Origin of the sequence: Haloferula sp., assembly GCF_049672945.1 — a bacterium.
Taxonomy (GTDB): Bacteria; Verrucomicrobiota; Verrucomicrobiia; order Verrucomicrobiales; family Akkermansiaceae; genus Haloferula.
The window spans coordinates 1-54439 of record NZ_JBATWY010000023.1; the positions used below are offsets into that span (position 1 = coordinate 1).

Genomic DNA, 54439 nt, shown 5'->3' on the forward strand with positions numbered 1-54439 from the left:
CAATACGCATCTGGCGCTGGCTCGGGCAGGTGATCTCGATCTCGACGAAGGTCACGTCGGCGACGCACCACGGCTTGGGGATGGTTTTCTTGGCCATCCGGCCAGAATGGGCCGAAATCCGGGCGAAAGATAGGCTTCAGAAAGGGCGGCGTTTACCCCGCTTACCGTGGAATGAAGTCCACGGCTACCATGGGTCGTCCCGATGGGACGGAAACGGGTGCGGTGTAAGCCACTTGAGTCAACGGCTATCATGGGTCGTCTCGATGGGACGGAGAACTGTTATGCTGCTACAGGAAACCGAGTTCTTGGAACATCATGTGAGACTCATTTTTCCCGCCGGACTCGATGACCTGTCCGTGGCCGACGATGATGCGATCGAAGTCCCATGTCATGATTTGCTCAAGCGAACTCCTGAAGGCGGCTTTTTCCTTTATCGCTCCACGAAAGCGCTTCGACATGCCTGGAGCATGGTGGAAGCCGAGGGCGGGGTAGAGCAGGAGCTTCGTCCACAGGCTGGGGGCCTTCACGTAGTTGAAGATCAGGTCGGTGACGATCAAGGTCCGCGACGAGCGGTGCAGGAAAACGTATTCGCCGAAGGAGGGGACACCATCGATTATCAGGATGTCGATTTCTCCGGACCACTCAAGTGGAGCTTCGGCGAGGGATTGGACAGGGAGGCCAGATGGATTCTTGAAGCCGGGAGGGGCGTAGTAGGGGATTTCAGGAAAAGCGGACTGGCCTTCGCGGCTGAAGGTATCGTGATCCAGCATGGATTCGACCAGCCAGGAAGGGGTGCCCAGTTGTCGGATGGCCTTGGTGTCGGAGGTCGTGAAGGGTCCGGTCGAGTGGATGAGCAGATTTCCCGAGCTCAAGCGGATGACCGTGACATTGCGGATGATGTCGGCTCCGAAGACCCGGAGGGGGTAGGTCAGCAGCCAGATGTTTTCAGAGAGGTTCCGCATGGGTGGGGGTCTATTGAGCGGCAGTTCTTCCGAAGTGCAACGACGGTTTCCCGAAGAGCGGCATTTTCCGGGATCGGTCGATTTTCCGTGCGCGGATGGCGAATGCGCCTTTCCTTCGTGCGGGACGAACGATGAGCGATGAACCGACCAGCGAGAGCGAAGAGCTCGTGACCAATCCGGCGCCGGGTTTGCGCCAGGATTTGGCGGTGCTGACGAAGGTAAGGCTGAACGTGTTCGTGCTGATCACGACCTTTTTCGGGTTCCTGCTGGCTTCGAAGGGTCAGGACTTCGACCTGATGCTGCTGGTCCACACTTTGGTTGGCACGGCCGCGGCGGCTTTCGGTTCGGCGGCTTTTAATCAGCTGATGGAGGTGGATTTGGATGCGCGGATGAAGCGCACGGCGGACCGGCCCTTGCCCTCGCGGCGGATGGATCCGTTGCTGGCCTTTGGGGTGGGATGGATTCTCTCGGCGGCGGGTATCATCCACCTGGCGGTGAAAGTCGGGACCCTCCCGGCGGTGCTGGCGGCCGTGACGGTGGCGGTCTATGTGTTCATTTATACGCCGATGAAGCGGCTCAGCAGCGCCAACACGCTGGTCGGGGCCATCCCCGGGGCGATCCCGCCGGTGATGGGCTGGGTGGCGGTGCCGGGGCATGGCCTGGATCAGGGCGCTGCGTTTCTCTTTGCGCTGCTTTTCCTGTGGCAACTGCCGCACTTCGTGGCGATCAATTGGTTGTGCCGTGAGGAATATGAAGCGGCCGGCTACAAGATGTGGAGCGACGGGGATGTTTCGGGGCGACGGAGTGCGCTGCTGAGTGCGGTTTTCTCGTTGTTTTTGGCATTTCTGCCGCTTTGGCCATGGCTGAGCGGTCTGACGCCGGGTATTCCGGGTCACATCGCGCTTGGCGGAGGGGTGTTGTTGGGGCTGATCATGGCGGGGCTTTCGGGCCGCTTCATGCGGGATGGCGAGCGGACTTCTTTCCGCAAGCTGTTCTTGTTTACCTTGCTCTACCTACCTCTCGAGCTGGGATTACTTGCGTTTGCATGGAGGTAGTCTAGTTTCCGCCGCCCCATGAAGCGGTATCCTGCTGAAGACCTCGAACCGGCCGTTCGCGACCCGAAGAAACTGCGATTCACCGGGATCGTGCTGGTGGCCCTGATGCTCGTCAGCGGCTTCGGCATCCTGATCGCTTACAATCAATCAGCGAAGCGTCAGGCAGGGGACGATCGTCCGGCCCTGGGGCAGGGGCGCTTGGATAAGAATTTCCGCGTCTGGCGTCAGGATGAAGGCGAGGCCGGATTGCTGGATCTGGCGGGGGATGTGTTCGTGATTTCCCCGGTCAGCTTTGAACAGCCCGAGGGATGGAAGGAGACGCGGAAGGTTTTGGAGAAGCTGAAGGAGCGTTACGGGGATCGCGAGGATTTCCACATCGTGATGCTGACGGTCGATCCGGAGAACGAGCCTCCTGCCAAGCTGGCGGAGTATGCCAAGGAACTAGGTGCTGAGTTGCCGTTCTGGTGGCTGGCAGGAGCGAGTGAAGACAGCGTGCACAAGTTTCTCAAACGTCGTCTGAAGGCGCAGCTCGTTCCGCAGGAGAAGGATGGTACGTGGGAGTATGATCCTTCGCTGGTGTTGATTGATCGCGACCGCCATCTGCGGCAGGCCACGGTCCGCGCCAAGAACAAGGACGGCAAGGAATTGAACTTCCGCAATCCGGTTCCCTTCGATTTTGAACAAGCCGCCAAGTGGGATGCGGAAGGTCGTTCCGAGGGTTTGGAAAAGAGCAATGTCGAGACGCTCGAGGAGATGCTTTACGAAACAATCGACTACGTGCTCGAGCAACCGGCAGCCGATGAGCCTCCGCCCTCTAACAAGTCATGAATCGCAAAGCTCAAACCATTCTCATCTATTCTGCGGTCATCGTTCTTTCGGTGGCGATGCTGATCTTCTTCCGCGGACTTGGTGAACAGGTGCCGGAAGCGGAGTTGTCGTTGGTGTCGAATGCCGGCCGTGAGGAAATCGAGGAGATGTTCGAGATCGAGAAGGACATCGAGTTGACCAATCAGGATGGGGAAGCGGTGAAGCTCTCCGACATCAAGGGTGAGGTGACCTTGATTGCCCAGTTTTTTGCCGTCTGCCCGCATTGTGCGGTGCGCAACGGCAAGGAGTTGGTGGAGATCTACAAGCAGTTTGAAAGCGATCCGGATTTCAGGATCGTTTGCATCACGGTCGATCCCGAGACCGATCAGGTCGAGCAACTGAAGTCCTATGGCGAGGCGCTCGGTGCCGACTCGAAGAACTGGTGGTTCGTGCGGGCCGAGGGGGAGCAGGCGACTCACGACTATCTCGAGAACACGCTGAAGTTTTTCAAGATCAAGCGCTGGAGGAATCCGGTGGACATCGCCAGCAATGGGCGCTTTTCCCACGACATGGGATTCCTGCTGGTTGATCGGGATTTCAAGGTGATTGGCAAATGGCCTTTGGTATCGGCACGATCGGATGAAGCTGTGGAGCGTGATCCCGGACTCTACGGCCGGCTGAAGCTGGAGATGTATGATCGTATCCGAAAAGAACTCGATAAGCAATGAGTGAGGAACGTTCCGAGTGGTTGGCGAAGCCTGAAAACGAGGTGCTTTATCGCAAGCTCAGGGTGGTCGCCTGGGTGCTGACGGTCGTGGTGCTGGGTTTGGTGGCGGTGATGCAGAAGGTGCGCATTCCATTGCCTGAAGGCTGGGATACTTCGATGTTGCCGCCGTTTCATGCCGGGGTGAATGCCGCGGGAGCCGTCGTGCTGATTCTTGCGCTGGTGTTCATCAAGCAGGGCAAGGTTGCAGCTCATCGGGCGGCGATGCTGACGGCGATGGGCCTGTCGGTATTGTTTCTTCTTTCCTACGTCGCCTACCATATGACGAACGATCCGACCCGCTACACCGGCGAGGGTCCGATGCGGACGGTCTATTTCTTTCTGTTGATCACCCACATCATTTCGGCGGCGGTGAGTTTTCCGTTCATTCTCTTTACACTGGTTGCCGCGCTGACCAATCGCTTTGCGGCTCATCGACGGATGGCGCGCTGGGTGTTTCCGCTTTGGCTCTACGTCGCGATCACGGGGCCGGTGTGTTACCTGATGTTGCGGCCTTACTATTGAAGCTTGGCCGTGGACGGCAGGAAAGGCAGAGTCCGCGGAGTTTTCCCAACGTATGAAAGTTCTCAGCTATCGCGATTCCGGCTATGCCTCGTTCGTCAAGACCCTGAATCGCCGCGCGATTCCCGGCGATGATGTGCGGGACCTGGTTTCGGGGATCATCTCCGATGTCGCGGTTAGAGGTGACGAGGCGCTCTTCGACTATGCCAAGCGATTTGATCGGGTGGAGCTGACGTCAAAGCGTCTTTTCGTCAGCGAGGCTGAGTTCGCGGAGGCGAAGAAGGCCGTCTCTCCGGCGACGAAGAAGGCAGTGGCGGCAAGCTTGAAGAACATCACCGGGTTTGCGAAGCGCAGCTTGCGGAAAGACTGGTCATATCGGAATGCGGAAGGTGCACGCGTGGGCGAGCGCTTCACGCCATTTGATCGTGTGGGAGTCTATGTTCCCGGTGGGAAGGCACCGCTGGTATCGACGGCTTTGATGACGGCGGGCTTCGCCAAGGCGGCGAAGGTTCCGGAGATTCTCGGAGCGACGCCTTGTGGTCCGGATGGAAAGGTGAATGCAGCTTTGCTTTACGCTTTGTACGCATCCGGGGTGCGTGAAGTGATCAAGGTCGGGGGGGCACAGGCGATTGCGGCGATGGCTTTGGGAACGAAGTCGGTGCGTCCGGTCGACCGGGTCTTTGGGCCAGGAAACAAGTTTGTGGTCGAGGCGAAGCGACAGTTGGTCGGTGCGGTATCGATTGATCTGTTGCCGGGGCCGAGTGAGATCCTTGTGTTGGCCGACAAGATGGGGAATGCTGAGTTCATTGCCGCGGACCTACTGGCCCAGGCCGAGCACGGCGGGGACAGCGTGATTGGCTTCGTGAGTGATTCGAAGGCATTGATTGGAAGGGTCCGGAAAGCGATTGATCGGCAGTTGAAGACGCTTTCGCGGGCGGACTACATTCGTGAAGTGATCAAGAAGGAGACATTCGTTTTACATGTGAAATCGTTCGCCGATGGCGTGGCGATTTCGAATGATTTCGCGCCCGAGCACTTGTCGTTGATCTGTGCCGAAGAGAAAAGGTGGTTGCGCGAGATCCGCACGGCCGGGGCGATTTACGTCGGCAATTATTCGGCGGTTGCCGTCGGTGATTTCCTGGCCGGACCAAGTCACACCTTGCCGACGGGTGGCGGGGGACGTTCGTTCTCCGGATTGAGAGCGGATCAATTCCAACGCCGGACGAGTGTGGTGAAACTTGATGCCGGAGCGGTGAAGAAATCGCTGGCCTCGGTGGAAGAATTTGCTCGGATCGAAGGCCTCGACGCGCACGGGCGCTCGGTGAGCATCCGGGTGGAGGGTTGAGTCCGAGGTGGGGGTGAGTTGAGTCCGAGAGTTGGAGGAGCCGCCTCGTTGCCCCGTCGGGGCAGATCATGATAGCCGTGGGCTTCAGCCCACGGAGAGGGGATCGTTGTATTTCCGTCGCGTCGCGACGGTTCATGTCGTTCGACCCTCTTCAGCCAAACACATAGGCTTCATCAAAATCGACGCCGTGCTTTTCCAAGAAAGAGCGGTACTCATCTTCGAAAGTCTTGTGACGATGATGCTCGCGCTGATTGGCGATGTATTTGACGACATCGGGAATAGCGGAGGGGCTCACGGTGAAAGCGCTGTATCCATCTTGCCATGCGAAGTGGGCATTGGTGAGGTTTTCGGAATTGATCCACAAAGAGCTTCCGCCTTTGAGTTGCTTGATTGCTTCCGCGACGGCCATCGTCTTGGGGATTTCGATAAGGAGATGGACGTGGTTTTCAATGCCTCCGATACGGATGGCGTGGATCTTGTTTCGTTGGGCGATGCCGGCGAGATAGGCCCAGACTTTTGATTCGATCTTTTCGTGGATGATCGGTGATCGGTCTTTGGTGCTCCAAACGCAATGGTAGAGCAGGCGGGTGTAGGTGTTCGCCATGTCGACCGGGATGATGCGTCGCTACGCGACGCGGATCAAGAGGGGAAGTCGTCCGTGGGTTGAAACCCACGGCTATCATGGGGGGTCGCTACGCGACCTCGGTGGGGTGCACGTTGAGGTGGGGTGCGCGGTGAGTTGGGGTGCGCGTTGAGTTGGGGTGCGCGTTGAGTTGGGGTGCACGTTGAGTTGGGGTGCACGTTGAGTTGGGGTGCACGTTGAGGTGGGGTGCGCGGTGCTGCTGCGAAACAAAGTGGGTTGGTCTCAGCGGCGAGGTGGCTCCTTTGACGAGATGAGTCATCGCGGCTCGATTCGAACTGTATCGCAGTTGGTCCGCTATGCGGCTTTTCCTATTTCAGGGCTCCAACGATGGTGCGGACATTATGGCGCATCATGGACTCGTAGGAATCGGTGGTCGAGCCGTCGGCGTTGAGCGGGGGGGCGAGAGTGACGCCCGCTTCTTCTGTTAGAGCTGCGAGGGTCTTTGGGTTGGAGGCGGTTTCGGGGAAGATGACGGGGACCTTGGAGGCTTGGAGCTCGTTGATGAGCTTGGCGAGTGTGCGGGGATCCGGCATCTGCTCTCGGTTGATTCCGCTGACGGGGATGGCTTTGAAGCCGTAGTCGCGACAGAAGTAACCGAAGGCGGCGTGGGCAGTGGCAAGAATGCGGTTTTTCTGGGGAATCCGGGCGATTTCGCGACGAGTCCATCGCTCCAGTTCGTTGAGGGTTTCGCGATAGGCGAGGGCGTTGGATTGATAGACTTCCGCGCCTTCGGGATCGGCTTGGGAAAAGGCCTTGGCAGTAAGCGTGGTGGCCCGGCGGAAGTGATCGATCGAGTGCCACCAATGCGGATCGATGGCGTGATCGTGATGATCGTGATCCGGGTCGTTGCAGGCCCCTTCCATCGAAGGAAGCTGGTCACCGAGAATGACGAGCTCACTCGACGAGGGGATGATCGTCCGAAGATTGGCGAGGTAGCTTTCCAGGCCCATGCCGGAAGCGAGGAAAATGTCGACATCGCCCATTTCGCGTAGTTGCTCGGGGGCAGGCTCGAAATGGTGGGGGTCCGAATTTTTTCCGAGCAGATCGATCACGACGACGCGCTCGCCGCCGACCTGGCGGGCAAGGTCACCGAGAAGCGGATGCAGGCTGGCGACCCGCAGTTCAGCTGCGAAAAGCGTGGGGGCGAGAAGGAGAGAAATAAGGCAGGACCAGAAGCGCATGCAGGTAGAATGCATCTGATTTATACTATTGCAAGTGAATTGCGTTAATGAGGGGTTGCGGTGAGTCAATCCGGGGTCTAGATCGGGTCCATGAGGATTGTGCTCGCTTCGACATCGCCCCGGCGGCGGGAATTGCTGGTCCGGGAGGGTTTGAAGTTCGAGGTGATGGCTTCTCCCGCCGAGGAGCTGCATGATGAGAGCATGCCATTGGCGGAACTCTGCGAGAGGAATGCGGAATTGAAGGCTCTGGGCGTTCAGGTTCCGGATGCGGTGGTGATCGGGGCTGATACCCTCGTTTGGATCGATGGAGATCCGCTCGGCAAACCCGGCAGTCTGGATGAGGCGAGAGCGACTTTGAGACGACTAGCAGGGCGTTCCCACACGGTTTGCACCGGGGTTTGTCTGGTCTTTCCCGGAGGAAAGGTCGAGCGCTTCCACGAGCTGACGGAGGTTCGCTTCAAGGCATTCGGCGAAGAGGTGATCGAGGCCTATTTCGAAAAGGTGGATCCGCTGGACAAGGCGGGTGCCTACGGGATCCAGGAACATGGCGCGATGCTGGTGGAGGGCATTGAGGGGAGCTTCGACAATGTCATGGGACTGCCGGTATCCCTGCTGATGGAGCGGCTCAGTGCTTGCGGGATCGCTTCAGGATGAGTTGAATTGCCGCAGGTGATTCTCCCACGACGATACCCGGTTCTGTTCAACCCCAAGGCCCGCAGCCAGAGGGGGCGTCGGGCTTTGGAATTTCTGATGGACAATGCGGCGGGTCTGGCGCTTTACGCGACCCGTTCTGCAGAGGAGGCCGAAGCGCTTTCGCGTCGATTTGCCGAACAGGGTGAGGACATTGTGATCGCTGCCGGTGGTGATGGCACCCTCAATGCGGTGGTCAAGGGGCTTGCGGGCACGAGGACGGCGCTTGGCGTGTTGCCGACCGGGACGATGAATGTTTTCGCGCGCGAGCTGGGGATTCCGTATGACCATCTCGACCGCGCCTTTGAAGTGATTCTCGAGGGTCATGTTAGGGAAGTGGATTTGTTCGAAGCCAACGGAACGCCATTCGTGCAAATGGCGGGTGTGGGCTTTGATGCGGCGGTGATCGAGGAGACCACTTGGGAGAGCAAAAAGATGCTTGGTCCTTTGGCCTATCTTTTGTCGGCGGTAAAGGTGCTCGGCGAGCGGCCGCCATTGATGACGGTGAAGGCTGATGACGGTCGTGTGGAAGAGGGCGTGGCGGTGCTGGCTGGCAATGGCTCGCTCTATGGCGGTCAGTTCAAGCTCTTCCATAAGGCGGACAACAACGATAACAAACTGGATGTGCTGGTCTTCAAGGAGGCGGGCTACAAGCTGGTGCTGGATTCGCTGCGGGGCATCGCGCTTGGCGGTGTGGATTTCAGTAATTCGACGGTCGAGTACTTTCAGACGGAGTCGCTCGAGGTCACGGCTGACCGGATGGTGCCGTTGGAGGTTGATGGCGAGCTTGTGGGGCGTACCAGGCATGTGGTCTTCCGGGACGATCAGCCCGAGAGTCTGCGCGTGCTGGCGCCACGGGAGCCGATTGGAACGCGCTTCGAGGAGTCGCTCAAGGCGATGATGGCGTGGACGAAAAAGACCGTGGGAGGTCCGCCGACGTGAAGACTCCAGGTCGAGGAAAGAAGTTTTTGAAGCGTTTGGCGCTGACGCTGTTCACGCTAGTCTGTCTCGGAGTGGCGTTCATCGTTTGGGCGAATGTGGCTGCGGTGTTGGCAGGGGCTGGCAAACTCTACGACGATCCATCGCGTCTGCCGGATGGCGGGGTGATGCTGGTTTTCGGATGCGACGACCGGATCGATGGCCGGGAGAATCTCTATTTTCGCTACCGGATCGATGCTGCGGCCGAAGTATGGAAAGCGGGCAAGGCGCGCTGCGTGATTGTTTCCGGCGACAATCGCACGAAGTACTACAACGAGCCCAAGCGGATGCGGCAGGCCCTGATTGAAAAAGGGATACCAGCCGACAAGATCATCTGCGACTACGCCGGCCTTCGTACTTTGGATTCGGTGGTGCGCGCGAAGGAGATTTTTGGTGTCGAGAATGTGATTTTCATTTCTCAACGTTTCCAGAATGAACGCGCGTCCTATCTGGCGAAGGCCAAGGGGTTTGAGAGCTATTCAGGATTCAACGCGAAGGACGTGGAAGGCCAGGGAGGACTCAAAACGCGGCTGCGCGAGATTGGTGCCCGCGTCAAGATGTGGCTCGATGTGCGAGTGCTGGATACCCAGCCCAGGCACTTTGGGGAGAAGGTTCCGTTGCCGGAATAGGGAGGGTCAGCCGCCTGCCGCGATCATGACGATTTCCAGCTCGGAGCCATCGCTGATCGTCGTCTTGGAATAGTCGGCGGGCAGGACGGGATTGCGGTTCAATTCGATGACGACCGGCTTGCCGGCGAGACCGAGTTCGGCGAGCAGGGAATCGATTCGGAATTCGGTGGCATCGAAAGTCCGGGAGGTGCCGTTGATGGTGAGAGTCATGGAGGTCAGGAGCCGAGAATGGCTTCGTCCCAGTCTTTCCAGACGGGATCGAGGCCGCGTTGCTTGAGCATGGCGGCGACTTCTGCGGGGGAGCGCGAGTCGTCGATCTTGAATTGTTCGGTGGCGCGTTCACAGCCGGAGGCGTTCTCCATTTCCACACGGCGTCCTTTCACGGTGAGGTGGAGGTCGTCGTGACCGGCGCCGGTGTATCCTCCGGGTTCGGTCTTTGCGCCGGCAGACATCGTGGTGATGCCGAGTGGCGCGAGGGAGTCGCGGAGGCGGGCAGGTTCGCGGGTTGAAAGAACGATGCCGACCTGGGGAAAGCAGATGCGGAAGGCGGCGACGAGCTGGACGAGGGAGCGATCGGAAAGGAAGAGATCCGGATCCGGCTGATACTCGTAGTTTCCTGCGTAGGGGCGCATGCGCGGGAAGGCGATGGTGAACTGGGCTTTCCAGCAATGTCGGTAGAGATACTCCAAGTGAGCGGCGAGGGCCATGGCTTCATGGCGCCATTCGGCGAGGCCGAAGAGGGCACCGATGCCAATCCGCCGGAATCCGCCGGCATAGGCGCGTTCCGGGCAGTCGAGCCGCCAGTCGAAGTTTTTCTTCGGCCCGGCGGTGTGAAGCGTGGTGTAGGTCGGGCGATGGTAGGTTTCCTGATAGACGATCAGGCCTTCCGCGCCGTGTCCGACGATTTCGGCGTACTGGTCGTCCTCCATCGGGCCGACCTCAATGCCAAGGGTCGGGATGAAACCTTTAAGGGCATCGAGACATTCCTGAAGGTAGCCATCGGAAACGAATTTCGGGTGTTCGCCGGCAACCAGCAGGATGTTGCGGAAGCCAAGGGTGTGGAGGTGTTTGGCTTCCTGCACGACCTGAGCGACAGTCAAGGTGGTGCGCAGGATGGCGTTGTCGCGGGAGAATCCGCAGTATTTGCAGTTGTTGACGCACTCGTTTGAGAGGTAAAGCGGAGCGAAGAGCCTCATGGTGCGGCCGAAATGGTAGCGGGTGAGGCGTTGGGACTCGCGGGCGAGGTGCTCAAGCTGGGAATCGGAGGTGGGCTCGATCATCCTTCCGAAGCGCCTGAGGAGCGCGGACGGTTGGCTGAGGAGTTGGTCGAACTGTTCGGAAAAGGCCATCGGCGGCGGGAACTTGGACTAGCCGGCGGCCGAGGTCAAAAGCTGATGAGTGCCGTGAGGCTTGCCAAGGGGGCGATCGGCGGGTTTTCTTGAGTTCAAGCCCATGAACGAACCTGTCGTCTGCAAACCCACCCCCTGGTTTCTTCTGCGAGCCGCAGCGATGATCCTGATGTTCGGAGTCTTTGCCGTGCTTTTCTACAAAGACGGCAAGACAGGCTATCGTGAAGCGAATCTCTCCTACTACCTCTCCGAGTCATTCAAGAAGGCCGCCGAGGATTACACAGCCAGCGGGGCCGCGATGAGTCCGGAGGAGTGGAAAGCCTACGCAGCCGCGCAGGAAGTGTCCGTCCCGGAGGATGCCACACTGCTGCCTGAAGGCACGGCACTGCCGATCATGTGGCCTGAGATGCTTCAGGATCACGCCGCGATGGCAGAGAAAGGGGTGAGCAACCCGAAGGCTTATTTTGATACGTATCGGCAGGACACGGGTCTCGCAAAGAGTCCTCCTGAGAAGGCTTTCACGCAGAGGAAGATTCAGGAACAGTGGTGGGTCTTCGGGGTCTGCGTGATCCTGCTGGTGATTGCGCTGTTCTTCCTCCTTCGAACGCTGGGTCGGAAAATGGTGATCGATGGCGATACCTTTCAGCCCGCGGGTGGCAAAGCGGTGGCCATCAAGGATCTGGTGCGGCTTGATCTGAGGAAGTGGAGCGGCAAGGGTCTGGCAGTGGCGTGGGCGGACGATGGGTCCGGGGGCGAGCGGAAGATCCGGATCGATGGATTGACCTACGGCGGTTTCAAGGCTGAGGACGGAGAACCGGCGGAGAAACTGATGGAAGCCCTGAAGGCGAGATTTTCCGGGGAAATCATCGATTATGAAGCCGAAGAGGAAGAATCCGGGGAGAGCGCCGGCAAGGATGCCTCAGAACCCCGAGTTTAGAACTTTTTCGGGGTTGCCAAGATCCGGCTTCATCGCGTAAGCCCTTTTGCAGTTCCAACTAGAATTACACCATGTCTGACAAGAGCATCGAAGACCGCGTTAAGGACATCATCGTCGACCAGCTCGGCGTTAATGCCGACCAAGTGAATCCTGAGGCCAAATTCATCGAGGATCTCGGTGCTGACTCGCTGGACACGGTCGAGCTGGTGATGGCGTTCGAAGAAGAATTCGAAATCGAAGTGCCTGACGAAGAGGCCGAAAAGCTCCAGTCCGTCGGTGACGTGATCACCTACGTGACCAAGGCCAAGGGCTGATTCCAGTCATCTGAAATTTTTCAGTGGCGGGCGGGCTCCATCAAGGGTCCGCCCGTTTTCTTTGCACATTGGCGGTTATCATCGAACATGGCGCATGCATTCTCCTGACGACATTCAATACGCGATGGAGTCGACCCGGGTTCTGTTGGAGCCGGATCGACGGATCGATACCTTCGGGGAGACCCGGTTCGAGTTCCTGCTCTTGAGCGAATTGATGGACAGCGCCGGGAAGATCCGGATCCGCAGTGGGGAGGTCGAGGCTCTCAAGCCACAGATTGTCCGACCCGACGGATACTCGGAGATTGAGCTCGAGGGATTCACGGACAAGGCTCGCGAACGTTTTGACGCGATGGTTGAGAAAATGCGGGCCCAAGGTCAGGACCTAGCGTTCTTGAACTATGGATTCCGCTTCAAGCGGGGCCAGGTCAACGAGGAGATCGTCCATGATTCGCTGGAGGTCGTGCGAGATCGTGTCATGGAGGCCGAGCGCATCGCGGGAAACCCTGCCAAAGCGGTAATCGAAGGCGTGGATGACGCGTGGGAGGTATCGATCTTCAAGTTCAGTTTCGAGATGATCCTGAGATCTTGGGCGATCAACCGATTCGACTTCCAGAGACGCGGACTTCTCTAGATGATTGCTCCAGCATGAGCCTCTGGATGCTGATCAAAATCGTCGCGGGCCTGATGGTTCTCGGTGTGGTCGTGCTTACGGGAATGGTCGTCCGTCACGTGCGTTACGAGCCTGTGGGCGGGGTTCTCGGCGAAATGGTGCCGGTCCATGTTGAAGGCAAGCCACTGCTTGCGTTGCCGGAAGCCGATTCTGAACTGCCGGAGATTGATCCCGGAGCCAAAATTTTTGAGAAGGCGCGCGAACTGATTGCCATTGGTGATTTGCAGGGTGCGAGAGACAAGCTGAGGACGGTCGTCAGCATCTACCCTCGTTCCAAAGCTGCCAGCGAGGCGCGCAGGATTGTGGGTGAAATGAATCTGGATGAGCTGTTGTCGGCCGGCCGGATGACCAACAAGAAGGTCTACGTCGTCAAACGGGGGGATTCCTATTTGGGAATCGCTGCGAAGTTCGACACGAGCCTCGACATGATCATGCACCTCAATGGACTGATGGACTTGAAGTCGCTGCAGCCCGGGGACGAGTTGACCGTGATGCCGCTCGATTTCAAAGTGCTCATCGAACCTCAGAAGAAGGTGCTTTCGCTGTGGGATGAGGATCGATTTGTTCGTGAATACCCCCTTCTTGCGGTGGTGGGAGCTCCATCTGGAGATTTGAAGTCAAAGATCGATGGGAAGGGCGGGATGCTGGGAGATCGCCGGGTGCCTCCTTCCTCGTCCGACTACCGTGGTGCCATCAAGTTCTTCAGCATCGGGCGAGTGCCAGCGATGATCACCGCCCTGCCGGAGAAAGCATCGGTGGCCGAGGATGAGCTTGCTCAAGGCTTTTATCTGGCTCCTGCCGATGCCGAAGAATTGGCGCTTTTGCTCCGAGTGGGGAATGAGGTGGAATTCCGTTCCTCGACCCGCTAAATTCACGCCACGCCGACACTGATTTCCTGATGCAGCTCCTTGAATTTGAAAAACCCATTGCCGAACTCGAACGCGAGTTGGACAAGCTTCGGACCCAATCCGTTTCCCAGAACATCGACATGTCCTCGGAAATTGCCACCATGGAGGCCAAGGTCGCCGAGACGCGGCGACAGATTTACAAAAACCTGACTTCATGGCAGCGAGTACAGATTGCCCGTCATACCCAGCGGCCCTTCATGCTTGATTACCTGGCTCACTCATTCACCAACTTTTGTGAGTTGCACGGTGATCGGCGGATCGGCGATGATCACGCGATGCCCGGAGGCTTTGCCACGATCGGGGATCAGCGGGTGGTGGTCGTGGGGCACCAGAAGGGGCGGGACACGAAGGAGAATCTTAAACGGAATTTCGGCAGTGCCAACCCGGAGGGCTACCGCAAGGCGATGCGGCTGATGAAGCTTGCCGAGAAGTTCAAGTTGCCGGTGGTGTGCATGATCGATACGCCGGGCGCCTATCCCGGTATCGGCGCGGAGGAGCGGAACATTGCGGAAGCGATTGCCTACAACCTGCGTGAGATGATGTTGCTTCAGGTGCCGATTGTGGCCGTGGTACTTGGTGAAGGAGGATCCGGCGGAGCTCTCGGGATCGGAGTGGCGGACCGGGTGCTGATGCTTGAAAATTCCTACTACTCGGTGATTAGTCCGGAAGGTTGTGCGGCCATTCTGTGGAAGCACCGCAAGCATGCTCCGGAAGCCGCTGAAGCCATGAAATTGGCCGCACCCGACCTGTTGAAACTCGGCTTGATCGACGGCGTCATTCCGGAAGCCATGGGTGGGGCGCATCACGACCACGTGGCGACTGCGGCCTCGCTCAAGGAATCGGTGTTAGGTCAAATTGAAGAACTCTCGAAGCTCTCGGTGAAGAAAATGTTGGATCAGCGCTACGACAAGTTCCGGTCCTTTGGTGAGTGGAACGGTTGAGGCAGAAAAGGGCCATCATGCCCTGTGCTTGGTGCCTGGGCGTCGCTGTGAGGCGAGCTCCTTGAGTTGTCCGAAAGGGCGGGAGCGCCCTTGGTCCCTGCTAAAGACCCGCACACCAAAGGGCGGCGTGGATTTTGAAGTCCACTGCGAGCCCCTCGTCTTCCTTCTGTCTGAGCCAGGTTCTGAGCTCCGCTCGCGGCACGAGATGGATTTTGATCTCTTCCTCCCCCACACCGCCGCCAGCTTCACGCTTGTCTAGATCGGTGGCGAGAAAGAGATGGGTGAACTCGCTGGTCAAGCCAGCGGAGGTCGGTGAAACGATCAGGGTCTCGATCTTGCCGGCGTAGTATCCGGTTTCCTCGAGCAGTTCGCGGTGAGCGGTGGCGGCAATCGCTTCGCCGCGGTGCTCGTCCTCATCGCCCACCAGTCCTGCAGGAATTTCGATCACCGGACGCTGGACCGGGACGCGGAATTGTTCGATGAGAACGACCTCGTCTTCGCGCGTAATGGCGAGGACTCCGACCGAGGATTCGGCATTGGGACGCCGGACAAAGTCCCACCGTCCGATGCGGTAAACTCCGAGCCAGCGGGTTTCAAAGAGAGTTTCGGTCATTGAATGCTAAGAATCATTGGTCGATCTGCGTAGAACGGGGCATACTGCCACCTAACGAGATGCCCCGCCACGATTTCCTGATTCCGCTGAATTTCAAGCACCGCGTGTGTTTTACACGCGATGCCTTTTCGTCGGACAATTCATTGCTGGCCGAACTGTTGGAAGAAGGAGGAGGGCGCCGGGTGCTCGTGCTTGTGGAAGAAGCGGTGGTTGATTTGTGGCCGAAGCTCGCCTCGGAGATCGAAGGCTATTTTGCCGATCTGGGATTTGATTGGCGTGGAATCAGGGTTCTGAAGGGGGGTGAGACGGTGAAAAATGGCGACGAGTTGGTGGAAGCTGTTTGGCACACGATCGATGAAGAACACATCGACCGGCATTCGTACGTGATCACGATTGGTGGCGGAGCTTTTCTGGATGCCACGGGCTTCGCGCTGGCGACGGCTCATCGCGGGGTTCGTCTTGTTCGTTTTCCGACGACGACGCTTTCCCAGGATGACAGCGGAGTGGGGGTAAAGTGCGCCGTCAATCGCTTTGGCAAGAAGAACTGGGTCGGTGCCTTTGCGGTGCCGTTCGCGGTGGTGAATGATTTTCAGTTTTTGCACAGTCAGGATGAGGAAACGCGACGGGCTGGTCTGATCGAGGCGGTGAAGGTGGCGCTGGTGAAGGATGACGAATTCTTCCAATGGATTTCGATGAACATGGAGGCTCTGGCCGAACTCAAGCCGGAGGTGTTAGAGGAATGTGTCGAGCGCTCGGCGCTGCAACATGCCAAGCATATTGCGGAAGGGGGCGACCCTTTCGAATCGGGGAGCAGCCGTCCGCTTGATTTCGGACATTGGGCGGCCCACAAGCTCGAGCAGTTGAGTGGTTTTTCCCTGAGCCATGCCCATGCGGTTGCGGTCGGGCTGGCCTTGGATACCCTTTACTCGGCGAAGTGTGGCCTGCTGCGCGAGTGTGACGCGGAGCGGGTGATCGATGTGATCGAAATGCTGAAATTGCCGCTTTGGCACGAGGCCCTGGATCTGCGTGATGAAGACGGTCGCCGCCGGATTCACGAGGGACTCGAGGAATTTCGGGAGCACCTCGGTGGTGAGCTAACGGTCTTGCTGCTTCGAGAACTCGGTCGTGGTCAGGATGTCCACCACCTCGATGAAGGCTTGGTCGATTCCTGCTTGGATGAGCTGAGGAGACGCTATGCAGTTGTGAAGAAGGCGGAAGGGCGCTGTTGAGGAAATAGGGAGACGGACTTTGGAAGTCCGTTGTTGGGCCCATAAGGACTCTCGATGCCCAAGGCCTTCCCTGAAAGGATAGTGCCTTTTGGTGGGACCAAAGGAGTTGCAAACTCCTTCTCCATATTCAGTCGTCGCGGCCGGGAGAGCGGCGGAGGTTTTTCTTGTTAGAGAGGATGCGCTTGTCGGCGACAGAGCGCTGTTTGGAGCGTCGGGAGCGACGGCGCTTTTGACGACGCACTTTTTCCATCTCCTGCTGACGTTTGGAGGCTTTGCCGAGGCGGATTTCGTCGAAAGCATCACAGAGGTCACGGCGGGCCTGATAGCGATTCATCTCGCGGGAGCGAGACGATTGATTTTTGACTTCGATGCCGCTGGGCTCGTGCTTGAGATAGACGCAAGAGTGGGTCTTGTTGATTTTCTGACCGCCTGCCCCGGAGCCGAGAATAAACTTCTCGATCAGATCGGCTTCGAGGATGCCGAGCTTTGCCATGCGTTCATCGAGCGCGGCCTGTTTTTCGGGACTCACCATTTGTGATGTTGGGAAGCGTCAAGTTCAAGGCTTCTGGATTCGATTTCTGTAGGCGGTGACCGCTTGCGTGATGCTTGAGGAGAGATCGGCTTCGGGTTGGGCAAATGGGGGGACGAACCAGGGGTAGCTGCCTAACAGGTCGGTGATGACGGCGACTTCTCCGTCGCAACTCTCGCCGCCGCTGCCAATACCGATGGTGGGAACGCTGAGTTCGGCAGTGAGATGGCGCGCGACTTCCGGGATGACGCTTTCGAGCACGATGGCGAAGACGCCGGCTTCGACCAGAGCGTTGGCTCCCTCGAGCAGGGCGCTCGCTTGTTCGGGAGTTTTTCCTTTCTTCCTGTAGCCGCCTTCTTCGAGGACACGTTGAGGAAGCATGCCGATGTGGCCGCAGACGGGAATGCCCATCGTGGTGATGGCATGGACCTTTTCCGCCTGCCGGATGCCGCCTTCGAGTTTTACCGCTTCGGCGCCGGCATCGATGAGTCGTCTGGCATTGTCCAATGCCATGGCGGGGGTGTCGTAGCTGTTGATCGGGAGGTCGGCGACGACGATGGCTTTCGTCTTCGCGCGGGCAACCGCCGCGGTGTGGTGGAGCATGTCCTCCATCGTGACGTGGGTGGTATCGGGAAAGCCGAGGACAACCATGCCCAGCGAGTCGCCGACAAGCAGCAGATCGACCCCCGCTTCGTCCAGGAGTCTGGCGGTCGGGTAGTCGTAGGCTGTCAGGGTCGCGAGGCGTTTGCCGTTCTTCCGCTGAAGGATGGCTTGGGCTTTTTCGAGGCCGGTCACGGGAGGAACATCAGGTTTGGGAAGGCAGGTGACAAGTCAGGTGACTACCAGGCTCCCTGGACGAGTGCCAGAGGGGGCTCATCGGTATCGAGATGCGAGAGGTGCTCGGCGATGGTGACGCCGTCTCCCGGAAGGATGAGTTCGGGCCGGATGTCGGCCAGCGGTTGAAGGACGAAGCGGCGGGAAGTGAGGCGGGGATGGGGGAGTTCGAGCAAGCCGCCGGTCTCGGTGGCCTCGCCGAGGTAGAGGATGTCCAGATCGACGACTCTCGGGGCGTTCCTTTCCGTGCCTGGAAGGCGGCCAAGGTGGAATTCGATGGCTTGGGTGGCATCGAGGAGTTCGTGCGGGGTTCCGGCGTAGCTGATCTCAAGCACGGTGTTGTAGAAGTCGGGGGAGCCTTCGGGACAGGCGACCGGAGCCGTCTGATAGATTGGTGCCTGAAGGAGATCTCCATTCGGCGCGCTGAGCTTCTTCAAGAGCTCCCGCGCGGCCCGGAGGTTCTGCAGGCGATCGCCGAGATTGGAACCGAGGGCGATGGCGGCACGTTCGGTCATCAGTGGGAGGGGACAGCGAAACCGCGTTCGCTATTTCAAATCGAGAACGTCCTGCATGTCGTAAAGACCGGCAGGCTGGTCCGCGAGCCAGATGGCCGCCCGGACTGCTCCCGATGCAAAGGTCATGCGTGAGGAGGCCTTGTGGGTGAGTTCGACCCGTTCGCCATCGGCAGCGAACATGACGGTGTGATCGCCGACGACATCGCCACCGCGCAAGGTGTGCATGCCGATTTCGCGCTGGGGGCGGGCACCGGTGATCCCGAAGCGACCGTGTTTGACATCCTTCTCGTAACTCGTGGCGGTTTCTTCGTTGAGGATTTCAAGAAGACGCCGGGCGGTTCCGGAAGGGGCGTCGATCTTGTGGCGGTGATGCATTTCGGTGACCTCGATGTCGAAAGTCTCCTGTTTGAGGACCTTGGCCGCCTTGCGGGTGAGCCAGAAGAGGGTGTTGACTCCGACCGAGTAGTTGGGGGCAAAGACGATCGGTAGCGACTTCGAGGCTTTGAAGATCGTGTCCCGTTCTTCAACGGTGTGTCCCGTCGTGCCGATCACGAGTCGCGTGCCCTGTTTGAGAGCTTCTTCGACCAGCTCCGCGGTGAAGGAGTGAATGGTGAAATCGATGACGGTGTCGGCCTTGGCCATGGCCGCGACGAGGTCTTCGCCGGCGTCGTGCGTGGAAGCGACTTCGGTATCAGGATTCGCATTGACGGCTTCAATGACCGCTTGGCCCATACGGCCGGATTTTCCGGTGACGAGGATTCGGTTCATGGCTCAGGACAGGAGGGAAAACTCTTCGAGCAGCTGGCGGAGGGAATCGCTTTGCTCAGGATTGAGGGGAACCAGCGGCAGGCGGATTTCGTTGGAGCAGTGACCTTGCATGGCGACCGCTTCCTTGATCGGGACGGGATTCACTTCGAGCGACATCAAGCCGCGGAAGAGCGGGTAGTACTGCTTCTGGATGACGAAGGCTTCATCATACGAGCCATTGAGGCAGGCGCGAACGAGGCGGGCCATGACGTCGGGAATGATGTTGCCGGCCACCGAGACCAGACCGGTCGCGCCGCAGGCCATGAAGGGCAGCGTGAGCGGATCGTCGCCGGAAAGAATGGCGAAGTTCTCGGGGAGGGCCTGGACGAGCTGGTTGACTCGATCGACCGAACCGCCGGCTTCCTTGATGGCGGTGATGTTGGGGCAATCGGCGGCGAGTCGGGCTGCGGTTTCAATCGCAATCTCAATCACCGAGCGGCCGGGGATGCTGTAGAGCATGATCGGCAATTCGGTTTGCTCGGCGATGGCTTTGAAATGCTGATAGAGGCCTTCCTGAGACGGCTTGTTGTAGTATGGGCAGACCTGCAGCGAACTGGTCGCCCCAGCCTGTTCAGCCGCCTTGGTGAGTTCGATGGCTTCGGAAGTGGAGTTGGCCCCGGTTCCGGCCACCACCTGACATCGACGGGCGGCATATTCGACCGCGAGCTTGATGACTTCGATATGCTCGGCGCCGTTCAGGGTCGGAGACTCGCCGGTGGTGCCGACAGGAACGATTCCATCAACGCCTGCCGCAATCTGGCGTTCGATCAGTGCCTGAAAGGCCGGGCGATCGACTTCGCCATTGCGGAAGGGGGTGATGAGGGCGGTGTAGGTGCCTCGGAAGCTCATGAGGGCGGGAGGATGTACGTCACGGCGCGTTTGTCCAATCCTGCTTTCCCGCTTTCCTTCAGTTCAGGGCGAGGAAACCTGCATTCAAATAGGTCGCGTAGCTGACCCAGATCAGGTAGGGAATCAGGAGCTTGGCGGCGGTTGCATCGACCTTCAAAAATCGGCGAATCGTCAGCAGGATGAGGACCCACAGGCTGATGATGATCAGCAGTGCTGGGAGAATCTGTTGAGCACCGAAGAAGACGGGCGTCCAGCTGAGATTGAGGAGCATCTGGATGACGAACAGGCGAATCGCAGCCGCGCGGTGGGGCGTGCCGGCGGCTTGATGCCAGACGAGCGCGAAAGCGGCACCCATCAGCGCGTAAAGAACCGTCCAAACCGGACCAAAGACCCAGCCGGGCGGAGTGCCGGGTGGTCGATTGAGTGCTTGATACCAGGAACGGTCAGAGGCTTGTCCGAGAATCCCGCTCAGCGATCCGAGCAGGATGACGACCAACGCGCTGATCAGGATCCTGAGCCACAGTTTCATTCTGGCCGCTTCAAATTTCGATATCGCCTTCGAAGACGAAATCGGCCGGGCCGGTGAGGGTGACGTTTCTAAAACTGTGGTCACCGTCTTTCTCGAATCCAATCTCGAGCGTGTCGCCGCCCTTCACGTCGACTTTGATCGGTGAAGGAGCGCCGGTCAGCAGGTGATGGAAAAGGGCGCAGGCCACCATGCCGGTGCCACAGGCGAGGGTTTCATCTTCGACGCCGCGCTCATAGGTCCGAATCGCGATGTGATCGGGTGCTAGCACGCTCGCGAAATTCGCGTTGGTTCCGGATGGGGCAAAGGCTTCGTGGTGGCGGATCGCCGCGCCATGTTTGAGGACATCGGTGCCAGCCAGATCATCGACGAAGGCGACGACGTGCGGCACGCCGGTATTCAGCGAGCGCAGGGTTGAGTCGAGCCCGGGAACCGTGGCACCCGTATTGAGCTTCAGATCGAACGGGTCGGACATCGCGATGCGGATGTTGTCGTCCACCATCTCGGCAGCGAGGACGCCGGCGATGGTTTCAAAGCTGACCGATTCGTGTTCCTCCTCGAGGAGGGCGGAGGTGAAGCGACCGAAGCAGCGGGCGCCGTTGCCACACATTTCCGCCTCGCCACCGTCGGCGTTGTAATAGCGGAACTTGAAGTCGGCTCCCTGCTCGGCCGGTTCGACCGCGAGCAGGCCGTCCGCTCCGACGCCCCGGTGGCGATCGCAGAGATGCTCGATCTGATCCTGCGAGAGGTTCAGGGAAAGGTCACGATTATCGATGACAACGAAGTCGTTGCCGGCACCGTTCATCTTGTAGAAATGGAGGAGCATGGGGAAAATCTAGTGCTGGATGCTTAAAGTTCAAATGGGGGTCAAGCGGACTTGCAGGCTTCGATGAGCGGCGTGGTGAATTCGCGGACTGCTTCGGCGGCGCGTTCCGGATGGAGTTCGATCTGCTTGACGATGGCGGAGCCGACGATGATGCCGTCGCCTGCCTGGGCGACCATTCTGGCCTGTTCCGGGGTGGTGATTCCGAAGCCGACGCAGATTGGGGTCTTGGTGTGAGGGGTGATGCGTGCGACTTGCGATGCGATGTCCTGCGATGGCGCTCCATGACCTCCGGTAACTCCAGTACGAGAAAGGGCGTAGATAAAACCTTCGGCATCTCCGGCGAGAAGGGGGACGCGGGCGTCGGGAGTGGTCGGAGCGATCAGGCGGATGTGCTTGAGACCTTCGCCTTTCGCGAGGTCGGCATTGAGCTTGGCTTCATCCGGCGGCAGGTCGAGGAGCAGGATGCCATCGGCTCCTGCGGCGGCGGCATCGGCGTGAAACTTTTCGAATCCGTAGGTGAAGATCGGATTGAGATAGGTGAAGAGCACGATTGGAGTTTCGTGGGTCTTGCGGAATTCCCGGATCAGATCAAGCGAGCGTGGGGTGCTCATGCCTGCCTTGAGCGCGCGTTCGGCAGCCATCTGGTTGACGATGCCGTCGGCCAGCGGATCGGAGAAGGGCAGTCCAAGTTCGATAACGTCGGCACCGGCGTCGGCAAGGCCTTGGATGATTTTCAGGGACTCGTCGAAATTCGGGTCTCCGGCGGCGACGTAGGCAACAAAAGCCTTCTTTCCTTCGCTGCGGAGACGATCAAATGCGGCATCGATGCGGTTCATGGGCGGCGGGACTTTCCTCATGATGGGCCGGAGAGGCAAGGTCGGTGTGGGTTCGGCCCCGATTTCGATGAAATTCCGGCTCTTGTCAGATGTCCGCTTGTGAAAACTTTCACAAACGGCTTGAGGCTGGGGCCGGGGATGCCATCTTGCGCCCGTTCCCTATGGTCACCGACAACACTTCAACCGCCCACGCGGCCTACGATTCGAAGATCGAAGGCAATGTGATCGTCACTCGCGTCGATGCCGCGATGAACTGGATGCGCAAGAATTCGATGTGGCCGATGCCCATGGGCCTTGCCTGCTGCGCGATCGAGATGATGGCCTCAGCTTGTTCCCGTTTCGATCTATCCCGCTTCGGCATGGAGGTGATGCGATTTTCTCCCCGTCAGGCGGACGTGATGATCGTTTCCGGGACAGTGACTTACAAGATGGCGCTGGCGGTGAAGCGGGTCTGGGATCAGATGCCTGAGCCGAAATGGTGCATCGCGATGGGTGCCTGCGCCTCGAGCGGAGGCATGTATCGCAGCTATGCGGTGCTGCAGGGGATTGATCACTTGATCCCCGTTGATGTCTACATTTCCGGATGCCCGCCACGGCCCGAGGCGCTGATCGCCGGTCTGTTGAAGCTTCAGGACGAAGTTGACAAAGTGCCTGCCCTTGAAAACCAGAAGAAGGAATTCTTCGAAGAACTTTCCTCCTGAATCACGATGTCATCCGCTCAAGATGTCGAAGCCCTGAAGGGCAAATTTGGCGAAGCCGTCACGGGAACCATCGAGTTTCGCGGTGAGCACACGATCAATGTCACCCTCGCGTCGTTGCACGCGGTGCTGGAGCATGCGAGGAAAGAACTCGGGTATGATTTCCTGTTGGATATCTCGAGTCTCGACCATTTCGGCGAAGATCCCCGCTTCGAAATGGTTTATGAGCTGACGACGGAGAATGACCAAAAGCACCTTCGCGTGAAGTCGAAGGTCGGGGAAGAGGAGAAGGTGCCAAGTGCCACTGACATCTGGCTTGGTGCCGATTGGCATGAGCGCGAGGTCTACGACATGATGGGGATTGAATTTACCGACCACCCGAATCTCAAGCGGATTTTGATGTGGGAAGGCTATCCGTTTTATCCGCTGAGGAAGGATTTTCCGTTGGCGGGTCGTCCGAGTGAAATGCCGGATGTGGCCTTTACCGGTGTGGCGCCGCTTGAGGGTGGGCCGTTTGTTACCGCTCCCGGCACTGCTGATGTTGCCAAACGCGAGCCTCGTTCGCGGGCGATGGACTGAGTTTTTATTTCTCGCACACCCCGGAACCGATGCAGACTCCCACCATGCGAGGGGGATCTGCGTCCAAGTGGGGTGTTCTGGGGCGGGATATTCTCGAGGCCAGAACGACCCTGCTGGTGGTCTTGATTCTGGTGGTGATCCAGTTTCTGCTTGAGAGGGTGGGTGGTTCTCGTGATTGGCCCGAGATCTTCCTGGTTGTGGGTCTCAGCCGTCAGGGGCTGCTTGAAGGCTTGGTTTGGCAGCCCTTCAGCTATGCCTGGATCCACGGGAATTGGGTGCATTTGATGATCAATGCCTTTGGTCTGCTGGCGATTGGTCCCCGAATCGAAAGGATCGGGGGTGGGCGGCTTGTGCTGATGATCTTGGTGGGCGGCCTCCTGGCGGGTGGCTTGGTTCATTTGCTGATCGGCGGCGAGGTAGGTCTGACGCCGCTCGTCGGGATGTCCGGCGGAGTGACGGCGATGCTGCTGTGGCTGACCGGAGTTTCACCGGGATCCAAAATGTGGCCACTGCCGGTCTCGGGGAAGAATCTGGGCATCGGGCTGCTGCTGGCGTCGGCCATCTTGGCGCTGATGAATCCGAGCCTAGGGATTCCCTATCTCTCAGGAGTGGGCAGAATGCTCGGAGGCTACGCCGATGGAAGCGTCTCCCATGCCTGCCATCTTGGTGGGGGATTGTTGGGTTGGGGCATGGCGAGGTGGACCCTCCGCCCGCGAGTGACTCTGGCAACGCTCCAAAAAGAAAGGGCCCGCCGCGAATCCGCGGGCGGGCCCGATGAGAGGCTGATGCGTTGAATTGGGATCAGTTGAGGTTGCGGCGGGCGCGGGGGTCCTGCATGCGCTGCTGCTGCGCCTCCTGAGCGGCTCGCTGCCGACCTTGACGTTCCGCCTGACTCGCGGCGGCGCGCTGGCGTTGGGCCGCTTGATTCTGCTGCGCTTGGGCGTGAAGTTCGGCGTTGCGTGCGCGGACGGCCTCGACTGAGGCCTGGCTGCGTGCCCTCGTGTCAGCAATGATGGCTTCGCGCTTGTAGTGGTTCTCCGCTTGCCGATCGGCCAGATTCTGTTGGTTTCGATACTGGTTGGTCGCCTGGCGGGTAGGCTGGCTCTGCGGGTTCCGAAATGGATTCGTCGCTTGACCAGAGGGCTGCCTCTGCTGGTTCTGGTTGCCACGGAAGTTGGCAGCGGCGGTCGCCTGATTTCGTTGCCAACGTTCGACATTGGCGTCGTTTCGGACGCGGACCTGATTGGCCCAGGCGTAGTTTCTGGCTTGAAGCTGAGCCACGCGGTCCTGATTGCGGTTGAGGGTGCGACCGTTTACTCCATTTGGAATAGGGGCATAACCCTTCCCGCCCCAACCATAGGGGTGGGGGGCGTTGTAGATCGGGCGAGGCGTGTAGCCGCGGGGATAGTATCCGTAAAGGTAGGGGTCGTAGTAGCAGCTCCGGCGACGATCATAGTAGCAGCGCACGACAGGGTCGTAGAACCAGTAGTCGCTGCTGGTGGAGACGAATGAGGCGCTCACTCCTGAAACCCCGTAGCTGGATCCGTAGCCCCCGTATGAGGGATCGTAGTAGCACGAACTGAAGACTGCAGCGGCAGCGGCGACAAGCGTGGTTTTGATCAAGCGGGAATGATTCATGGTGCAGATTGAGACGGCTGGCAGCCTAATCTATTCACCTGAATTCGCCTGGTGTCTAGGGCTTGGATTGACAGTCACCGCCCGGAGGCCTTTTTTTGGGGCTGCCGAAAGGCGGATCATGACTCATTCCATCCTCGTTACCGGTGGTGCCGGCTACATTGGCTCCCACACCGTCCGACTCCTCGCCTCTCAGGGCCGCAAGATCGTGGTCCTTGATAACATGGCCTACGGTCATCGCGACGCGATCATCGACGAAGGAGTCGAACTGGTCGTTGGCGATGTGGGCGACCGGGAGTTACTCGAGAGACTCTTTGACGAACATGGATTTTCTGCCGTGGTTCACTTTGCCGCGTTTGCCTACGTGGGTGAATCGGTTACCGATCCTCTCAAATACTACCGAAACAATACGGCGGAGCCCCTGACACTGCTTGAAGTGATGCAGAAGAAGGCCTGCAAGGTGTTCGTGTTTTCCTCAACCTGTGCGACTTATGGAGTTCCTGACTCGATTCCCATCGTCGAGTCCACGCCGCAGGATCCCATCAATCCCTATGGGCGTAGCAAGCTGATGCTCGAATGGGTACTGCGAGACTGCGACGCGGCGTGGGGCCTGAAAAGTGCCTGTCTCCGCTACTTCAATGCCAGCGGTTCGTCAGCAGACGGGAAGATCGGCGAGGATCACGATCCGGAAACCCATCTGATTCCCCGGGTGCTGATGGCGCTTAGCGGAGAAATTTCTCATGTCGACGTCTTCGGAACCGATTACCCGACACCGGATGGGACCTGTATTCGAGACTACATCCACGTTGAGGACCTGGCTGACGCCCACGCCAAAGCCATTGACCTCTTGGCCGGAGGGGCTGATTCGATTCGTTGCAATCTCGGGACGGGGGTTGGAGTTTCCGTGAAACAGATCATTGACGCCGCAGAAGAGGTCACCGGCAAGAAGGTGCCGGTCAAATTCGGTCCAAGGCGCGAAGGGGATCCGCCGCAACTCCTTGCTGATGCGAGTCTTGCAAAAGAAGTCCTGGGTTGGGAGGCGCGCCACAAGGACGTTCGTGAGATGGTCAAGGGTGCTTGGGCATGGATGAATGGTCCCAGCTCAGGTCGCTTCGAAAAATAATTCACCGCGAAGTAATTGCGATGTAATCACATTACCGCTTGCCAAAGCCCCTGATTCGGGGCACTTGTTTTCAAAATCCGAATTCTCGATGAAAAGACCCAAACAACGTTCAAGAGCAGGTTTCACCTTGGTGGAGTTACTTGTCGTAATCCTCATTATCACCATCCTGCTGACCATAGGTGCGGCTGGCTTCCGCAATGCGGGGGGCAAGGGCGTGAGCACCGCCCTTCCTTCGACCGAAGCGATTTTCGACGAAGCTCGTTCCGTTGCGGTGGGTAAAGGGACCAGGTCGCGCGTTCTGATTGATGTGGACGACCCGGATTCGGAGAGCAACTACCTCCGGAGGATGTTCGTCGTTTACGAAGAAACCGACGACAATGGAGAGCCGATTGAGAATTCTTGGAAACTGGCCAGCAAGGCCTACATCTTTCCGCCGAAAACCTATTTCAGCCGGGTCTACAGCAAGAAGAATCACCGGGCCGGTTCCGGTGAACTGGAAAATATGACCTTGAGCGGCGTCTCGGGTCTCTACAATTCGGATGGTGACGGTTACCTCTACTACGAATTCAATGCGGAGGGCATCTGCACCACGGGATTGACTGGCACCGATTACAACGCGCCCAGTTTTGTGATCGGGAATGGGGCTCGCGCCAGGGGTAGTTTGGAGCCAAGAACCACCAGCGATGGCCGTCGCGATTTTGGTGGCTTTGTCATCTGGCGAAACGGGGCCACCTCGGTCTTCCGCAATCCGACGCAGATCATCGGTAGTGAATCTCCCACAGAATTTTAATCCATGAAGAACCCAAATATTTTCAAAAGCCGCCGGGGCTTCACCCTGATGGAGACCGTCATCGCGATTGGCGTATTGGCGCTTCTCCTCACCGGATTCCTCGCCGTCTTTGCTCCGGCTACCGCTGGCATCCGAAAGGCGATTGGCGTTCAGGAGGCGGATCGACTCGCTTTTGCGCTGCAGAAGGAACTCGTGCAACTCAGGGGGAATTCCCAAGGTCAGGACACCGGTTTCGAAAAGGCGTATGAATGGATTAAGGACTCCACCAACAACAACACGGCTCTGCTGGTCTATCAGTACCGCTCGCAAGTCGATGGGGCGCTACGTTCCGATGGAACCCCCACTCCGTTCACCGGAGCGGACGGCATCGCTGGTGAGGATTTTGTGATTCAGCCGATGGTTCGGCAGAAGAGCGATCCGGAACTGGAGAATGATCTCAAAGCTCTGGAAGGACGAGTCTACGCCGCCAAGCTGGTGCAGCTGGTGTTCAACAACAACGGTGAGCTCGAGCGGGGGCAAGAGGGTCAAATCAAATCACCAACGGGTGAAGGTAGTGGCGGAAGCGACGCGGATAGCTACCCGGAAGCGGTGATCGCATTCGCCGCAGAGTTCCACCTGCTGCCCAATTCTTCCTACAATTACATCAATGGGCAGAAGTTCAAGGTCGCTGAACTTGATTCGCCTGTCTTCACCCGCAACCTCGCGGTCCGTCGCTGAAACCCCACCGAATTTCTCCATGAAAACCCGCTCACCAAAAACCCGGAGCTCCGGCTTCACGCTTATCGAACTGATGGTTTCGATGGGCATCACCGCCATCATCATCACCGTGCTGGTCACGATCACCGGTGTCGCGACCGATACCTGGACCCGCAGCCGCTCGCAGTTGCGCGCGTCCCGTCAGGCCAAGGTGCTGATCGATACCATGGCCAAGGATTTCGAATCCTTGGTTTCCCGCCGGGGAGACAACATGGAGTGGATGTATGTCACCATGGATTCGAGTGCCAACCTCCCTCAGGTGGTCAAATCCGGTAGCGGTAATTCGAATGTGGCTTCCCTTACCTTCTTCACGGCAGCGACTGACCGCTACAACGGTCAGATCGGCGAGGCGGCTGACGCTGGTGGTGATGTTTCGTGCGTGGCCTACCGGATGCGCTTCCAGGATCCGATCACGGGTGACACGGGAGACAAGGATACTTCGACCTTCGTGTTCTACAGAATGCTCATCAACCCGGACGAAACCTTTGAGAAGCTTCTCGGTGAAGAGGATCTTGATACGGCATTTTCGTCATTTGAGAACGAAGTCACCAGTGAGGAAAATTTCATCTGTGAGAACGTGCATCAGGTGACGATTACCTTCCTTGTTGAAGTCACGAGAGAGGCTGGATCCGGTGGTTCGGCAACCCTCGAAACCGCTCGCGTCGTGCTCGATAGTACTTCGGGAGGCAGTGAGTTCCGGCTCAAGGGAAGTGGCATCGATCTTCAGAATGTGGAGATCGGCAATGGCTTTACTCAGGACGAGATTGCAGCCGGTCGCCTGACCGGGGTGGAGCTCAGTGTTTCCGTTCTTTCCGATGCTGGAATGATTCGCCGCAATGCAGCCGATGGATTGACGGACAAGGATTACGCGCGACAATCCTACCACTACTCGCGGGTTGTGGATGTTCCCGGTGGTTGATCGTCAGGGGCCTTCAGAGCTGACGGTTCGGGAAGTGAACCAATTACTATGCTTGTCGTAGGGCGTTGATCGCGTCCTCGAGGTCTTTCTTGCTAACGGTGTCGGCAAGAAAAGCATCTCCGGGTTCGCGGAGCAGGACGAAGCGAATGGCACCTGCGCTGAATTTCTTGTCGCGCGAGAGTCTCTCCATGACGGTGTCCGTGCTGATTTTTTCGGGAAGGACGGTGGGGAGGGAGAAGTGCTCAAGGAGCCGGTAGACCGACTGTGCGGCGTCCTGGCTGAGGCCTGCTTGCTTGCAACTCAGGTAGAGCGCGGCACGCAGGCCGAGGGAGATCGCTTCTCCATGCAGCATTTCTCCGTAGGGAACCGCCGCCTCGATGCCATGACCGATGGTGTGTCCGAAATTCAGCAGGGCGCGGGTGCCGGCGGTTTCGAGTTCGTCTGCTTCGACGATTCTCGCCTTGATGGCAATATTTCGTGCGATGAGATCGGCAGGGACGTCAGGGGAAGTGGGGTCGAGCTGGGCGAGTTCGTCGAGCATCGGGGCATCGCGAATGGCGGCGTGCTTGATGACCTCGGCAAAGCCTTCAAGGAACTCGCGGGAAGGCAGGGTGCGGAGCACTTCGGGATCGACGAGTACCAGGCGCGGCTGGTGGAAGGAGCCGACGAGGTTCTTGCCCACGGGAAGATTGATGCCGGTCTTTCCTCCCACGGATGAGTCGACCTGCGCCACGATCGTGGTTGGGATTTGAACGAAGGGCACGCCGCGATAGAAGATCGCCGCGACGAAGCCCGCCAGATCGCCGACCACGCCGCCACCAAGTGCAATAACGAATGAGCTGCGGTCGTTTCCTGCCGCCGCGAGCTCGGAGCAAAGTGAGGCCACTTGTTCGAACGACTTTGAGCTCTCGCCCGCAGGGATGACATGACGGCTGTAGGGGATTCCTGCAGCATCGAGGGAGGCCGCGAGGCGGTCGCCGTGGTGGGTGTCCACATTTTCATCGCTGATGACGGCGGCCTTTGATCCCAACCGCAGGGCGGAGATGCTTGAACCGGCACTTGAGAGGATTCCGGTTTCGACGATGACGTCGTAGGAGCGCTCAGCGAGATCGACATGAACAACAGGCATGGCTGGAGAATGGAGAAAGGTGGCTTGGATGCAATACCGACCCGCTGGGCTAACGTGACCGTTGCTGATGCCACTCGCGGGTGTCGGGGAAGACGAGTTGGGCGAGCGGAAGATCCACGAGGTCGAAGCTGGTGACAATGTCTTCGAGCAGCGCGAGCGAGGCGACGGTATCGAAAAGGGCATCATGCCAGTTGCCTTGCGGGCAATGGGCTCGAATGCGGTCCTCAAGCTTGCGATGAAGGCAAAGCGCCGAGAGTGAGTGCTCAGGGAGTTCGGGCCAGGCGGCACGGGACAGCAGCAGGGTGTCGACCCAGGGGCCGAATCCATGCCCGGGAAAGGCGCGAAGGAAGCGTTTTTCCGTGCCCTTGCCGTGAGCCACGACGACTGCTCCGGAAAGCTGGTCCCTGACCGTAGGCCAGAGCTCCAGCAAGGATGGGGCATCCTTGAGGTCCTCTTCACGAATGCCGTGAACTTTTTGGGCAGACCAGGTGATCGGTCCGGAAGATTTCAGATACGACATGAACGGCTTGCTGTGGCCGTCCGAGATCGACCAGTTGGCCAAACCGATCTGCACCGGGACATCCGTCCTACCCCGCGCGGCGCCCGCTGATTCAAAGTCGATCCCGGCGAAGCGAGCGAGGCGGATGGGCGTTTCCGGGGTCACGCCAGAAGCGATGCATTCGTCGGAGCGAAAGGAAAGACCTTTCAGTGATCCGATTTTCGCTTTGGCGGGATCTAAAAGGTCCAGCGCAAGCTTGCTCCTGCATAGAAAAAATCACCAAGGAGTAGGTCGCCGGGGAGGAGCACATCCCGGTTCAGGGCGAAGTTGTAGGCGGCGTGGGCCGTGACAGCGAAAGACGGGGTGAAGGCATACTCGGCGGCGAGGTTGAGCGTAACGTGGTTCGCGCCATTGTGACCATCCGAGATATATCCTTCGTTCATCCCGAACACCACAGCCGGCGCCAGGATCAGGCAGTCGTTGATTTCGTATTCATTGGCGAGGGTCAGCTCAATGAATGAACCGGATGACCCGAAGGAATAGTAGCTGTCGACCGCGACGACAAATCCGGCGGGCAAGCCACCCAAAGCCGCCCCGAGACCCACTTCGTTGTCGTGTTCTCCGTCCAAAGGGAAGCGGAGGTGGGTGTAGTTGACGTAGGCTTCGAAGTCCCCCCAGTTCTTGGTGAGTGCCGCATTGAGCTGAAGCTCATCGTAGTCGACGTCCGGGCTGTTGGCGTACCAGGCCCCGAGGGAAAGGTATTCCCATCCGGCTTCCACGGTGCCGGTGACCAGTCCGGCACCATCGAGGTTGTCGCGACCTTCGGAAACGTAGCGGCTTTCCAGACCGGCAAAAATCTGGACTTCGGCCTGCCCGCGGGCCCCCTCAGGACGATCAAAAATGAGATCGGGATCGATGTTCTCGGCATGAAGATTGGCGACTTGGAAACAGAGAAGGGTTAGAAGAGCAGGTCTCATGGGCGGTTTTGTAATCACGGATTTGCCCGAGTGATAGGCGAAATTGCATAAAAGTGCATACTCGGTATCAGTCGAGTTGGGCATGCCTCCTCATCGTCTCGGCGAGTGAAACGGCCAATCCCGGGCTTGCCATCGCGGCGGGCCTTGCGAATGGTCCGACCGCGCAATGCCGGATCGACGTGCACCATTTTGGCTGTGGCCGAATCTCTTGAGCCTGGACGCCCCGCTGGTTGCGGTGGTGTGGCTGTTCATGTTTTCGCGGGCGTGGCGTGTCGACTTCCATCCTTGGCAGTCGTATGCGGCGTTGGGGCTCACGGTCTGGATCATCTACGTGACTGATCGCTTGTTGGATGTCAGGGTGCGGAGTGCCAGTGATCCGAGCCTGGGGCTGCGCCACGACTTTCATGCGAAGCATTGGAAGGCTTTTTCGGTGGGTTTGGTGGTCGCGGTCCTGGGGGTCGTTTGGCTGACTTTGAAGGCGCTGCCGGTCGAGGTGATCCATTATTCGATCCCGATTGTCGTGATGGTGGGAAGTTTTTTTGTGTTGGTAGTCATGGCACCCAAGACCAGTGAGATTCCCTATTTCAGGAACATTCTGGCGGGCATGACTTTTGGTTTGGGGACATCTCTGGCCGCGCACATCTACATTCCGATGGAGTCGTTCATGGAGATGATCGGTTCCAGAGAGGTCATTAGTTTCGGGGTGCTCTGCGTCCTCAATATTTCGGCGATCCACCTTTGGGAGCACTCGCGGCGCACGGATGATCCGGAGATTCGGGCGGCTGACGAGCTGAGTTTGACGCTACCGCTGATCCTGCTGGGAGCGGCTGCGCTATGGTTTGCGTTTCAAGACAACCCGGGGATGTTCGGTAGCTCGATGAAGGGTGGCGAATCCCAGACTCGACCATTTTTTTATGCCGTCATGGTCTCTGCCGCTCTCTTGCAGGTCATCAATCGCACGCGTGATCGTTTTTCGATGGATGCGTTGAGGTCATTGGCCGATGCCGCGATGATCGTGCCCTTGCCCTTGTTCATCGTCTTTTCGGGGAGTTGATCGGCGCTTGCGGCAAGGTGGGGTGGTCCCTAGCTTCGCAGCTTCATGATCAAAGCACTTGAGGTTAAACGACCGGCCTTTCTGATCCTCGGTGCGCCGGGGTCGGGGAAGGGAACGCAGGGGAAAATCCTGGGGACGATTCCACGATTCTTCCATTGTGCCTGTGGCGATGTGTTCCGTTCGCTGGATACCCGGACTCAGATCGGACAGCGCTTCGTGCAATTCTCGAGACGTGGAGAACTGGTTCCCGACGAACTGACGGTCGACCTTTGGAAAGCGCAGGTGGATAACTGGGCGGAGGGTCATGTTTACAAACCGGACATCGATTTCCTCGTCCTGGATGGCATCCCGCGGAACGTCCAACAGGCGGAGATGATCGACAAGTTTCTCGACGTTCATCAGGTCTTCCATCTTTCCTGCCCGGATCGCAGTGAACTGGCCCGACGCATGCGCAAACGGGCCCTCAAGGAGAATCGACTCGATGACGCGTCCGAGGAGGTGATTCAGCATCGCATTTCCACCTACGAAGCCGAGACCAAGCCGATGCTCGAACACTACTCGGAGGCTTTGGTGACCCAGATCGATGCCACCCGACCGCCGGTAGAGGTGCTTGGAAAGATCATTTCAAAAGTGGTGACTCTTCCTGTTTACCAAGCGTCGTCCGATCAGGTCGTATAATGACGAATCCAAGGATCATCTTTCTCGGGACCGGTGAGATCGCGATTCCCTCGTTTCGATTTCTTGTCGAAGGCGGAAATGGTCCGCTTGCCTTGGTCACCCAGCCGGATCGTCCGGCCGGGAGACGTCGCGAGCTCAAGCCTCCACCGATCAAGGAAGTGGCGGTGACTGCCGGCATCCCTGTGCTTCAGCCGGAGAGCGTGAAGGTAGGCGAGGCCTTGGACGCGATCGAGGCGTTGAAACCCGATCTCATTATCGTGATGGCCTATGGCCAAATCCTGCCGCGACGACTGATCGAGATGGCTCCCTTGGGTTGTGTGAATCTGCACGCATCCCTGTTGCCCAAATATCGAGGGGCCGCGTGCATCCAGGCGGCAATCGATGCAGGGGACAAGGTCACGGGCGTGACCCTGATGCATGTGGTTCCCAAGCTCGATGCCGGCGACGTGATTCTCGCGAAGGAGACACCGATCGGAGACGACGATACGGCGGGAAGCTTGCATGACCGCTTGGCCGAGGTGGCGCGAGATGCCCTCGAAGCAGGGCTTCCGGCGCTTCTCGAAGGACGGGCGGGACGGACGAACCAGAGCGCGATTGGGGAAATCAGTCACGTTTCCAAGCTGGATCGCGTCGACGGGCGCATTGACTGGTCCTGGCCTGCGTCGCGGATTGAGCGGCGTCTTCGCGCCTACGACCCTTGGCCGGGATGCTTTACGACCTTTGATGACGGTACGGGTTCGAAGCGACTCAAGGTCTTTCCTGCGCGCGTGGTTGGCGATCCCGGGACTCCCGGTGCGGTGACGATCGAGGAAGGGAAGGTACGGGTCGCCTGTGGAGAGGGCAGCCTGCAGCTTGGCGATGTGCAGGCTGATGGCTCAAGGCGGATGCCGGCGATCGACTGGAGCCGTGGCTGGAAGGCAGGTGCGGTCACAGGTCTCGATTGATTGCCGCGGATCTCCGTGTCATGCTAGCCCTTACTGGATATGAAAGTTCTTCTTCTTTGGGTGGTTCTGCTGGCACCACTTGCAGCCACTACGATTTCCGTTGTTCCGATCTTCGAACCGGTGAGTCTGCATGACACCGATGTGGATGAGGTGATCACGGAAACAGGAGAAGCGCTTCAGGCGACGGTGATTTCCAGGCCAATGGCGCTGACTGGCGCGTTTCCGGAAACCCTGATCGAATCGATCCGGACGCCTCATCGGCTCCCGAGCAACAACCCGAATTACACGGTTGAAGAGGTCAATCTTCTGGTGCTCTGCAATATCGGGATTTCCGCTGAGGTCGATGACGATGGACTGCTGGTCAAATTCGACGTCGCAAAGCTTTCCATTCCGGAGGGAGTGGATCTGACGGTGCGCCAGGTGCTCAAACTCGGCATGGTCGCGGTGAGGAAGACGCTGGAGATTTATCAGGCACCTCAGTCCGAGCCATTACTCGTGCGAATTCGGATCATGGGAACCACGGAAGGCACGGAATCGCTGACCGAACTGAACTCGGAGTTCGAGCTTGAGGGGGATTGAGGGTCATGGATCAGGAGGCGGACTTCAAAACCGACACTCCGGGGTTTTTGCCCTTTCATGTCAGAGCTCGGATTGCTTTGATCATGCCCACAGCACATGAGTTCCGAAGAGCCCTCCCCCAGACGCCGCGTTATCCTGAAATTGAGCGGTGAAGCCCTCCGGGAAACGGGGAGTCGAGACAATATTTCGCCTGAGATCGTTGAGCGCATTGCCAGCGAGGTCAAGAAGGCGGTGGATACCGGCAAAGTGGAGCTCGGCATCGTGGTGGGTGGCGGAAATTTCTGGCGAGGCGCATCAGCGAGTGCCCGCGGAATGGACCGGGCCACCGCAGATTATGTCGGCATGCTTGCGACGGTCATGAACTCCCTCGCACTGCAAGGCGCCCTCGAGCACAAGGGAGTGCCATGCGTCGTCCAGTCGGCCATCGAGATGAAGAATGTGGCGGAGACTTTCATTCGCCGGAAGGCCGCCAAGCAGCTTGAGGACGGCAAGGTCGTGATTTTCGCCGCTGGCACCGGTAGCCCGTTTTTTTCCACCGACACCACGGCTGCCCTGCGCGCCAGTGAAATGGGTGCCGACATGGTTCTCAAGGCGACGATGGTCGACGGGGTCTATGATTCCGATCCAAAGAAAAATCCCGATGCGAAGCGCTTTGATCGCGTCAGTTTTCAGGAGTGCATCAGCCGCCAGTTCAAGGTAATGGATGCCACGGCATTCAGTCTGTGCATGGACAACCGGATTCCGATCGTGATCTTCGATCTCGGCAAGCACGGCAACGTCACCGACGCCATTCTCGGAGCGGACGTGGGCACGGTGGTGGACGCCAAGGGATGATCCTCGTTTGTTAGAAAATAGCCAATCACACAATAGTCATGGAACCTGCAGAAGCTCTCCTCGAAACCGAAGTCACGATGCAGAATGCCGTCGAGCACCTGGTCCACGAATTTGCCTCGGTGCGCACCGGCAAGGCATCACCGGGACTGATCGATAACCTTGATGTGTTTGTTCGCAGCTACGGTAGTCAGATGAAGTTGAAGTCGCTGGCGGTGATCAGTTCACCCGAGCCAAGGATGTTGGTGGTCTCTCCATTTGATCCGGCCACGACTCCGGAAATCGAGAAAGCGATTCGTGAATCCAAGTTGGGATTGAATCCGGTGGCGGCTGATCGCTCGATCCGGGTGCCGATTCCCGAGCTTTCCGAAGAAAGGCGTCTGGAGATGACCAAGCTGGTCAAGCAACTCGGCGAGGAAGCCAAGGTGCGGATCCGTGCCGCCCGCAAGGAAGGAATGGATGCGGCGAAGAAAATGAAGGCCAACAACGATCTGACGGAAGATGGTCAGAAAGATCACGAAGCCGAAGTCCAGAAGCTCACCGACAAACACGTCAAGGAAGTCGAGGAACACGTCGCCGCCAAAGAGGCGGAAGTGATGAAGGTCTGAGCGGCGTGATGGAGTGACCGTTGGCCGTCCTTACTTCGCCTGCTTGCGGAGTTGTTCGAGCCGTGAGAGCGGCTTGGCGGAAGGGTTTTTATCTTTCGGCTTTTGGTCCTCGGTTTTTGAAGCGACTTGTTTCGGGGAAGGTTTGTCGATTCGCAGGGTGCCGCCGTGGCCGGTTTGGTGGAGAATCGTGGAGCTGTTGTCAGGGATTTGGATGCGGAGAAAGAGAGCGCTGTGCTTGCCGACCGCGGCATCTTTGGCGACTTCGATGGGAAAGGTGATCTGCTCGGTGCCGTGGACGAACTCGAGGGGTTTCGTCTTGGTCCCATGAGGTAGCCCCATCAGTTCAGCCTTCGCGACCCCTTCGAATTTCTTGAGGTGTTCGAACTGGGAAATGACGGAAATATTTCGTCCCTGTTCGGTCGCGCTGAGATCGATGCTTGCGGTCAGCCAGGGCTCCGTGACCTTGAGCGGCACGAGGGAGCTGGAGACGACCACCGGTCCATTCGGTGTGTTGGCTTCGGCAAGCATGCAGATCTTCCAATCCCCGGCCGGCGCATCGGCGTTGGCGTTGATCTCGTAGTCGATCTCCGACTTGCCTTTTTCCAGTTTGATGGTGGCGGGTGAGCCGATCCCGGGTGGTTTCCAAAGGAAGCGCAAGGTGATGGCTTCATCGAAGCCGTCCTTTCGCTGGGCCCGGACCTTGAGTTTGATGGTGCCTCTCTGAACGATCGGGGTGGGTGGGGTGTCGAGCGAAAGGGTGAAGGGCGCTTCATCGACCACCGCGACGGCGATCTTTTCTGAAAAGGTCGAGTGATAGGGGCCCTGGTTGTTGACTTCGATGTGGTGGATTTCTTCGCGCAAGGGGCCGGAAACCTCAGGGGCCTTGTCGCCGGTGGCACGGATGGTGAAGGAATGGTAACCGCCAGCGATGGGTGCGTCGGCAGCGGCTTCGAGCACGATCGGGAAGCTGTTGAGTGACCGGGGAATGGGAGGGACGTGCATGCGGATTCCCGAGGGTAGAGGGTCGCTTTCAAACAGCGCATCGCAGGCAAGATTGCTGCGACTGATGTTGACGACCGTGGCGTAGCGGTTGCCGCGGGGAACCGTGAGGACTTTTTTCACCTGCGATTGGTTCCTCTCCGCGACGGGGAGGGTGGCGGAGATCGCGGGGGAACGTTCAGTCACTTCCAGCCGGTAATGGAAGTCGGGTGCGAATCGCATCAGCTTGTCGCGGACACTGACGCTGTACTCGCCGTCCTCAGGGCAGGTCCATTTAAGGAAGGAGTCGGGTGAGCCTTGGTCATCGTTGTTGACCAAACCCTTGCTATTGGAATCGTGGATGATGATGACGGAATCCAGCGGCGAGCGCAGGCTTCGGGCGAGGATCTTGAAGTCGAGGTTTTGCCCTTTTTTCGCGGTAAAGCGGAACCAGTCGATATCCTCCTTTTTCGAAAGGATTCCGTGGACGGCGAAGGGAATGGCTGGGGCTGGAGTGGCGGCCTTGAAGCCTTCGTTCGGTTCGATTTCCGGCGTGTGTTCGAGGGGAGAGACCTCGATCCAGTTCGGGGAGGGTGAGAGCAGGCCATCGCGTTCACTGAAAATGGGATAGCGACCGGAAGCTGCGGGTGGGATGGTAATGGTGCGGGTCAGCTCGCCGGAGGGATCGCCGATGAAACGAAAGTCGAGCGTCTCGCCGGGTTTGGCGCCCGGAGGAAAAGCGGCCGTGGGTCGGGGGAAGCTTCCGATGTGAAGACGGTAGCGTGAGGCATCGTTGCCTTCGTAAGCTGCTTCGCGAACGATGATCCGATACTCGCCGTCCGCCGGGGCGACGATGGATGCGAAGGCATCGGTGTAGAGCAGGGTGGCATCGTCGCAGGCGGCGAGTTCGAAGCGTTTGGGATCGAGGATGGCGACGTAGGCATCGAAGAAGAGCCGACCGAGGCGCATGGCTTCGACTTCGACCGAGAGCGGTTGGCCTTTCTTGAGGACGACTGAATAGACGTCTTCGTCCTCTGACTTGGCGACTCCCTGGACAGTGGTGTTGAGTTCAACAGCTTGGGGGGATTCGAAGTCGTTGTTCGGTTCCTTTTCCATGACGGTCGGGAACTGCCCGACCCAAATACTACGCAGGAACGAGACGCCGCCACTGGTCCGGAGCCGAAGGGGATGTTCGCCGAGTTCCGCGTCGGGCGCGATGCGGATGCGTGCGGTGACTTGCTTCGGGTTCTTTTCCTCGAGCTTGAGGACCTCGATGCCGGGCCTGTGAAAGAGCAGTTCGGCCGGTTGGTCGAGGCGGGCGCCGTGGAGATGAATGTCGAGTTCTGTGCCGCGCTGGGCACCGCACGGGTCGATGCGGACGAGGTCGGGAGTGAAGGAGGCGTGGGAGGCCAGAGTGAGGAAGGCAGAAAATAGAATGGCGAGAGGGCGGTGCATGAAAGTCGGACTATGGGCGTTTCGTTTGCTGCGCTGGCTCGCGAAGCGATGACGGACCATCGCACTTTGGAGGCTACGCCAGGATCGACTCAAGGACGCTGCCGCCGTCGACGATCTCGATCGGGCGGTTGCCCGGGGCCATCAGTTCCTTGTCGGCGGTGATGCCGATCTGTTTGTAAATCGTGGTGGCGAGGTCGGCGACGGTGACGCCATCGGTATCGACTTCACCGCCGAGGGCGTCCGAAGCACCGTGGACGTAGCCCTTTTTCACCCCGCCGCCGGCGAGCATGGTGGAGAAGACACGCGGCCAGTGATCGCGGCCGCCGGTGGGGTTGATCTTTGGCGTCCGTCCGAATTCCGAGGTGACCATGACGAGGGTGGAGTCGAGCATGCCGCGTTCCTCGAGATCGTTGATTAGTGCGGCAATCGCCTTATCGACAGGGGGAAGTTGGCTCTCGATGCCTGCCTTGATGTTGTCGTGATGGTCCCAGCCACCTGCGGTTAGAGAGACGAAACGAGTGCCGGCTTCGATGAGACGACGGGCAAGAAGCATGCGCTGGCCTGCCTGGGTCTTGCCGTAGGTTTCCTTGGTCTTGTCCGATTCGGCATTCAGATTGAAGGCCTCGCGTGCCTTTTCCGAAGAGATCAGTTTGTAGGCGTGCTGATAGAAGGCGTCCATCGAGTCGAGCGCATCGGATTCCTCGAGGGTGCGGAAATGATGATCGACGGTTTCGAGGAGGGAGCGCCGGCGGGCGAAGCGTTCTTCACTGACATCGCCGGGGAGGTTGAGATCGCGCACCTTGAAGTTGTTCTGCTCGGGATTGGATCCGAGGGCGAAGGGGCCGTAAGCGGAGGAGAGATAGCCGGAATTGGCGAATTCATTCGGGACGTTCGGGACGCAGACGTAGGGAGGGAGGTTGTTCTTCGATCCGAGTTCGTGCGAGATGACGGATCCGATCGAAGGGTAGTCGACGGCTGGCGACGGGCGGTAGCCGGTGAACATGTTGTGGGTGCCCCGTTCGTGGGCGGCCTCGCCGTGCGACATCGAGCGGATCACGGTGACCTTGTCGGCCAGTTTGGCGAGATGGGGGAGTTTCTCGCCAAACTGGATACCCGGCAAGCTGGTGTCGATCGCTCCGAACGGGCCGCGGTATTCGGCGGGAGCGTAGGGCTTGGGGTCGAATGACTCCTGGTGGGACATGCCACCGGGCAGGAAAATGTGGATGATCCCTTTTGCGGGGCCATCTTTCGTCTCGTAGAACTTCTGAGCGGCCGCGGCTTTTTGCTGGAGGAAACCGGGCAGGGAGAGCCCGAGTCCGCCGAGCATGCCGACGTAGAGGAATTCGCGGCGTGAGGAGTAGCGGGCGAGAGGATTTCCAGGGCAGTCGGATTTCATGAGAAGATCATGGGGCGTTCCGAAACAATACGGAGTCCGCCGCCGAGGCTTTTCAGAATACTGAAATGATCGATTGGGGCGATGATTTTGGAGTTGGGAGCTGCCGGGAAGCCATATTCTGAGAGGAAAAGGTGGCGGATTGCGGGGTTGGCGAGTCGGAGATGGTCGCTAGACTTTCGACATGGAGTCGCCCCATCTGGATATGTTCACGGAAAGGGAACTGTTGGGGTCGGGTCCCAGCGGGGCGGTTTTCCGTGCGGTGAAGTCCGATGGATCGGTGAAAGCGGTGAAGCTTCTCGATGGGATGGCGATCAATCGAGCGGTGCTTGAGGCGGCCTGCGCCCGGCTTGAGCGGGGTGGTTGGCCGAAGGGGATCCTGCGGATTGACGAGGCCGATTTTCGTGCTCGTCCCGCCGCCCGGTTGACGGCTTGTCTGGCGGATCAGGCGGCCGACGGCACGTGGCGGCCGCGCAGTTTGCAGCACCAGCTTGAGGAATTTCCCGGGGAGCGATCATGGCCGGTGGTGGTCGGTTTAGCGGAGGCGCTGGCGTCCCTGCACGACCGGCGGGTGGCGCATGGCAATCTGAAGCCCGGCAATGTCTTCATCGACGATGAGGGCGAGGTGGTGCTGACCGACTGGGCGCTGGGTCACATGCCCGGGATTGGGCATATGGAGTTCACGGATGCCTGCCTTTATCATCCCCCCGAGCAGCTGCGTTCCTCGGACGGCTATCTTGAGGAGGAGGGCTATCGGTGGGATGTCTTTGCTTTTGGCGTGATGGCGTATCGTTTGTTGACCGGGATGTTTCCGCGCTGTGATGCGACTTTCCAGGAGGCGGCTCCGGTGTCCGGTGAGACCACCCGGGATGGGATCGCGGCGGATCTCGGGAAGATTGCAAATTCGCTTGAGGCCCAGGCTTCGGTGAGTTGGCCCGAGGAGCCGAAGAACGCGCTTGAGGAAGGCTACCGCGAAGTGATCGATACCTGTCTGGCTCTCGATCCTCTGGCGCGACCGGCGAACGGCATGGAGATCCGTCGACTACTACGAATCTCGGAGGTCGCCGTCGAAGAGGAGCTCAAGCGGGAGGAGGTCCTCGATCAGCGTCGGCATTCCCAGCGCTCCGCATGGCGGGCAGGTGTGGCGGCCGGAATACTGGCGGCGGCTGTGGTGGTGCTGGCCATGCTCTGGCAGCTGACCCGCACCCAGCTGCAGACTTCGATCGACGAGCGGCAATCTGAAGTCGAGTCGCTGACGGAGCAGGTCGACTTGGCCGAGCGTCGGCTTGATGTCGCGATGAAATCGGAGAAGGAGGCGCGGGAGACCTTGCAGACGGAGTCGACCATCTGGCTGGCAAGGATTGAGGAGTCGAGGTCGATTGGTGATCGCCTTTTTGCTTGGGCGATGGAAAAGGGGAACCGCAACCTGCCACCGCTTGATGGTCGTGAGCTCCGGCTGGCACGCTTGGAAAACTACTATGTGCATTTCCTGGAGCGCACGGCTGAGGTTGAGGGACTCGAGGATGAGAGGGCTCGCGCGAGATTGCAGTTGGCGGAGATTTCGCTGGCGAGTGGCGATGCGGAGAAGGCGGCAAAAAGGCTTGAAGAGGCGATCGCCGTGGCGGGTGAGATCGAGGAGGCGGGGGCTGAGTTGAACCTGCGTCTGGCGACTGATTACCTGATTCTCGCGCTGCTCAGGCAGCAGAGTAATGACCCGCAAACCGACGCCAGCTTTGGCGTGGCACGGCAGGCATTGGAGGCAATTCCCCAGGCGGAGGTTGATGCGGACCGTGTGACTCAATTGCTTGCGATTCTCGGGATTCACGAGTCCCGCCAGCTGGCTGCGGCTGGTGAGGAAGCCAAGGCGCTGGAGCTATTGCATCGGGCGACCGAGGATCTGAATCGTCTGGTGGCGAATCGGCCCGAGGCGGCGATTCTGCGTTCGGAATTGGTTTCGTGCTATCTGTCGTCTGCCACCATTTTGGACGGCATGGGGGAAATGGGAGATGCACGAACGGTGCGCTCTCTGGCGGCGGATGTGCTGGTCGACCTGATCAAGAAGAGGCCGTCTGACTTGGAGCTGAGGATCGAGTTGGCAGGGTGCTATGGGGCGATTGCGGAGTCGTCCTTGATTGCCGGAGACTTGAAGAATGCCGAGGCGATGTCCAAGGCGGCGGTGAAGTTGCTGTTAGAAGTTTTGCCGCAGCGGCCGGACAGCGTTGTCGCCCGCTCGCGGCTGGCGGCCCAGCGGGGTTTGATGGCGGGCATCCTGCGTGACCGTGGGGAGCGGGAGGAGGCGATCGAGCTTTACGATGAGGGCCTGCGTCTGATTGAAGGCCTGACCCTTGGTGATGATGCGGACCCCGTCGCACGATACCGCTTCGCCCTGCTGACTTGGGAGAAAGGGCGGATGCTCGGTTTTTCCGGGGACAGGGAGAAGGAAATCACTCATGAGCAGAAGGCGGTCGCCATCCTTGAACAGCTTCTCGATGATCCCTACGCTCTGTCGCGGGGAGAGCAGATCCGTCGTTCTCTGGGCTATGTCCTGGGTGACATGGGACATGCCGCGCAGCTGGAAGAGAACAAGGAGCTGTCGGCCGAGGCCTTTTCCAAGGCGGTGAAAATATGGGAAGAGTTGAGTCGTGAACGTCCCAGCAACGAAGAGTATCAGGAGGCTTTGGAGTGGAACCGTCAGCGACTTGGCGCGCTCGATTAAGAGGTGATGGAGGGCATTGATGACAGTCTCGTGCGGGAGGTCTCGCGATCATTCGCGCTGTCGCTGCGTCTGCTTCCCGGCCCGATGCGTGATCCGGTGAGTCTTGCCTATCTGCTGGCGCGTGCGAGCGACACGCTGGCTGACAGCTCATCTGTCCCGGCGGAAGCACGGATGGAGTGGCTGGATGGATTCATTGCCGAAGTGAATGGGCACGGTCATGCATGGAGGAGTGATCTACGACGTTTTTCGGAGAAGCAGAGTCACGCCGGTGAGCGACGCTTGATGGAGCGGTTGGACGACTGCTTTGCTGGTCTTGGCGGTCTGGCTGGGAGGCAGCAGGAGATCGTGCGTGAGGTGATCCTGATCATCACCGGAGGGCAGCGTCTGGACCTTGAGCGTTTCGCCAGCGGTCCGGCGAAACTTCCGGATGCCGGGAGTCTCGAGGACTACTGCTGGCGCGTCGCGGGATGTGTCGGAGCCTTCTGGACGAAGATCGGTTTTGAGACTTTGGGTGAAGGGTTTTCGAAGACCGATCCGAAGCAACTGGAGGATTGGGGAATCAACTATGGGAAGGGGCTTCAGTTGGTGAATATCCTGCGCGATTTGCCGGGAGATCTGGCACAGGGTCGTTGCTATCTTCCAGTGGTGGATGAGCAGGACCACGAGGCTTTGCTAGCCGAAGCAGCGAGCTGGCGGAAGGTCTCCCGCGATTGGCTGGAGTTGGGGAGGATCTATTCAAGTCAGCTCCAGATCCGGAGGTTGAGAGCGGCAAGCGTGCTGCCCGCCCTGCTCGGCGAGAAGACGCTGGGTCTTCTCGATCAGGCAGATTGGGAGGCTTTGGAAAGCGGAGTAAAAATCACTCGCGGGGAGGTGAAGCGCAGTCTCGTCCGAGCCATGTTTTGGAAGAAAACGGCGAAATGACCCAATCGCTCTCTAGACTTTGATTAATCAAAGTCTAGTTTCATCCCCGATGCCGAGCAGCACGGTGGAAAATTATCTGAAGGCGATTCTTCGTCTGTCCGACGAGTCTCCCAAAGAGGAGCTGGTCCCGGTCGGAAAGATTGCCGACGCATTGAGTCTCACTCCTGGCACGGTGACGACGATGATGAAGCATCTCGGGAAAGAGGGCTTTATCGATTACCAAGCGCGAAAGGGCGTGGTCCTCACCGAGCGCGGCCGAAGCACAGCGGTGCAGGTGCTGCGCCGTCATCGCCTGATTGAACTGTTCCTCGTCGAAGTGATGCACCTCGACTGGGCGCACGTGCACGAGGAGGCCGAAGTGCTGGAGCATGTGCTTTCCGATCGGCTGGTCGAACGCATCGATGAAATGCTGGGGAGGCCGGCGCATGATCCGCATGGCGATCCGATCCCTGATGCGAAGGGGGTGGTGCGCGAGGACGAGTTGCGGAAACTTGGAGACTGTGTGCCTGGAAAGTATCAGTTGGTGAGGGTGGCGCGCGATGAGCCGGAGTTTCTCAGTTGGCTGCAAAGCCAGGGATTGCGACCGGGGATCGGGATCGAAGTGGTGGCGGCCGACTCTTTCGCCGGGATCGTTGAGGTGCGTGTGGAGGGGGCGGCGGAGTCAATCCGGATCGGAGAAGCGGTGGCCGGGGTGCTCGGGGTCGGACCTCAGTGAGCGCTCTGGCAATGAAGCGAAGGCCGTCGTTGACGTCAGCCGAGTTCCCGCTTGAAATGCGCCGCCCGGCTGTGGCCGATGGATTTCATGGACTATTCGAAAAAAATTGCCCGCCAGGTCGCCAACGTCCCTCGTTCCGGGATTCGCGATTTCTTCGAGCTCGTGCAAGGCCGGAAGGGAGTGATCTCACTCGGTGTAGGTGAGCCGGACTTCGTCACCCCATGGCATATCCGGGAAGCGGCGATCTACTCGCTGGAGCAGGGGCATACCAGTTACACCTCGAATCTTGGTTTGCCGGCACTGCGTGAGTCGATCTCCCGCTATGTTGAAGACTTTTTTCACGTCCGCTATGAACCGCTGACCGAAGTGCTGGTGACGGTCGGAGTCTCCGAAGCGATCGATATTGCGTTGCGAGCCCTGCTCGATCCGGGCGACGAGGTCATTTATCACGAGCCCTGCTATGTGTCCTATTCGCCGAGCATCACGATGGCCTATGGCAAGGCGGTGCCGGTGGAGACGCGGAAGCGGGATAGCTTCTCGCTGAAGCCCGAAGCCTTGGCCGCCGCCATCACCCCCAAGAGTCGGGTGCTGATGCTGAACTTTCCGACGAACCCGACGGGAGCCACTTCCAGTCGTGAGGATCTCGAAGGCATTGCCAAGCTATGCATCGAGCACGATTTGATGGTGCTGAGTGACGAGATCTACTGCGAACTTCGTTACGATGCCAAGGAGGAGCACGTGTCGATTGCCTCGCTGCCAGGGATGCGTGAGCGCACGATTCTGCTCCATGGTTTTTCCAAAGCCTTTGCCATGACCGGCTTCCGTCTGGGTTACGCCTGCGCGCCGCAACCGATCATCGAAGCGATGATGAAGATCCACCAGTATTCGATGCTTTGTGCGCCGATCATGAGTCAGATGGCGGCGATCGAAGCGCTTGAGAATGGGGCTCCGGCCGTGGTTTCGATGCGCGACAGCTACCACCAGCGCCGCGATTTGGTCGTCAAACGTTTGAACGAAATGGGGCTCGATTGCCATTCGCCGGGAGGAGCGTTCTACGTCTTTCCCGATATCCGCAAGACCGGTCTCAGCAGCAAGGATTTCGCCATGAAGCTTCTTGAAGAGGAAGGCGTGGCGGCGGTTCCGGGAACGGCCTTTGGCCAGTCTGGTGAAGGATTCCTGCGTTGCTGTTATGCGACGAGTATCGAGGAACTGAAGCTGGCCATGGACAAGATGGAGGCATTTGTCGGTCGACTTTGAATGGCGATGTCTGAATCAAATCCAGTGAAGTCGAATGCCGATCGGATGCGCTTGGAGGATCCTGATCGCTGGGTGCCGCGACAGGTCATCCCGTTTGCGGTCTTCATGGCATTTCTGTTGGTCCTCCAGTTGGCAGACGCCTTTTTCAAGGTGGACCTGCCGGAAGCACCCTGGTGGCGGAAGGCTCCGGAACAATGGATCTATCCGCTGCAGACCATCATTGGCCTCGGGCTCCTGATCAAGTGGTGGGGAAGCTATGAGTTCAACTGGTCGTGGAAATGGTCGATGATCGGTGTGGTTTTTGGTGCTGTGGGAATCGGATTCTGGATTCTGCCAACGGCGCTCTACGACTGGCTGGGCATGGAAGGCGAGGCGGAGGGCTGGCGCAAATGGCTCGGCCTCGCCGCACGTCGTGACGGATTCGATCCCGGAGAGTTGTTTGGTGAGGGAAGTGCGGGCTACTGGTTTGCCTTGGTGATGCGATTCATCCGAGCCGCCGTGCTGGTGGCTCTGGTCGAGGAGATATTCTGGCGTTCCTTCATGATGCGGCTGCTGCTCGATTGGGACGGCAAATACTGGAGAAAGCCGTTCGGGGTGGCATCGAGGCTGAGTTTCTTCGTCGTCACCGGCCTGTTCGTCGTGGCCCACGCACCGGTCGACTATGCGGGGGCGCTGATTTACGGATCCCTGACCTATCTGCTCTGCGTTTGGAGCAAGAATCTTGGCGCTTGTGTGGTGATGCATGCGGTCGCGAATCTTCTGATGGGCCTGTATGCCGTGGGATTCGGGAAACTGGGCTTGTGGTGAGGTCCGGGTTTCTTGCGTCGTCGTGCTGGTCAAACCGGGAAGTGGGTCGCTAGGCTCCCTCCATGCCCACCGAATTGTTCGATCCTTCAGGTCTCCTTGAACGGGGAGGTCCGATCATCTGGCTTCAGCTGGCCCTGGCATTTTTCGGCGCGGTGTTCGTGATCGAGCGACTCTTCTTCTTCCATCGGGCGCGGATCAATGTCGGCGATCTTTTGGTGGGATTCTCCAATCACGTGCGTCGCAAGGCCTACGCCGAAGCTCTTCACGAGGCGGCGCGTGCTCCGGGACCTGTCGCACGGGTGGCTCACGCCGTCTTGCTTCGCCATCATCTCGAACGACGGGATCTCAGGGATGTTGCCCAGGAGGCCGGTCAGCTGGAAGTCCCCCGGATCGAAAAGAACCTGCGTGCGATTCTGGCGATCTCGCTGTTGGCGCCCCTGGTTGGAATGCTCGGCACGGTGCTTGGCCTAACCGATTTATTCGACGGACTGCGCCAGCAAAGTGAGGGAACGGTGGCGGTTGATCTGTCGGAGGGTGTCTTTCAGGCGCTTGTATCGACGGCCTTCGGACTGATCGTCGCGATTCCGGCGTATCTGTTTTACGTGTATTTCCACGCCCGGGCCAAGCGCCTGTTTCACCGTATCGAGCGGACGGGAATCGAAATGGTCAATATCGTTTGTGATGCCCGAAGCGAAGAGGGCATGGTGCTGATCCGGGATGACATCGAAACTCGTGAGCGCCCTGAGAAAAAGGAATGAAACTGGTCACGACATTGCCTGAGCGTGCTGGCTTTCTGCATGCGATTCCCCTGTTCGATCTGTTCGGACTGCTCTTGGTCTTCATCCTTCTGGGACCTTCGTTCGTCCGGCATTCCGGTGTCAGGGTGGACATGCCAATGTCGCGCTATCAGGTGGAGCGGGATCCGAATGCTGCAGTCATCACCATCACGCAGGGCAACCCGGCGGTGCTTTGGCTGGAGCGGCAGCGGGTCACCGAGGGCGAATTGATCAAAAGCCTGGCCGAGCGGCGTGAACAGATGGCGACGGTCCCGACAGTTTACATCCGCTCCGATGCGGAGATTCCCGCATCGTTTGAAAGACGAGTGGCCGAGTCTGCCTTGCAGCAGGGTTATCGTGTGTATCTTCTCGGCCGTCCCCTCATGTTTGAGGAATTTGAGTAGCACCGATGATCAGAAACCGTTCCAAACTGCAACGCCGCGATCGGGACTCGGGACTGGTCTTCAGCTGGCGGGTTCCACTGACGAGCAAGGGCTCGTTTTTAGCAGCGTTTGTCCTCGTGGGACTAATCTCTGCCGGACTTGCCGGCTTTGTTAGAATCAAAACGGGAAAGGAGCCTCGTCAGGAAGAACAAAGGGCGAGCTTGGTGCTGGTGACTGAAAGTGCCGGCGGTGACTGGTTGGACGCGCTTGCGGTGGAAGCAGGTCCCTATCCGTTTCGCTGGAATCCGGCCGCGGATCCCGCCTATTCCGCGCTGCGCGGACAAGCCTTGCGCGAGGCGAGCGGAGCCAGTCTGACCTATCAGCCCGAACCGGTTGCCCTCGACTTCGAACGCGTCGAGAATCTGGTGCGTGTCTCCGAAGAGATCGCCTACTTTCCACCTTTGCCGAGACTTCCCCCACGCAAGTCGATTGAAGCGGTGCGCGAGACGACACTCGGGGCAAAAGTGGTCCGCTCCGGTGAGGGGCCAATGCTTCAGATTTCCCGCCTGCCGCTTGAAGCCAAGGATGCGGTGGCAGCATCGGGCCGACGGTATATGATTCGCTACCAGTCTGATGGGCGTGTCTGGCAAGTGACGCCCCTGAAAACGGAAGATACTCCGATAGATTTGGTCGGCTGGCTTGAGCGAGGCAGGGTTATCAACCATGGGGACGAGGGCGGGTGGTTGGTCGTCGAATCCACCGTCGAACCATGATCTACCTGACTCTGACCGAGCTGGCCTTCGTGGTGCTGGGCCTGGCGATGCTGACCGTGGCATTCTTCGGCTGGGTCTCGCAATGGGCGGCGAAGAACGCCGAAAGGCGCTCGCAGCATCAGCGGATTGTCTGCCGCCTCTGTCTGGCGGTATTCGAGAGTCCCGGCCGGCAATCGGTGGTGAAATGCCCGCATTGCGGGGGGAAAACGAATCGGGGCGGGTCCAAGTCATTGGGATGAGGCTTGCCACCCCATGGAGCAGGCTTTAAGCACCACCAACTCCTACTTAGCGCAACGACTTATGAGCGAACGACGAATCGTGATCACTGGAATCGGCTGTGTCAGCCCCTTGGGCAATGACTTGGACAGCACTTGGGAAGCGATGAAGGCCGGCCGTAGCGGAATCGGACGGGTGACGCACATCGACCCCGAATCCTACAGCTGCCAGATCGCTGGGGAGGTGAAGGATTTCCAGCCAGAGAACTATTTCAAGAATCCCAAGGACAGTCGTCGGTCCGATCGCTACGTGCAGCTCTCGGTCGCCGCAGCGCGCATGGCGCTCGATCATTCCGGTATCGATCCTGAAGCCGTCGACAAGTTCCGCACGGGCGTGATGCTGGGTAGCGGCATTGGTGGACTTGGGACGCTTGAAAACGAGCACACCAAGATCGTGAACGGAAAGATCGGCCGCGTCTCACCGTTCCTGATCCCGATGATGATTGCCAATATCTCCAGCGGGATCTTTTCGATGGAGTTCGGCTTCGGGGGTCCGAACATGTCGATCGTCACCGCGTGTGCGACTTCCAATCACTCCATCGGTGAAGCTTGGAGGATCATGAAATTCGGCGATGCGGATGTGATGATTGCCGGCGGTGCCGAAGCAAGCATTCTGCCCTGTGGATTGGCTGGATTCGGTAACATGAAGGCCCTCAGTACTCGCAATGATGATCCGGAGAAAGCTTCCCGTCCCTTTGATGTGGACCGCGATGGTTTTGTGATGGGCGAGGGTGCCGGTGTGGTGGTGCTCGAAACGCTGGAGCATGCCCGGAAACGCGGAGCGAAGATTTATGCTGAACTGATTGGCTACGGCATCAGTGCCGATGCCTATCATTTGACCTCACCGCATCCTGAAGGAGAGGGGGCCAGCCGTTGCATGGACATGGCGCTCCATCATGGAGGCGTGAATCCGGAGGATGTGCAGTATGTGAATGCGCACGGCACCTCGACCGGCCTCGGCGACGTTTGTGAGACCAAGGCGATCAAGCGGACTTTCAAAGACCACGCCAAGAACGGGCTGATCGTCAGTTCAACCAAATCGATGACGGGTCACTTGCTCGGTGCTGCCGGAGGCGTTGAGTTGGCAGCCTGTCTGATGGCGATTCGGGACGGGATCATTCCACCGACGATCAATCTCGATAACCCGGATCCCGAGTGTGATCTGGACTACGTGCCACATGTGGCGCGCGAAGCAAAGGTCGACATCGCCCTGAGCAACAGCTTCGGCTTCGGCGGGCACAATGCCTCGTTGTTGGTGAAGCGCTTTGCCTGATCCGTGGTGCTCAAGGAGCGGCGATCTGCCGATTTGGAAATCCCGAGAGTGAGGCGCTTTGTGGTCTTCTAGTTCGGAGCTGGCGAAAGACGGACTTGCTCCAGGGCTGCTCTTGGCTGCAAGCCGAACGCTCCTCGGGCTACAAAAAAACGGACGCCGTTTCGGGCGTCCGTTTGTGAAAAATCTTAAAGTCAGAAGAAAGCTTCAGGACTGGGAAGACGAAGCGGACCGGGCGGCTGCAATCTCCTCTGCCTTGGCATCCTGACCAGGGCTGTTGTAACGCCAGCGAACCTTGTGACGCTTGGGAGCGGTGCGCATCTTGCGGATCTTGCGCTGATTCGGAGATTCAAAAGCACGACGGCGACGCATTTCCTCGAGGATGCCCTCGGTATCGAGTTTGGTCTTCAGGCGCTTCAGGGCACGGTCTACCGGTTCGCCTTTCTTGACGTTTACTCCACGGGTATCTTGGTCGCTCATTCTTAGTTCTTTCTACGTTCCTGTTGGGTCGGGCGCGGAAACTCGGACACAGGGGCTGCCTTGTCAAGGCAGGAATTGGCTGGTTTCACCGGGTTTTTCGCATCGGGAGGGGGCTTTCGAAGCTCACTGCAGCTCGGGGAAGCGAAGCTTGGCGATGGATCGGACACGATGGCTGGAAAGTGCTTCTCCCCATTCACGCTTCTCGACCGCAGCATTGCTCTCGCTCCGCTCACGCCATGCGATTTGGCCGGTCTCCTCCTCCGGAGACCGGGATGGTTGAACTGAGTCGAGGCGCTACGCTTCTCGACCGCAGCATTGCCCTCGCTCCGCTCACGCCAGGCGATTTGGCCGGTCTCCTCCTCCGGAGACCGGGATGGGTGACTGAGTCGAGGCGCTTACGCTTCTCGACCGCAGCATTGCTTGAACTTCTTGCCGGAACCGCAGGGGCAGGGGGCGTTGCGGCCGACGGAATCGATATTGAAGCTCGGTGGACGACGTTTGGGCAGGTTCAGCTTCAACTCGCCACTGCCGGGGATGGCGGCAGGGTTGATGGCACCGGAACTCCCAGAGCTGGCCATGTTGGCCTGCGAGATTCCCTCATTGCCAGCACTCTGCAGGTTCTGCGGGGCAGCATGCATCTGCTTGAGGAACTGCTCGATCTTGGCGGCGGAGCGGAAGAGGTTCTGCAGTGCCTCTTGCTCGATGCTGCTCATCAAGGTCACGAAGAGATTGTAGGCCTCGTTCTTATACTCAATGAGCGGATCTTTCTGGCCTTGAGCACGGAGGGTGATGCCTTCACGGAGAGCATCCATGTTGTACAGATGCGCCTGCCATTGCTTGTCGATGGCTACCATGATCATCCGGCGCTCTTCCGCATCGAGGATCTCGGGGGGCAAGTCGCGAGTGCGGAGGTCGTAGGTTTCCTTCACCCGAGTCACCAGGAACTCAGAGATTTCTTCAGCGGACTTCGTGGTCACGTCGAGGTCTTCCTGGCCGAACTTGATGGGCAGGGTCATGTGGACCCAGTTCATCAGCTCATTGTAGTCCGGAGACTCTTCATCTCGGTCCGTCAGAAATTCGCCGACCTTTTCGGGAATGATTTTCTCGATGACTTCGTCGACAAGATTTCGCGGGTTCTCGGTGCTGAGGGCTTCGTTGCGATAACCATAAACAACCTCACGCTGCTTGTTCATCACGTCGTCGAACTCAAGCACCCGCTTGCGCCAGGTGTAGTTGCGTTGTTCGACGCGCTTCTGGGCAGTCTCGACGGATTTGTTGAGCCACGAATGCTCAAGGGCCTCGCCATCCTCCATGCCGAAGCGCTCCATCATGGAGGTCATGCGGTCGGCGGCAGCGAAGTTCCGCATCAGGTCATCCTCGAAGGAAATGTAGAACTGGCTCATGCCAGGATCACCTTGTCGGGCACAACGACCGCGAAGCTGGCGGTCGACGCGGCGCGATTCGTAGCGCTCGGTGCCGATGACGAACAGACCACCGGCTTCGGCGACACCTTCGCCCAGTTTGATGTCGGTGCCTCGACCAGCCATGTTGGTGGAGACGGTCACCCCGCCACGCTGTCCTGCGTTGGAAATGATCTCCGCTTCCTGCATGTGGTATTTCGCATTCAGCACACTGTGCGGAATCTTGGCGCGCTTGAGCATGCGGGAGACGGTTTCAGAGGCATCGACCGAGGCCGTGCCGACGAGCACTGGTTGGCCCTTGGCGTGAGCTTCCTGGATCTTGGCGATCACGGCGTTGTATTTTTCGCGGCGTGTCTTGAAGACCTGATCGTTCAAATCCTCGCGGGTGTTCGGGCGATTGGTCGGGATCGGCAGAACGTCGAGTTTGTAAATGTCGGAGAACTCCGCAGCTTCGGTCTCCGCCGTTCCGGTCATGCCGGCAAGCTTTTCGTAAAGTCGGAAGTAGTTCTGAATCGTGATCGTCGCGTAAGTCTGGGTCTCCTTCTCAATGGCGACGTTTTCTTTCGCTTCGACGGCTTGATGGAGGCCATCAGACCAGCGGCGACCGGGCATCTCACGACCGGTGTTTTCATCGACGATGATTACCTTACCTTCGGTCACCACATACTGAACGTCCTTCTCATAAATGCAGTAGGCTTTCAGGAGTTGGGAGATGTTGTGCATCTTCTCAGCCTGATGATCGAGCTTCTCCTGAAGCGCCTCCTTCTTCTGCGAGCGGACCTCATCGGTCAGTTCCGGGTCGGCGTCGATGTCGGCAAACAATGTGCCGAGATCAGGAAGAACGAAGGACTCAGGTTCATCTGGTGAAAGAAAGTGGCGCCCGGTCTCCATCAAGTCGGCGTCGTTGGCTTTCTCATCGATGGTGAAGTAGAGCTCTTCCTTGAGGTCGAAGAGGGCCTTCTTCTGGGCGTCCTGATAGAAGGAGAGTTCGGTCTTTTCCATCAGTCGGCGAACTTCCGGTTCCTGCATCAGACGCATGAACTGGCGGTTGCGCGGTTGGCCGAGCTTGACCTTGAAAAGCGCACGACCGGCGAGTTCGATGTCATCCTCTTCGAGCGCCTTCTTGCCTTCGGCGACGAGGTCGTTGCAGAGCGTGGTCTGGCGTTTGACGAGTTGTTCAACGAGCGGCTTGTAGCGATCGAACTGATGGCTGGAGACCGTCGATGGACCGGAGATGATCAGCGGCGTCCGGGCTTCATCAATGAGGATCGAGTCGACCTCATCGATCACCGCGAAGTAGTGACCGTGCTGGACTTGATCGTCCTTTGACGTGGCCATGCCGTTGTCGCGCAGGTAATCGAAACCGAACTCGGCATTGGTGCCGTAGGTGATGTCGCACTGGTACTGGTCGCGACGTTCCCACGGCGGCATTTGGTTTTGAATGCATCCGACCGTCAGTCCGAGATACTTGTAGAGCGCACCCATCCATTCGGAGTCACGACGGGCAAGGTAATCATTGACCGTGACGATATGGACGCCAAGACCGGTCAGTGCATTGAGGTAGACGGGAAGGGTTGCGACGAGGGTCTTGCCTTCACCGGTCTGCATTTCGGCGATCATCCCCTTGTGCAGGGCGACGCCGCCGACGAGCTGGACGTCGAAGTGGACCATCTCCCAGAGCAGCTCGTGGTCGCTGACCATGATCTTGGTGCCGCACATCCGTCGCGCGGCGTTCTTCACCACGGCGTAGGCATCGGGAAGTATCTGGTCGAGATAGCGGGCGCGAGCCTGACGGAATTCCGGCTCGATCTCGCGAAAAGCGTTTTTGGCAGCCTCGATGGAATCGGCATTGGCTTCGACCTTGCCGGGAAGCTGGGGGAACTCTTCGCGTAGAGCTGCGATTCGGGCTTCGACCTGATCGGCCGCTTCTTGAATTTCAGCCGCTTCCATCCGCTCGAGAGCGGGTTTGGGCGGGGCATCGAGGTCGTGATAGCGGGCGAGGTGGGTTTTCCACTTGGCAGTCAGCTCCAAGAGCTTTTCCTCCGGTTCCTGCTGGAGCGCCTCCTCGATTTCCTTGATCCGTTCGACGGTCGGCTTAATGCGGCGTAATTCGCGTTGGTTTTTCGAGCCAACGATCTTCTGAAGGATCCACTTGATCATGAGAAAAATTATTTCGGGGAGCTTGATATCAGCCCCTGCGGCGGAGGCCATACACCGACAATGCCCCCGGTGCAAGTAGCACGGTGCGAAGGTTTTGGAATGGGGGGAGGAGCCGACGGACGGGCTTCAGCCCATGTCCCGAGGCCGCCGAGCCCGGCGGCGGCAGTCGACGGGAGTCAAACTAGGGCTTGTCAGGGTGATGACCCCTGATCGAAGCTCTCGCGCGTGCGTAAGACTACTTCCGTCCTTGCTCTCCTAGGTTTGTGTTGGGCAGGGACGTCCCCGGTGAATGCCGGGGTTTTTGTGATCGAGCCCAGTTCCTATCTCGATTTTTCGGGAACCATTGCCGGGGTGCCCTGGACACCGCAGGACCCGGGAGGCCAGAGCTTTCGGAGCAAGGTGGTCGGCGATATCGTCGGCACCTGGAGTGGCGAGGACTTTGTCATCGGGTCGAACAGCTTCTTGGAACTCCTCGGCGTCTGGGCGGGGGGCGTCTATCCCGCTTCGTCCGCCGTGCCTGGCGCAATCGGGGGGATCTTCAACTACGCCGGGGAAGTGGATCTCGGACCCGGAGGGGTAATCGCCTCGACGACCTACGACAT

General features: G+C 58.8%; 60 protein-coding genes (1 of these 60 cut by a window edge). 38 read left to right on the top strand and 22 right to left on the bottom strand.

Translation table 11 applies throughout. The features are described from left to right. Positions 1-287: 287 nt before the first annotated feature. Positions 288-962: a DUF4336 domain-containing protein gene (locus WBG04_RS01990; RefSeq protein WP_424312671.1), complete on the bottom strand. Its 675-nt coding sequence runs from the start codon at positions 960-962 to the stop codon at positions 288-290. Between the two features lie 131 nt (positions 963-1093). Between WBG04_RS01990 and cyoE the strand changes: the two genes are divergently transcribed. From cyoE to hisD, 5 genes are read left to right on the top strand one after another with little or no spacing between them, the layout of a single operon-like run. Then, a complete protein-coding gene (cyoE, locus tag WBG04_RS01995; RefSeq protein ID WP_424312672.1) occupies positions 1094-2017 on the top strand; it encodes a heme o synthase in 924 nt (307 codons plus the stop codon). Between the two features lie 18 nt (positions 2018-2035). Beyond that, complete coding sequence (locus WBG04_RS02000) at positions 2036-2845, top strand: SCO family protein (protein ID WP_424312673.1); 810 nt, start codon at positions 2036-2038, stop codon at positions 2843-2845. Then, the gene (locus tag WBG04_RS02005; protein WP_424312674.1) at positions 2842-3552 is read left to right on the top strand and encodes an SCO family protein; all 711 of its coding nucleotides are present in this window, start codon (positions 2842-2844) and stop codon (positions 3550-3552) included. Before WBG04_RS02000 ends, WBG04_RS02005 begins: the two co-directional genes overlap by 4 nt. Further along, the gene (locus WBG04_RS02010; protein WP_424312675.1) at positions 3549-4112 is read left to right on the top strand and encodes a DUF420 domain-containing protein; all 564 of its coding nucleotides are present in this window, start codon (positions 3549-3551) and stop codon (positions 4110-4112) included. Before WBG04_RS02005 ends, WBG04_RS02010 begins: the two co-directional genes overlap by 4 nt. Positions 4113-4164: 52 nt before the next feature. Further along, positions 4165-5454, top strand: a complete 1290-nt coding sequence (gene hisD, locus WBG04_RS02015; RefSeq protein ID WP_424312676.1) for a histidinol dehydrogenase — start codon at positions 4165-4167, stop codon at positions 5452-5454. A 151-nt stretch (positions 5455-5605) separates the two neighbouring features. Here hisD and tnpA read toward each other — a convergent pair whose 3' ends face one another. Then, positions 5606-6058 (bottom strand): IS200/IS605 family transposase, encoded by a 453-nt coding sequence (gene tnpA, locus WBG04_RS02020; RefSeq protein ID WP_424312677.1) that lies wholly within the window; start codon positions 6056-6058, stop codon positions 5606-5608. Between the two features lie 347 nt (positions 6059-6405). After that, positions 6406-7293: a metal ABC transporter substrate-binding protein gene (locus WBG04_RS02025; protein ID WP_424312678.1), complete on the bottom strand. Its 888-nt coding sequence runs from the start codon at positions 7291-7293 to the stop codon at positions 6406-6408. 75 nt (positions 7294-7368) lie between these two features. Here WBG04_RS02025 and WBG04_RS02030 point away from each other — a divergent pair, with 75 nt between their 5' ends. Genes WBG04_RS02030 through WBG04_RS02040 form a run of 3 tightly spaced genes read left to right on the top strand, consistent with a single transcriptional unit; the run spans position 7369 to position 9575 of the window. Next, entirely contained in the window at positions 7369-7932 is a 564-nt protein-coding gene (locus WBG04_RS02030; RefSeq protein ID WP_424312679.1) for a Maf family protein, read from the top strand. Between the two features lie 15 nt (positions 7933-7947). Then, entirely contained in the window at positions 7948-8910 is a 963-nt protein-coding gene (locus tag WBG04_RS02035; RefSeq protein WP_424312680.1) for a diacylglycerol/lipid kinase family protein, read from the top strand. Continuing rightward, positions 8907-9575: a SanA/YdcF family protein gene (locus WBG04_RS02040; protein ID WP_424312681.1), complete on the top strand. Its 669-nt coding sequence runs from the start codon at positions 8907-8909 to the stop codon at positions 9573-9575. Before WBG04_RS02035 ends, WBG04_RS02040 begins: the two co-directional genes overlap by 4 nt. Positions 9576-9581: 6 nt before the next feature. Here WBG04_RS02040 and thiS read toward each other — a convergent pair whose 3' ends face one another. Both thiS and thiH read right to left on the bottom strand, forming a co-directional pair. After that, positions 9582-9785, bottom strand: coding sequence for a sulfur carrier protein ThiS (gene thiS, locus WBG04_RS02045; protein ID WP_424312682.1), 204 nt, complete (start codon positions 9783-9785; stop codon positions 9582-9584). Between the two features lie 5 nt (positions 9786-9790). Next, positions 9791-10924, bottom strand: a complete 1134-nt coding sequence (gene thiH, locus WBG04_RS02050; protein ID WP_424312683.1) for a 2-iminoacetate synthase ThiH — start codon at positions 10922-10924, stop codon at positions 9791-9793. Positions 10925-11027: 103 nt separating this feature from the next. On the opposite strand from thiH, the gene WBG04_RS02055 reads away from it, so the two are divergent. From WBG04_RS02055 to WBG04_RS02075, 5 genes are all read left to right on the top strand, one after another. Continuing rightward, positions 11028-11861 (top strand): hypothetical protein, encoded by an 834-nt coding sequence (locus WBG04_RS02055; protein WP_424312684.1) that lies wholly within the window; start codon positions 11028-11030, stop codon positions 11859-11861. A 71-nt stretch (positions 11862-11932) separates the two neighbouring features. Further along, positions 11933-12175 carry an acyl carrier protein gene (locus WBG04_RS02060; RefSeq protein WP_424312685.1) on the top strand — a complete coding sequence of 81 codons (243 nt, stop codon included), beginning with the start codon at positions 11933-11935 and terminating at the stop codon, positions 12173-12175. 94 nt (positions 12176-12269) lie between these two features. Then, the gene (locus WBG04_RS02065; RefSeq protein WP_424312686.1) at positions 12270-12806 is read left to right on the top strand and encodes a hypothetical protein; all 537 of its coding nucleotides are present in this window, start codon (positions 12270-12272) and stop codon (positions 12804-12806) included. Positions 12807-12820: 14 nt separating this feature from the next. Then, complete coding sequence (locus WBG04_RS02070) at positions 12821-13714, top strand: LysM peptidoglycan-binding domain-containing protein (protein ID WP_424312687.1); 894 nt, start codon at positions 12821-12823, stop codon at positions 13712-13714. A 29-nt stretch (positions 13715-13743) separates the two neighbouring features. Continuing rightward, entirely contained in the window at positions 13744-14694 is a 951-nt protein-coding gene (locus WBG04_RS02075) for an acetyl-CoA carboxylase carboxyltransferase subunit alpha (protein WP_424312688.1), read from the top strand. 100 nt (positions 14695-14794) lie between these two features. Here WBG04_RS02075 and WBG04_RS02080 read toward each other — a convergent pair whose 3' ends face one another. Then, on the bottom strand, positions 14795-15307 hold the full coding sequence (locus tag WBG04_RS02080) for an NUDIX hydrolase (protein ID WP_424312689.1): 513 nt from the start codon (positions 15305-15307) through the stop codon (positions 14795-14797). Positions 15308-15366: 59 nt separating this feature from the next. Here WBG04_RS02080 and WBG04_RS02085 point away from each other — a divergent pair, with 59 nt between their 5' ends. Next, positions 15367-16536 (top strand): 3-dehydroquinate synthase, encoded by a 1170-nt coding sequence (locus tag WBG04_RS02085; protein WP_424312690.1) that lies wholly within the window; start codon positions 15367-15369, stop codon positions 16534-16536. Between the two features lie 127 nt (positions 16537-16663). On the opposite strand, the gene WBG04_RS02090 is transcribed toward WBG04_RS02085, so the two are convergent. The 8 genes from WBG04_RS02090 to trpA are packed head-to-tail and all read right to left on the bottom strand — an operon-like array spanning position 16664 to position 22258. Then, a complete protein-coding gene (locus WBG04_RS02090; protein WP_424312691.1) occupies positions 16664-17068 on the bottom strand; it encodes a peptide chain release factor family protein in 405 nt (134 codons plus the stop codon). 24 nt (positions 17069-17092) lie between these two features. Next, positions 17093-17860 (bottom strand): 3-methyl-2-oxobutanoate hydroxymethyltransferase, encoded by a 768-nt coding sequence (gene panB / locus WBG04_RS02095; RefSeq protein ID WP_424312692.1) that lies wholly within the window; start codon positions 17858-17860, stop codon positions 17093-17095. Positions 17861-17904: 44 nt separating this feature from the next. Continuing rightward, positions 17905-18414 (bottom strand): 2-amino-4-hydroxy-6-hydroxymethyldihydropteridine diphosphokinase, encoded by a 510-nt coding sequence (folK, locus tag WBG04_RS02100; protein ID WP_424312693.1) that lies wholly within the window; start codon positions 18412-18414, stop codon positions 17905-17907. A gap of 30 nt (positions 18415-18444) precedes the next feature. After that, the gene (gene dapB, locus WBG04_RS02105; protein ID WP_424312694.1) at positions 18445-19182 is read right to left on the bottom strand and encodes a 4-hydroxy-tetrahydrodipicolinate reductase; all 738 of its coding nucleotides are present in this window, start codon (positions 19180-19182) and stop codon (positions 18445-18447) included. A 3-nt stretch (positions 19183-19185) separates the two neighbouring features. After that, the gene (gene dapA, locus WBG04_RS02110; protein ID WP_424312695.1) at positions 19186-20070 is read right to left on the bottom strand and encodes a 4-hydroxy-tetrahydrodipicolinate synthase; all 885 of its coding nucleotides are present in this window, start codon (positions 20068-20070) and stop codon (positions 19186-19188) included. Positions 20071-20128: 58 nt separating this feature from the next. Further along, complete coding sequence (locus WBG04_RS02115; protein WP_424312696.1) at positions 20129-20599, bottom strand: TspO/MBR family protein; 471 nt, start codon at positions 20597-20599, stop codon at positions 20129-20131. A gap of 10 nt (positions 20600-20609) precedes the next feature. Beyond that, entirely contained in the window at positions 20610-21422 is an 813-nt protein-coding gene (gene dapF / locus WBG04_RS02120; RefSeq protein WP_424312697.1) for a diaminopimelate epimerase, read from the bottom strand. Between the two features lie 41 nt (positions 21423-21463). Next, the gene (gene trpA / locus WBG04_RS02125; RefSeq protein WP_424312698.1) at positions 21464-22258 is read right to left on the bottom strand and encodes a tryptophan synthase subunit alpha; all 795 of its coding nucleotides are present in this window, start codon (positions 22256-22258) and stop codon (positions 21464-21466) included. A 161-nt stretch (positions 22259-22419) separates the two neighbouring features. On the opposite strand from trpA, the gene nuoB reads away from it, so the two are divergent. The 3 genes from nuoB to WBG04_RS02140 are packed head-to-tail and all read left to right on the top strand — an operon-like array spanning position 22420 to position 24329. Next, positions 22420-22959 carry an NADH-quinone oxidoreductase subunit NuoB gene (gene nuoB, locus WBG04_RS02130; protein WP_424312732.1) on the top strand — a complete coding sequence of 180 codons (540 nt, stop codon included), beginning with the start codon at positions 22420-22422 and terminating at the stop codon, positions 22957-22959. Positions 22960-22965: 6 nt separating this feature from the next. Next, positions 22966-23535 carry an NADH-quinone oxidoreductase subunit C gene (locus WBG04_RS02135; protein WP_424312700.1) on the top strand — a complete coding sequence of 190 codons (570 nt, stop codon included), beginning with the start codon at positions 22966-22968 and terminating at the stop codon, positions 23533-23535. Between the two features lie 29 nt (positions 23536-23564). Further along, a complete protein-coding gene (locus WBG04_RS02140; protein ID WP_424312701.1) occupies positions 23565-24329 on the top strand; it encodes a rhomboid family intramembrane serine protease in 765 nt (254 codons plus the stop codon). Between the two features lie 7 nt (positions 24330-24336). On the opposite strand, the gene WBG04_RS02145 is transcribed toward WBG04_RS02140, so the two are convergent. Further along, complete coding sequence (locus WBG04_RS02145; protein ID WP_424312702.1) at positions 24337-25173, bottom strand: hypothetical protein; 837 nt, start codon at positions 25171-25173, stop codon at positions 24337-24339. Positions 25174-25291: 118 nt separating this feature from the next. On the opposite strand from WBG04_RS02145, the gene galE reads away from it, so the two are divergent. The 4 genes from galE to WBG04_RS02165 all read left to right on the top strand — a co-directional run bounded on the left by galE (position 25292) and on the right by WBG04_RS02165 (position 28758). Beyond that, positions 25292-26293: a UDP-glucose 4-epimerase GalE gene (gene galE, locus WBG04_RS02150; RefSeq protein ID WP_424312703.1), complete on the top strand. Its 1002-nt coding sequence runs from the start codon at positions 25292-25294 to the stop codon at positions 26291-26293. 88 nt (positions 26294-26381) lie between these two features. Next, a complete protein-coding gene (locus WBG04_RS02155) occupies positions 26382-27083 on the top strand; it encodes a prepilin-type N-terminal cleavage/methylation domain-containing protein (protein ID WP_424312704.1) in 702 nt (233 codons plus the stop codon). Positions 27084-27086: 3 nt separating this feature from the next. Further along, the gene (locus WBG04_RS02160; RefSeq protein WP_424312705.1) at positions 27087-27800 is read left to right on the top strand and encodes a type IV pilus modification PilV family protein; all 714 of its coding nucleotides are present in this window, start codon (positions 27087-27089) and stop codon (positions 27798-27800) included. 19 nt (positions 27801-27819) lie between these two features. Further along, entirely contained in the window at positions 27820-28758 is a 939-nt protein-coding gene (locus WBG04_RS02165; protein ID WP_424312706.1) for a PulJ/GspJ family protein, read from the top strand. Positions 28759-28804: 46 nt separating this feature from the next. Here WBG04_RS02165 and aroB read toward each other — a convergent pair whose 3' ends face one another. The 3 genes from aroB to WBG04_RS02180 form a co-directional block, all read right to left on the bottom strand. Further along, entirely contained in the window at positions 28805-29887 is a 1083-nt protein-coding gene (gene aroB / locus WBG04_RS02170) for a 3-dehydroquinate synthase (protein ID WP_424312707.1), read from the bottom strand. 49 nt (positions 29888-29936) lie between these two features. Beyond that, positions 29937-30551: an exonuclease domain-containing protein gene (locus WBG04_RS02175; protein WP_424312708.1), complete on the bottom strand. Its 615-nt coding sequence runs from the start codon at positions 30549-30551 to the stop codon at positions 29937-29939. Positions 30552-30622: 71 nt separating this feature from the next. Beyond that, a complete protein-coding gene (locus tag WBG04_RS02180) occupies positions 30623-31363 on the bottom strand; it encodes a hypothetical protein (protein ID WP_424312709.1) in 741 nt (246 codons plus the stop codon). Between the two features lie 208 nt (positions 31364-31571). Between WBG04_RS02180 and WBG04_RS02185 the strand changes: the two genes are divergently transcribed. The 6 genes from WBG04_RS02185 to frr all read left to right on the top strand — a co-directional run bounded on the left by WBG04_RS02185 (position 31572) and on the right by frr (position 36057). Then, positions 31572-32417 (top strand): hypothetical protein, encoded by an 846-nt coding sequence (locus WBG04_RS02185; RefSeq protein WP_424312710.1) that lies wholly within the window; start codon positions 31572-31574, stop codon positions 32415-32417. Positions 32418-32462: 45 nt separating this feature from the next. Beyond that, positions 32463-33095: an adenylate kinase family protein gene (locus WBG04_RS02190; RefSeq protein ID WP_424312711.1), complete on the top strand. Its 633-nt coding sequence runs from the start codon at positions 32463-32465 to the stop codon at positions 33093-33095. Continuing rightward, positions 33095-34039, top strand: a complete 945-nt coding sequence (gene fmt, locus WBG04_RS02195) for a methionyl-tRNA formyltransferase (RefSeq protein ID WP_424312712.1) — start codon at positions 33095-33097, stop codon at positions 34037-34039. The genes WBG04_RS02190 and fmt overlap by 1 nt, the downstream gene beginning before the upstream one ends. A gap of 39 nt (positions 34040-34078) precedes the next feature. After that, positions 34079-34618: a hypothetical protein gene (locus WBG04_RS02200; protein ID WP_424312713.1), complete on the top strand. Its 540-nt coding sequence runs from the start codon at positions 34079-34081 to the stop codon at positions 34616-34618. Positions 34619-34714: 96 nt separating this feature from the next. Continuing rightward, positions 34715-35452, top strand: coding sequence for a UMP kinase (gene pyrH, locus WBG04_RS02205; protein ID WP_424312714.1), 738 nt, complete (start codon positions 34715-34717; stop codon positions 35450-35452). 38 nt (positions 35453-35490) lie between these two features. Next, positions 35491-36057: a ribosome recycling factor gene (frr, locus tag WBG04_RS02210; protein WP_424312715.1), complete on the top strand. Its 567-nt coding sequence runs from the start codon at positions 35491-35493 to the stop codon at positions 36055-36057. A 30-nt stretch (positions 36058-36087) separates the two neighbouring features. On the opposite strand, the gene WBG04_RS02215 is transcribed toward frr, so the two are convergent. Together WBG04_RS02215 and WBG04_RS02220 are read right to left on the bottom strand one after the other, a co-directional pair. Beyond that, the gene (locus WBG04_RS02215; RefSeq protein WP_424312716.1) at positions 36088-38490 is read right to left on the bottom strand and encodes a hypothetical protein; all 2403 of its coding nucleotides are present in this window, start codon (positions 38488-38490) and stop codon (positions 36088-36090) included. 73 nt (positions 38491-38563) lie between these two features. Then, the gene (locus tag WBG04_RS02220; RefSeq protein ID WP_424312717.1) at positions 38564-39886 is read right to left on the bottom strand and encodes a DUF1501 domain-containing protein; all 1323 of its coding nucleotides are present in this window, start codon (positions 39884-39886) and stop codon (positions 38564-38566) included. Between the two features lie 181 nt (positions 39887-40067). On the opposite strand from WBG04_RS02220, the gene WBG04_RS02225 reads away from it, so the two are divergent. From WBG04_RS02225 to fabF, 10 genes are all read left to right on the top strand, one after another. Beyond that, positions 40068-42599: a protein kinase domain-containing protein gene (locus WBG04_RS02225; protein ID WP_424312718.1), complete on the top strand. Its 2532-nt coding sequence runs from the start codon at positions 40068-40070 to the stop codon at positions 42597-42599. Between the two features lie 6 nt (positions 42600-42605). Then, complete coding sequence (locus WBG04_RS02230; protein WP_424312719.1) at positions 42606-43520, top strand: squalene/phytoene synthase family protein; 915 nt, start codon at positions 42606-42608, stop codon at positions 43518-43520. Between the two features lie 49 nt (positions 43521-43569). After that, positions 43570-44235, top strand: coding sequence for a metal-dependent transcriptional regulator (locus WBG04_RS02235; protein WP_424312720.1), 666 nt, complete (start codon positions 43570-43572; stop codon positions 44233-44235). Positions 44236-44322: 87 nt separating this feature from the next. Further along, positions 44323-45492 carry an aminotransferase class I/II-fold pyridoxal phosphate-dependent enzyme gene (locus tag WBG04_RS02240; protein ID WP_424312721.1) on the top strand — a complete coding sequence of 390 codons (1170 nt, stop codon included), beginning with the start codon at positions 44323-44325 and terminating at the stop codon, positions 45490-45492. A 6-nt stretch (positions 45493-45498) separates the two neighbouring features. Then, a complete protein-coding gene (locus WBG04_RS02245; protein WP_424312722.1) occupies positions 45499-46299 on the top strand; it encodes a CAAX prenyl protease-related protein in 801 nt (266 codons plus the stop codon). Between the two features lie 62 nt (positions 46300-46361). After that, positions 46362-47057, top strand: coding sequence for a MotA/TolQ/ExbB proton channel family protein (locus tag WBG04_RS02250; protein ID WP_424312723.1), 696 nt, complete (start codon positions 46362-46364; stop codon positions 47055-47057). Next, positions 47054-47479 (top strand): ExbD/TolR family protein, encoded by a 426-nt coding sequence (locus tag WBG04_RS02255; protein ID WP_424312724.1) that lies wholly within the window; start codon positions 47054-47056, stop codon positions 47477-47479. The genes WBG04_RS02250 and WBG04_RS02255 overlap by 4 nt, the downstream gene beginning before the upstream one ends. 5 nt (positions 47480-47484) lie before the next feature. Further along, entirely contained in the window at positions 47485-48231 is a 747-nt protein-coding gene (locus WBG04_RS02260; RefSeq protein ID WP_424312725.1) for a hypothetical protein, read from the top strand. After that, positions 48228-48470 (top strand): hypothetical protein, encoded by a 243-nt coding sequence (locus WBG04_RS02265; RefSeq protein ID WP_424312726.1) that lies wholly within the window; start codon positions 48228-48230, stop codon positions 48468-48470. The genes WBG04_RS02260 and WBG04_RS02265 overlap by 4 nt, the downstream gene beginning before the upstream one ends. Before the next feature lie 61 nt (positions 48471-48531). Next, positions 48532-49779: a beta-ketoacyl-ACP synthase II gene (gene fabF / locus WBG04_RS02270; RefSeq protein ID WP_424312727.1), complete on the top strand. Its 1248-nt coding sequence runs from the start codon at positions 48532-48534 to the stop codon at positions 49777-49779. Positions 49780-49983: 204 nt separating this feature from the next. Here fabF and rpsU read toward each other — a convergent pair whose 3' ends face one another. Both rpsU and secA read right to left on the bottom strand, forming a co-directional pair. Further along, positions 49984-50256, bottom strand: coding sequence for a 30S ribosomal protein S21 (rpsU, locus tag WBG04_RS02275; protein ID WP_424312728.1), 273 nt, complete (start codon positions 50254-50256; stop codon positions 49984-49986). Positions 50257-50651: 395 nt separating this feature from the next. Further along, positions 50652-53837 carry a preprotein translocase subunit SecA gene (secA, locus tag WBG04_RS02280; RefSeq protein ID WP_424312729.1) on the bottom strand — a complete coding sequence of 1062 codons (3186 nt, stop codon included), beginning with the start codon at positions 53835-53837 and terminating at the stop codon, positions 50652-50654. Between the two features lie 285 nt (positions 53838-54122). Here secA and WBG04_RS02285 point away from each other — a divergent pair, with 285 nt between their 5' ends. Beyond that, positions 54123-54439: the 5' end (the start) of a PEP-CTERM sorting domain-containing protein gene (locus WBG04_RS02285; RefSeq protein ID WP_424312730.1), read on the top strand. 394 nt of this gene lie beyond the right edge of the window; the window shows 317 of its 711 coding nt (coding positions 1-317); it begins with the start codon at positions 54123-54125; its stop codon lies off the right edge, out of view.

Excerpts from the sequence above, each read along its gene's own strand:
- galE (WP_424312703.1), top strand. The coding sequence starts at position 25,292 with ATGACTCATTCCATCCTCGTTACCGGTGGTGCCGGCTACATTGGCTCC.
- WBG04_RS02245 (WP_424312722.1), top strand. The coding sequence starts at position 45,499 with ATGTCTGAATCAAATCCAGTGAAGTCGAATGCCGATCGGATGCGCTTG.
- WBG04_RS02200 (WP_424312713.1), top strand. The coding sequence starts at position 34,079 with ATGAAAGTTCTTCTTCTTTGGGTGGTTCTGCTGGCACCACTTGCAGCC.
- WBG04_RS02135 (WP_424312700.1), top strand. The coding sequence starts at position 22,966 with ATGTCATCCGCTCAAGATGTCGAAGCCCTGAAGGGCAAATTTGGCGAA.
- secA (WP_424312729.1), bottom strand. The coding sequence starts at position 53,837 with ATGATCAAGTGGATCCTTCAGAAGATCGTTGGCTCGAAAAACCAACGC.
- WBG04_RS02005 (WP_424312674.1), top strand. The coding sequence starts at position 2,842 with ATGAATCGCAAAGCTCAAACCATTCTCATCTATTCTGCGGTCATCGTT.
- WBG04_RS02030 (WP_424312679.1), top strand. The coding sequence starts at position 7,369 with ATGAGGATTGTGCTCGCTTCGACATCGCCCCGGCGGCGGGAATTGCTG.
- trpA (WP_424312698.1), bottom strand. The coding sequence starts at position 22,258 with ATGAACCGCATCGATGCCGCATTTGATCGTCTCCGCAGCGAAGGAAAG.
- aroB (WP_424312707.1), bottom strand. The coding sequence starts at position 29,887 with ATGCCTGTTGTTCATGTCGATCTCGCTGAGCGCTCCTACGACGTCATC.
- fabF (WP_424312727.1), top strand. The coding sequence starts at position 48,532 with ATGAGCGAACGACGAATCGTGATCACTGGAATCGGCTGTGTCAGCCCC.
- nuoB (WP_424312732.1), top strand. The coding sequence starts at position 22,420 with ATGGTCACCGACAACACTTCAACCGCCCACGCGGCCTACGATTCGAAG.
- WBG04_RS02075 (WP_424312688.1), top strand. The coding sequence starts at position 13,744 with ATGCAGCTCCTTGAATTTGAAAAACCCATTGCCGAACTCGAACGCGAG.
- WBG04_RS02090 (WP_424312691.1), bottom strand. The coding sequence starts at position 17,068 with ATGGTGAGTCCCGAAAAACAGGCCGCGCTCGATGAACGCATGGCAAAG.
- WBG04_RS02165 (WP_424312706.1), top strand. The coding sequence starts at position 27,820 with ATGAAAACCCGCTCACCAAAAACCCGGAGCTCCGGCTTCACGCTTATC.
- rpsU (WP_424312728.1), bottom strand. The coding sequence starts at position 50,256 with ATGAGCGACCAAGATACCCGTGGAGTAAACGTCAAGAAAGGCGAACCG.
- WBG04_RS02000 (WP_424312673.1), top strand. The coding sequence starts at position 2,036 with ATGAAGCGGTATCCTGCTGAAGACCTCGAACCGGCCGTTCGCGACCCG.
- thiH (WP_424312683.1), bottom strand. The coding sequence starts at position 10,924 with ATGGCCTTTTCCGAACAGTTCGACCAACTCCTCAGCCAACCGTCCGCG.
- WBG04_RS02115 (WP_424312696.1), bottom strand. The coding sequence starts at position 20,599 with ATGAAACTGTGGCTCAGGATCCTGATCAGCGCGTTGGTCGTCATCCTG.
- WBG04_RS02055 (WP_424312684.1), top strand. The coding sequence starts at position 11,028 with ATGAACGAACCTGTCGTCTGCAAACCCACCCCCTGGTTTCTTCTGCGA.
- WBG04_RS02025 (WP_424312678.1), bottom strand. The coding sequence starts at position 7,293 with ATGCATTCTACCTGCATGCGCTTCTGGTCCTGCCTTATTTCTCTCCTT.
- WBG04_RS02235 (WP_424312720.1), top strand. The coding sequence starts at position 43,570 with ATGCCGAGCAGCACGGTGGAAAATTATCTGAAGGCGATTCTTCGTCTG.
- WBG04_RS01990 (WP_424312671.1), bottom strand. The coding sequence starts at position 962 with ATGCGGAACCTCTCTGAAAACATCTGGCTGCTGACCTACCCCCTCCGG.
- folK (WP_424312693.1), bottom strand. The coding sequence starts at position 18,414 with ATGACCGAACGTGCCGCCATCGCCCTCGGTTCCAATCTCGGCGATCGC.
- WBG04_RS02240 (WP_424312721.1), top strand. The coding sequence starts at position 44,323 with ATGGACTATTCGAAAAAAATTGCCCGCCAGGTCGCCAACGTCCCTCGT.
- frr (WP_424312715.1), top strand. The coding sequence starts at position 35,491 with ATGGAACCTGCAGAAGCTCTCCTCGAAACCGAAGTCACGATGCAGAAT.
- pyrH (WP_424312714.1), top strand. The coding sequence starts at position 34,715 with ATGAGTTCCGAAGAGCCCTCCCCCAGACGCCGCGTTATCCTGAAATTG.
- WBG04_RS02220 (WP_424312717.1), bottom strand. The coding sequence starts at position 39,886 with ATGAAATCCGACTGCCCTGGAAATCCTCTCGCCCGCTACTCCTCACGC.
- WBG04_RS02145 (WP_424312702.1), bottom strand. The coding sequence starts at position 25,173 with ATGAATCATTCCCGCTTGATCAAAACCACGCTTGTCGCCGCTGCCGCT.
- WBG04_RS02160 (WP_424312705.1), top strand. The coding sequence starts at position 27,087 with ATGAAGAACCCAAATATTTTCAAAAGCCGCCGGGGCTTCACCCTGATG.
- thiS (WP_424312682.1), bottom strand. The coding sequence starts at position 9,785 with ATGACTCTCACCATCAACGGCACCTCCCGGACTTTCGATGCCACCGAA.
- dapB (WP_424312694.1), bottom strand. The coding sequence starts at position 19,182 with ATGAACCGAATCCTCGTCACCGGAAAATCCGGCCGTATGGGCCAAGCG.
- fmt (WP_424312712.1), top strand. The coding sequence starts at position 33,095 with ATGACGAATCCAAGGATCATCTTTCTCGGGACCGGTGAGATCGCGATT.
- hisD (WP_424312676.1), top strand. The coding sequence starts at position 4,165 with ATGAAAGTTCTCAGCTATCGCGATTCCGGCTATGCCTCGTTCGTCAAG.
- WBG04_RS02225 (WP_424312718.1), top strand. The coding sequence starts at position 40,068 with ATGGAGTCGCCCCATCTGGATATGTTCACGGAAAGGGAACTGTTGGGG.
- WBG04_RS02255 (WP_424312724.1), top strand. The coding sequence starts at position 47,054 with ATGAAACTGGTCACGACATTGCCTGAGCGTGCTGGCTTTCTGCATGCG.
- WBG04_RS02085 (WP_424312690.1), top strand. The coding sequence starts at position 15,367 with ATGCCCCGCCACGATTTCCTGATTCCGCTGAATTTCAAGCACCGCGTG.
- WBG04_RS02010 (WP_424312675.1), top strand. The coding sequence starts at position 3,549 with ATGAGTGAGGAACGTTCCGAGTGGTTGGCGAAGCCTGAAAACGAGGTG.
- WBG04_RS02080 (WP_424312689.1), bottom strand. The coding sequence starts at position 15,307 with ATGACCGAAACTCTCTTTGAAACCCGCTGGCTCGGAGTTTACCGCATC.
- dapA (WP_424312695.1), bottom strand. The coding sequence starts at position 20,070 with ATGAGCTTCCGAGGCACCTACACCGCCCTCATCACCCCCTTCCGCAAT.
- WBG04_RS02070 (WP_424312687.1), top strand. The coding sequence starts at position 12,821 with ATGAGCCTCTGGATGCTGATCAAAATCGTCGCGGGCCTGATGGTTCTC.
- WBG04_RS02215 (WP_424312716.1), bottom strand. The coding sequence starts at position 38,490 with ATGCACCGCCCTCTCGCCATTCTATTTTCTGCCTTCCTCACTCTGGCC.
- tnpA (WP_424312677.1), bottom strand. The coding sequence starts at position 6,058 with ATGGCGAACACCTACACCCGCCTGCTCTACCATTGCGTTTGGAGCACC.
- dapF (WP_424312697.1), bottom strand. The coding sequence starts at position 21,422 with ATGCTCCTCCATTTCTACAAGATGAACGGTGCCGGCAACGACTTCGTT.
- WBG04_RS02190 (WP_424312711.1), top strand. The coding sequence starts at position 32,463 with ATGATCAAAGCACTTGAGGTTAAACGACCGGCCTTTCTGATCCTCGGT.
- WBG04_RS02230 (WP_424312719.1), top strand. The coding sequence starts at position 42,606 with ATGGAGGGCATTGATGACAGTCTCGTGCGGGAGGTCTCGCGATCATTC.
- WBG04_RS02060 (WP_424312685.1), top strand. The coding sequence starts at position 11,933 with ATGTCTGACAAGAGCATCGAAGACCGCGTTAAGGACATCATCGTCGAC.
- cyoE (WP_424312672.1), top strand. The coding sequence starts at position 1,094 with ATGAGCGATGAACCGACCAGCGAGAGCGAAGAGCTCGTGACCAATCCG.
- WBG04_RS02265 (WP_424312726.1), top strand. The coding sequence starts at position 48,228 with ATGATCTACCTGACTCTGACCGAGCTGGCCTTCGTGGTGCTGGGCCTG.
- WBG04_RS02155 (WP_424312704.1), top strand. The coding sequence starts at position 26,382 with ATGAAAAGACCCAAACAACGTTCAAGAGCAGGTTTCACCTTGGTGGAG.
- WBG04_RS02065 (WP_424312686.1), top strand. The coding sequence starts at position 12,270 with ATGCATTCTCCTGACGACATTCAATACGCGATGGAGTCGACCCGGGTT.
- WBG04_RS02180 (WP_424312709.1), bottom strand. The coding sequence starts at position 31,363 with ATGAGACCTGCTCTTCTAACCCTTCTCTGTTTCCAAGTCGCCAATCTT.
- WBG04_RS02140 (WP_424312701.1), top strand. The coding sequence starts at position 23,565 with ATGCAGACTCCCACCATGCGAGGGGGATCTGCGTCCAAGTGGGGTGTT.
- WBG04_RS02250 (WP_424312723.1), top strand. The coding sequence starts at position 46,362 with ATGCCCACCGAATTGTTCGATCCTTCAGGTCTCCTTGAACGGGGAGGT.
- WBG04_RS02260 (WP_424312725.1), top strand. The coding sequence starts at position 47,485 with ATGATCAGAAACCGTTCCAAACTGCAACGCCGCGATCGGGACTCGGGA.